Genomic DNA, 57,671 nt, shown 5'->3' with positions numbered 1-57,671 from the left:
GATAATCTCTATACGTTCTATATTTGTTACCGAAATACGTGATAAGTCAAAGTTACCGGAGCTTCTGCCAAGCATAGGCTGTCCGTCAATAAGGATCATGACGTATTCACTAGAGAATCCCTGCAGCTGCACACCTACAGAACGGTTACCACCAGCAGTATTGTTAACAATGGCAATACCTGTCTGTTCTTTTAACACTTCGTCCAAACGTCTACTCCCCATAAGTTCAATTGCCTTCCTGTCGATAATAGTAACCGGCATGGCAGAGTTCTTAGGATCAATTAATGTTGGACGGTTTTGAATCTCTTGCGTAACCAATGCTTCATCTAAAACTTGATTCGATTTATGAAGCTGGAAGCGATGTAGCTGCTTATCTTTTGCGATCAACTCAATAGAGCCAGTTAAGGTTTCATATCCAATTGCACTTAAAGTATAAGTATATATTCCGGCATATAATTTTTTGACTATGAAATTTCCACGATTATCTGTTTTTGTCGTAGATCGGTCTGGTTCGATTAAAATACTTACATCTGCCAACGGTCTTTGTAATTCATCCACAATAAGCCCCTGAAATTGCGCATTCTGTTGTGCAAGCACTGAATTACTTTTCCCGATCAGAAAAAGAAAACTAAATAGCAGGCATAGATAGTGTGTTGTCTTCAAAGTTATTTGTAATAATTCTAAATAATAATGCAAGTATCTCCATAAAATGCCAAAGTTTATTTATGCATTGTGTATTTTGATTTGTGCAAAGCGTATTAATTTTTGTGCAATATGATATTATTTAAATGACATAATGATCCCTACTGTTTAGTTAATTTATTGCTTACCAGTGTATTTAGGCGATTTATATCTACTCCTGTGTATTAGTGTAAGTGTATTGCAAACAGAACCCTTTATTTGTAATTAGTTTAAATAAGCCCATTTTTGTTCTTCATAAATGAACAAATTATATGAAGAAAATATTAAATAATTTTGCGCTTATTATCATTTTATGGTCTAGCTATACAGTAGCTATAGCACAAGGCAACATGCCAAAAAGAATTGTTTCCTTAAGTGGAAGTTTGACGGAAATTGTTGATGCATTAGGGCTAGGTGCTAATCTAGTGGCTGTTGATGTGACAAGCGATTATCCAAGTTATGTGAAAGAGATTCCTAAAGTGAGCAAAAACAGATCAATTACGGCTGAAGGAATTGCTTCATTTCGTCCAGATATCGTACTAGGTTTTGAAGGAGAGGTCAGTGCGGCTGTATTGGCGCAATTTAAGACCTTGAATATTTCATGTGTTTTGTTTAAACAGGAATTTTCTGAGGCAGGATTAACAGGATTGGTTCGCAAAGTAGGACAAGCTCTAAATGTTACTACAAAGGGAAATCAGGTTGCAGATCAATTATCGAAAGATCTAAAGTCTGCAATTGCGAAAGGGAAGTCGAGTAAAGCAACTAAAATGATGTTTGTATATGCACGTGGGGCAGGAGCAATGAGTGTATCTGGTTCAGGAACTGCTGTTGATGCGGTAATCAAGTTAGCCGGTGCTCAAAATGTGATGAAAGGTTTTACGGGATACAAAACATATAATACAGAAGCCTTAGTTCAAGCCAATCCGGAAGTTATTTTGTTATTTGATTTTGGGATGTCCAGTTTAGGAGGAAAAGAAGCTATTTTGAAGTTACCAGGTGTTAACTTAACTACAGCAGGTAAAAATAAAAGAGTAATAGCTATGGATGCATCCTTGTTAAATGGTTTCAGTATGCGTTTACCACAGGCGATACAGCAGTTGCACGAAAAATTATTTGGAAAATAGTTGCTGTAATGAAAAATACCTTAATTTACACGCTACTCAGCATATTACTTATTATCGTAGTCATATTTTCATTAGGGATGGGATCGATTTCGGTTTCCTTTTGGGATGTTTGCTCTATACTGTTACATAAGATAGGTCTTAAAGCTTCATCAGGTATAGATGAGCTGACTGTGAATGTCTTGGAGCAAATACGATTGCCTAGAATTTTGATGGGAATAGCAGTTGGTGCAGCTTTAGGAATCAGTGGAGCAGCTATCCAAGGTATATTTCGAAATCCATTAGCCGAACCTGGCTTAATGGGAATTTCTTCAGGTGCTTCTTTCTTTGCCGCACTCGTTATCTCTTTCGAAGGCTTGTTACTTCCTATGATTTCTGCAAGCCTGGGTTATTACGTTCTGGCATTTGCCGCGTTTTTAGGAGCAACATTAACAGTGCTTATTGTTTATCGTATATCCATGAACAATGGGAAATCTCATATTGCAACCATGCTTTTAGCAGGTGTTGCTATGAATGCATTTGCAGGAGCCTTAACAGGATTATTAAGTTATTTAGCAACTGAACAACAATTACGTTCCATCACCTTTTGGTCATTGGGCAGTTTAGCGGGAGCATCATGGGAAAATATTAAAGTACTATATCCCTGTGTCTTGATTTCTTTAGTTATCCTACCTCTTTTTGCGAAACAATTGAATGTTTTTGCTCTAGGAGAATCTCAAGCTGAAATGATGGGAGTCAATACAAGCCGGTTGAAAATTGTTGTTATTTTGTTTTCAACATTGGCAGTAGGAGCAGCCGTTGCATTTTCCGGAGTTATCAGCTTCGTGGGGTTATTAGTTCCGCATGCTATCCGGTTGATTGGTGGAGTTGATAATCGTTACGTGCTCGTGGCATCAAGTATTGCCGGAGCATTGGTCCTCACACTTGCTGATCTGCTTTCGCGCTTAATTATTCAGCCATTGGAACTTCCTATTGGGGTTATTACAGCACTATTGGGAACTCCAGTTTTCTTATTTATCCTGATTAGAGACAAGAATAAAATCTAGTTTATGCTACAAGTACAATCACTATCATACGAAATTAAAGGGCGTCCTATTTTAAGGGATATTGATATCTCTATTCAAAAAGGCGAATTTTACACAATTGTAGGGGCAAATGGAGCCGGAAAAACATCGTTGTTGCGTATGTTGGCGTCCGATCTAAAGCCTGCTAAAGGATCGATATGGTTTAAAGGAAAATCGCTCCGTTCTTATTCATTAAAGGAACTGGCTTGTGCAAGAGCTTTTCTGCATCAATCCAATAGTATGTCCATGGCCTTTACGGTTGAAGAAGTCGTGCGCATGGGGCGCTATCATTTGAAATCTTCTCAGGAGCAACATGAACTGGCTATAGCTGAATGCATGCGTATCTGTGAAGTCGAACATTTGGGAGATAGAAAAATACAGCAATTGTCGGGAGGAGAGCAGCAACGTGTGCATTTTGCACGGGTATTGGCGCAAGTCTGGGACCAGAAGGAGGTCTTGCTATTATTAGATGAACCCGTGGCAAGTATGGATATTCAATTTCAACATCAAACATTAGCCATTGCGAAAGCTTTGACTGCTGTTGGATTTAGTGTTGTTGCCATTCTACATGAATTGAATCTTGTAGCACAGTATGCAGATCGTGTATTGATGCTTAAATCGGGACGGAAATGGTGGGAGGGAACTCCGATGGAAGTGCTCAAGCCTGAAAATATATATGCTATATTTGGTGTACAAACAAAAGTGAGTACGGATATGGCTACGCTGACACCGTCAGTACATACCTGTACAGTACACTATTCGGCAGCAAAATTTAATTCAAATTATAAATATGAATTGGCTATGGAATTAAAAGAAAAATACGAAAATTATAAGAGGGAGCATCCTAAGGCAAGGATTTACGACTGTGCAAAAGCATTGAATGTAAGTGAAGCACAGCTTCTATTGACACAGTTATCCGCTGATGTGGTGTTACTTAAAGATGATATCTGGGCTATTCTGCAAGAATTGCCCCGTCTTGGTCACGTAATGGCTCTGACACGTAACGACGCATGTGTTCATGAAAGAAAAGGTACATATCCCACGCCTTCCAATGAGGGACATGTCGTCCTATTTCATAATGAGGATATTGACCTACGTGTTTTTATCCAGAATTGGGCCTATGCATTTGCTGTAAAGGTCAATGATCTTTGGAGTATCCAGTTCTTTGATACAGCTGGGTTGGCTGTCCATAAAGTTTATTTGACCAAGGATTCTAATCCGCTTCCGGTGTATGAAGAACTCGTAAATGCGCATCGTGCCACAGAACAAACCTATTTTACAATCAATATTCCTGCAATATTGAGCGACATCTCCATCCCAGATTCGGAGATGGATATCGATAGTTTTCAATCAGATTGGTTAAATATGAAGGATAGTCATGAATTTTTTGGTATCCTACGAAAATACAGTTTACAGCGGACACAAGCGTTACGTTTAGCCCCAGCAGGCTTTGCAGAGCAACTGCCATTGGACCGATTCACGGAGATCTTAAATCAGGCTTCTGAACAGCAAGTTGCGGTAATGGTTTTTGTGAGTAACAAAGGCTGCATTCAAATACATTCGGGGTTAATATCGAGACTTGTAACGATGGATAACTGGTTTAATGTATTGGATCCGCAATTTAATCTGCATCTTAACATGGATGCTATCGATCAAATTTGGCTGGTAAGAAAACCTTCTACGGATGGTATTGTTCATGCACTTGAAGTCTACGACAAGCAGGGAAATCTTATTGTTCAATTTTTTGGAAAGCGAAAACCGGGTGTTCCTGAACTGGAATCTTGGCGTGCGTTGTTGCAGGGTGAAAAGGTCTAAAAGTAAATTAACGGCTTATTTCTGAAGGGAGTAAGCCGTAATATTTTTTAAATGCATGTGTAAAACTAGCCTGATGTTTAAAACCCACAATCGTACTCACCTCATACATGTTTTTGTTTTCATTTAAAATTAGACGCTTTGCTTCTTCCATACGGATACGGGTGATGTAATTGTATATGGTCGTCCCGAAATGTTGTTTAAAGCCATTACGAAGTTTAAATTCATTTAATAGTACTAATTTTGATAATTGCTTGTGTGTCGGTGGATTAACAAAACTATTCCGAAGGATACGTTGTGCTTCTTCCAATTTTTGGACGTCTTCTATCTTTAAAAGATCTGTTAGCTTATCACTGATAAAACTGAATTGCTCAAATTGTAGCATGATTAGTTCCAGTACACGTGCATTGACGAATATCTGTTTCAATTCGTTTTTATTTGTCGTGGTCCGGATACTATCAATGATTCCCTTCATTTCTGTGGTAACAAAAAGATCTTCTTCGACAATGGAGATTACTTTTTTTTCCTTCATCTTCTCTTTGAACTCCAAATGTAGCGGCGTATGTATGCTGATCATATTCTGATAGAGTTCTGGCGTCATAATGACCATAAAATATAGAAAGTCCTGGTTGCTCTCAATGGGGTGCTCTTCATACAGCGATGGAATGTAACGAATATTGTGCTTACTGAAAGTAAATCCATGGGCAGATTCCGATTTGCTGAGTATAAATTGACTCACTACAGCTTCGCCCTCTATCTCGGAGATAATATCGACCGGTGCTGATACACGCATATCTGCACAGAGTATAAATAGACCTCTGCTGAGGATCTGATACGTGCTGATATTGATCGGACTTTTATTGATCGCAATATGCTTTTCTGATAAAATGGTATTGATGGAACTGATTTCAGGAAGTTCTTCCCAAAATAGCCATTCATTATGTTGTTTTATCTTTGCCTTTATAATCATACCTAATTACAAATATACATTATTTATAATAAATCTAAATAATTAAATTGTATGATACCCCGAGGTGATAGCATATACATCTAATGTAAAAGTAGTGTGTGATATATCGAATTGGAGCTTTATCAATATTGCTGTGCTAATTAGATGGAGGTAGTTTCATATGTTTTAAGTCTTGTCAAAGTATATTTTTAAGATCTATAGCCTATTGCTATTTATGATTTGATAAAACTCAATGTGAATACTATCTTTGGTTATGCACAAGCTCAGAATTACGAACATCATTCCTCGTGAAAATCATAATGTAACCATAAATTTTGAACCAGTATCAGGGGAGTTTACAACTTATAAGGCTGGTCAATTTTTGACTTTATCTTTTGAATTTGGTAACAGAGAGGTGAGAAGGTCGTATTCTTTCAATAGTTCGCCAGATGTTGATGAACCTTTAAGTATCACCGTAAAACGAGTTGAGAATGGGGAGATTTCTCGTTTTTTGCATCATAAAATTAAACAGGGAGATATCGTGAATGCTCTAGAGCCACAGGGACTCTTTACGTATGAGCCTATTAGTGATAAAGAACGGACAGTATTTTTATTTGCTGCAGGTATAGGCATTACACCGTTGTTTTCCATTATGAAAACTGCACTGGTTCGGGAACTTAAGTCTAAAATTGTCTTGATATATAGCAATAGTTCTCCTGAGGTAACGCCTTTCAAAGAAGAACTGCATGAATGGGCGGTAAAATATCCAGATCGTCTTGAGATTATATGGATTTACTCCAACAGTAAAAATCTTATGACAGCACGTTTGAACAGAGATTATATTCTTTCAATTTTGAAAAGTCATTTGCCAATTGACCATCAGGATGTTCTGTTTTACACTTGTGGTCGGGTCATCTATATGGATCTGTGTCGTTTCACTTTACTGGGTATGGGCTTTGAAGAGTCTCAAATCAAGCGTGAGACTTTTTTGCTTCCTGAAAATGAAGAGGACGATGATGATGAATCGGAAAAAGAGATTGATAAAAGCACCTATTCGATTACGTTAAATTTTCAAGGTGAGTGTTATCAGTTGGATATCCCCTATAATAAATCTATTCTGGATGTCGGTTTAGAACATAAAATTAAGCTCCCGTATTCCTGTAAGTCGGGTATGTGCAGTACTTGTATATCAAACTGTTCTCATGGGAAAGTCCGTATGACTTATAATGAAGTGTTGACTGATCGAGAGGTTGAAAGTGGACGTATATTGCTTTGTACGGGACATCCTGTTGAAGCGGATACGGTGATAGATGTATTTTAATATCAATTTTTTCTATATAGTCATATTGTCAGCGATTATATGGATCCTTTATTGGTATTTCAATCTGCAGGCATATTATCCTAGGTTGGATGATGATGTATTAGTATCAGTTTTATATTGATCAATCTGTATGTTATAAATCAATCGTTTGATCTCATTTATTTTACATTATTTTCAGTAGATTTGATTCAAACCAAATGAATCAAAATAATGAGTAATTTACTTTGGAAGCCTTCTATTGCTTATCAAGAGGAGTCTTCTTTACACCAGTTTAAAGAATTTGTATCTCAGAAACGGCAGCTCAGCATAGACTCCTATCCTATACTATGGGATTGGTCTGTTTCTCATCTAGATGAGTTCTGGGAAGATGTAGCCTTATTTTTTAATGTCATTTTTCATCATCCTTATCAACGGGTTTTTGGGGCATCTGCACAAGGTTTTATCGGTTCGAAATGGTTTGAAGGTGCGACGTTAAATTATGCGGAGCATATTTTCCGTCAAGCTACCATAGATCGTTCAGCTCTTTTGTTTCAAGAGGAAAATAAACCCGCTCAGGAGATTTCATGGAAGGAACTGGAGGTCATGGTTCGATCTATCCAAGAGTACCTGTTAGGGAAGGGAATACAGCCAGGTGATCGCGTCGTGGCTGTGCTGAAAAATAGCCCGGCTTCTGTCGCTCTTTTTTTAGCTGTAAATAGTATAGGTGCGATATGGTCATGTTGTTCTCCAGATTTTGGAGCAACCAGTATATCCGAGCGATTTGCTCAAGTGGCTCCAAAACTTCTGTTTGCAGAGGCAGCTTATACCTATAACGGCAAACTGTTTGATCTGAAAGATTCAATGATCGATTTAGCATCGAATCTCGAGAGTTTAGTAGGGGATGTCATTTTTGTAGGGGAGCAAATCTGGCAAACTATCTTATCACAAGATACGGGATTGCCACTGCGTTTTAAGGCTGTTCCATTTGATCATCCGATCTGGATTTTATATTCTTCGGGTACTACTGGTAAACCTAAGGCGATCACGCATAGTTGTGGCGGTATTTTACTGGAACATCTCAAAGCTTTGGCTCTTCACCAGAATGTGCAAGCGGGAGAACGATTTATTTGGTATGCAACTACTGGTTGGATGATGTGGAACTATGCACTTTCTTCTTTATTGGTTGGTGCTACACTGTGTATTTACGAAGGCTCATTGGTCTACCCTGAAAAATTATCTTTTTGGAATTTTACTGATGAGCATGAGATTGATCATGTGGGTGCGGGTGCGGCTTATTATATCGCGAATCAGCAATTTGATTTGATAAAACCGCGTTATCAACCTAAAACTATAGGTTCGACAGGGTCTCCTTTACCCCCACAGACTTTTTGTTGGTTGCAGCAGCAATTTCCGCAAGCACAGATTATTTCGTTAAGTGGTGGTACTGATGTATGCAGTGCTTTTTTGTCTGGAAATCCGTTGTTACCTGTGTATGCTGGTGAAATACAGTGTTTAACTTTAGGGTCGAAGATTGAAGCTTATAATGAAAATGGAGAATCGGTAAAAAATGAGGTGGGCGAACTGGTTATTACGTTGCCTATGCCTTCCATGCCCATATATTTCTGGAATGATGTTGATAATGAGAAGTATCTAGCTAGTTATTTTGATAAATATCCGGGTGTTTGGTGCCATGGTGATTGGATCAAGTTTACCGAGCACGATGGTATTGTCGTTTATGGACGTTCTGATGCGACATTGAATCGGGGTGGAGTGCGAATTGGCACTGCAGAAATCTATAATATAGTGAACACTTTTTCGGAAGTGGCAGACAGCTTAATTATTTGTCTTGATCATGAAGATGGAACGTCTACGATGCCACTGTATGTCCAGATGCGGGATGGGGGTTTGCTGACTGACGAACTTAAAGCTGCTATCAAATTAAAGTTAAGAAAGAGTTATAGTCCGCGCCATGTACCTGATGATATTGTGTCAGTGCCAGCGATACCTTATACGCTAAGTGGAAAAAAATTAGAGATTCCTGTGAAAAAAATTATGATGGGAGCTCCGCTAGAAAAGGCTGTAAGTGTAGCTGTATTGAAAGATCCTAAGTCTTTGGATTTTTGGCTTAATTCACTTTAGTTGAGGTATTTGTTTGTTTCGTAGTAAATGATTACTATATCTAAAAAATAAAGCTCTGGTTTTAAAAATCAGAGCTTTATTTTAAAAAAATAGTATTTTTTTCTTTTGTGATCAGGTTTGGATCACGCCGACATTGTAGCGTTCTGTTATTGGATTATGATTGGCGGCTTCTATACCTAAACTAATCACATTTCTTGTCTCATCCGGTCTAATGACTCCATCGACCCAGATACGAGCGGCGGCATAATAAGGACTTAACTGCTCGAAGTAACGCTTCTTGATATCATCTAACAGGGTGTTCTTTTCTTCTTCTGAAATGTCTATTCCTTTAGCTTTTAAGGCAGACTCTTGAATTTGTAACAGGGTGTTTCCTGCTGCGGCTCCACTCATAACTGCCATTTGTGCAGTAGGCCAAGCATAGATTAATCTAGGATCGTAGGCTTTACCACACATTGCGTAATTTCCGGCTCCATAGCTATTGCCGATAATAAATGTAAATTTGGGCACCACTGAATTTGCCATAGCGTTGACCATCTTAGCTCCGTCTTTAATGATTCCTCCTTGTTCTGAGCGACTACCGACCATAAAACCTGTTACATCCTGTAGGAATACCAGCGGAATTAATTGTTGATTACAGTTCATGATAAAGCGCGCAGCCTTGTCTGCCGAATCGCTATATATCACACCACCCATCTGCATTTCAATGGCACCAGCCGGTTTTTTGGCTTTAACTATTTCTCGTTGATTGGCAACGATACCGACTGCCCATCCATCTATACGTGCTAGGCCGCAGACGATGGTTTTGCCATAATCTTGTTTGTATTCTTCAAATGTACCTTGGTCAACTAAAGCTTCTAATAACTTGTGCATAGAATAGGGTTTGGTACGATCTAGGGGCAATATTTCTGCTATTTCTGCACTTTTTCGTAGTGGTTCTTTAGCTTCTTTTCGATTGAAACCTGCTTTTGGATGTGCACCAAGCTTGTCCATAACGCCTTTTATGGCGTCCAAACAACTTGCCTCATCTGGAAATTTATTGTCTGTGACTCCTGAGATAACAGAATGTGTACTTGCTCCGCCTAATGTCTCTGCATCTACCGTCTCGCCAATAGCAGACTTTACTAAATAGGGACCGGCCAAAAATACGGAACCAGTTCCTTCAACAATAAATGCGTAATCGGACATGATGGGTAAATAAGCTCCTCCTGCAACACAACTACCCATTATAGCTGCAATTTGGGGTATACCCATCGAGGACATTTTAGCATTATTTCTAAAAATACGTCCAAAATGTTCTTTGTCGGGAAAGATCTGATCTTGCATCGGTAAAAATACGCCTGCAGAGTCAACGAGATAGATGATGGGAATTTTGTTTTCCATTGCAATTTCTTGCGCACGAAGATTTTTCTTGCAACTAATAGGGAACCAAGCGCCAGCTTTTACGGTTGCATCATTGGAAACAATGACGCATAATTCGTCTTTAACGTATCCTAAGACACATACAACACCTGCATTTGGGCAACCGCCTTCTTCGGGATACATTTTATCTCCTGCAAATTGGGCAATTTCAACATAAGCTTTGTGATCATCTAAGAGGTATTCGACACGCTCCCATGCGGTGAGCTTTCCTTTTGCTTTTAATTTTTTGATTTTATCTTCGCCACCTCCCAAGCGAAGTTCTGCTCTTTTTAGTTCTAACTCTACAATTAGTTCATTCATGTTATAATTGGATTTTAAGCATGTCAAATTCAGAATTTGATAATATGAGATAAATTTAACATTATATTTTGAGTTTCTCTAAAAAAAGATGTTATAATTTTGTTATTATTGTAAATAACAGAATTCCAATTATAAATTAAAGATAACATTTATGTTTATTGAAAATGAACAACAAATGATGATGATTCGTCAAAGTGCTAGAGACTTTGCGGAAACTCATATTCGTCCCTACATCATGGAATGGGATGAGGCACAAACATTTCCTGCGCCTTTATTTAAGAAACTTGGTGAGCATGGTTTTATGGGTATTATTGTCCCTGAAGCTTATGGTGGGTCTGGTTTTGGATATCAAGAGTATATCACTGTTTTGGATGAAATATCCAAAGTCTGTGGTTCTATAGGACTTTCGGTAGCGGCACATAATTCTTTGTGTACAAACCACATATTGAGTTTTGCAAATGAAAGTCAAAAGCAAAAATATCTACCCAAATTAGCAACGGGAGAATGGCTTGGTGCTTGGGGACTGACAGAAACAGGTTCGGGGTCTGATGCTGGAGGTTTGGCAACTGTGGCGGTTCGTGATGGTGATTATTTTGTGCTGAATGGTTCTAAAAATTTTATTACGCATGCGATTAGTTCGGATGTAGCTGTTGTGCTTGCGCGTACAGGTGAGAAGGGAGACAAAAAAGGAGTGACTGCTTTTATTGTCGAGAAAGGGACTGAAGGGTTTTCTGCTGGTAAAAAGGAAAACAAGCTAGGTATGCGTGCCTCGGAAACTGCTTGTTTGTTTTTTGATAATTGCCGTATACATCAGGATCAGATGGTCGGTGAGGAGGGACAGGGCTTTGTTCAGGCATTGAAACTATTGGATGGTGGACGTATTTCGATTGCAGCGCTATCATTAGGTATTGCTCGCGGTGCATATGAGTGTGCTCTGAAGTATGCAAATGAAAGGGAGCAGTTTAATCAGAAGATTTTTGAATTTCAGGCTGTTGGCTTTAAGCTTGCTGAAATGGCTACTGAAATTGAAGCGGCAGAATTATTAACTCGTCAAGCTGGTTATATGAAAGATCGTGGTGAGCGTATTTCTAAAATAGGGGCAATGGCTAAGCTGTACGCATCTGAGGCTGCTGTGTCTGTGTCTAATGAATCAGTACAGATCTTCGGGGGATATGGTTTTACGAAAGATTATCCTGCAGAAAAGTTCTTTAGGGATGCAAAATTATGTACAATCGGGGAAGGTACATCAAGTATACAGAAGATGGTTATTTCTCGGGAAATTCAAAAAGATGTCTAAAAAGGATGCTGTAATTTTGGTGGAATGTCCACGAGATGCTATTCAGGGGATAGCACAGTTTATTCCAACGGAAAAAAAGGTTAAGTATTTGAACATGCTGCTTGAAAGTGAGCTGTTTGACTGGCTTGACTGCGGATCGTTTGTATCTCCAAAGGCTGTTCCGCAATTGGCGGATACAGAAGAGGTGCTTCGTCAGTTAAATACCTCTGGACAAACGAAGCTGCTGGGCATTATTGCTAATGAACAAGGTGCTCTACGTGCTGTGAAATCGGAGAATATTACTTATTTGGGTTATCCATTTTCGATCTCTGAGGTCTTTCAAAGACGCAATACGAATGCTTCTATTGTGGATTCTTTTGAACGGTTGAAGGGGATTGTGGAAATCGCTCATCGGAATAAAAAACAAATGGTCGTCTATATATCCATGGCATTTGGAAATCCTTTTGGTGATTTTTGGAGTAATGAGCTCGTGCTTGATTGGATGGACAAAATTGCTGCCCTAGGGGTTGTGGAATTCTCCTTGGCGGATACAACGTCGGAGGCAACAGCGCCACAGATAACTGAGCTTTTTGAACAAGCGATCCTGCAATTTCCGGCATTACATATTGGAGCACATTTTCATTCTCCTAAAGCGAGTAGTTTGGATAAAATTAATGCGGCTTATCTCGCTGGTTGTCGGAAATTTGATGGTGCTATTTTAGGTTTTGGCGGTTGCCCTTTTGCCGAAGATGAATTGGTTGGCAATATACCAACTGAGGATTTATTGTATTATTTTGATCGAAAAGGACAGGATAAAATAATATCTTTAGGAGGTGAGTTTGTTAATTTAATATCATAAAGTCAGTTACTTATGAATGGTTATATAAATTATAAGTTTATTAAGGTAAAATTGGTTGATCATGTTTTTCATTTGACACTTGCTCGTGCTGAAAAGCGCAATGCATTTACGCCAATAATGATTGATGAGATTTATCATGCGATACAAATAGCGGATGCTGATCCCGAAGTTCGGGTTCTGCTACTTGATGCTGAAGGTCCTGTTTTTTGTGCTGGTATGGATCTAAAAGCTTTTGAGAATCCAGATAACATGGAGTATTCGGATGTAGTGCCGCACGTGGATTTGTCATTGGGGGAGGTGATGTCATTTCTTAATAAACCGTCGATTGCGGTTATTGAAGGTCATGTGATTGCTGGTGGTTTTTTGATGATTTTGGAGTGTACTTATGTTTTTGCGCATTCGTCTGTCCAGTTTTCTTTACCTGAGGTACAGATTGGTTTATTTCCTTTTCAAGTGTTGGCTGGTCTGTTGAAGCATCTTCCCTATCATAAAGCGATGGATCTCTGTATACATTCTGAGGTCATAACGGCCCAGGAAATGAAAAGCATGGGACTAGTATATGAGTTAATGGATCAAAAGCCAGATGTTTTGCCTGCATTGATGGCTAAGCTTACTTCTGCTGCTCCTTTGGCAATAAAGATGGGCTTTGAGGCGGTGAAGCAATTGCGTGAGCTTAAATCGGCTGATCAGTATACTTTTTTACTTCGACAGTTGGATAAATTGAGGACGAGTCATGACTTTAAAGAAGGGGTGACTGCGCGTATTGAAAAACGGGCTCCCAAATGGAGGGGCGAATGATCGTGTTATTAAAATGTTTTAAAACTGGGTGTATTTGTTGATGGTGAGTCTCCTCAGGGTGTAGATGTAGTGATAATGCCTCTTGTCCAAGCAGTGTAGATCAAGATCGTTTTGAACTTATCTGCACTGCTTTGTTTTTTTGGTTTTATATTACTAATGGTGAATATAATGATCATGGTGATCAGTTGTATGAATAAGAAGCGTTTTTTATCATTTTTTGAAAGTTGCTGATAGAATAATTTGATCATTGGAAGCCCAATATAAATAGGGTTGATCCTAAGATAAACTGTATGTAAATTAAGATAAAAGTGATTATTTAAAGTATATATCATACAGTTTTTAACTGATCTTTTTTTAGTTCATGTTACTTGAATTTGAGAATTAAAATGCCATCAATTGATTAGTGTTAAAGGTCTCGTATGCTGCTATTTGTATGGAAAGCACAATGGGTTTGATGTCGTGATTATATTTTCTTGAATTTCCTGTTTTTAAATTGTAAATTTATGATATGACTGATTTTGGTACAAGAAAAGGAGGCTACACACAAATGAAGGGGTTTCGTCAAAAAGCCAAGTATGCTCTTGATAGGATCAGGTTTTTGACAAAACAACGTGGAGCGGTCAATACTTGTAAATTTATTTATAGTCGCTATTTGTATTTTTTAAAGTACCGCATTAATCTGGCTGGGGTAATGACACCGCAAGAACTTAATATTCAGAACAAAGGTGCATGTAATTATGAGCCTATTGCACATTACACTTTTAATAGAATGTTGAAAAATATCGATTTCTGCTGGCATGAAAGCACTTTTATTGATTTTGGATGTGGAAAAGGGGCTGCTATTTTGCTGGCAACTCGATACAATTTCAAACGTTATATAGGTGTTGAACTATCTCCACTGTTGGTAGATGAATGTCGTAGAAATGTTCAAAAATTTATCGGAAACAGGGTTTTAGATTATAAAATTGTCAATTGTAACGCAGTGGATTATGTCATTGAGGATGATGTCAATGTATTTTATTTTTTTAACCCATTTGCTCCATCTGTTTTAAAATCTGTGCTAGATAATATGGAATTATCTCTGAATAAGAGATATAGAAAAATAATAATTTTATACTGCAATGGGGTGGATGTATCGTTCATGTTGGATCGTGGCTATAAAATAGTTTACTCGGAAGATATAGATCCTATTACCCGTTATTCATGTGGTAATTATGCACTTGTAAATTAGTGTTATATTGAAATATTTACATAACTGCTATTGCAAATTACTTCAATTGATTTTGATCTGCTATGTTACCGACTTCGTTATGGGGAATGATATATCTCGATTTAATCTAATATGCTGACCTTTTTTGTGCTTTGAGGAGTTAGGGCGGGGTTTTGATTAGCTCAGTAGTCACGGGAGCTTAAATAGGCTGATCGGTACACTTTGTTTATACCATTAGATAAATTGAAGTCAGTGTTATGACTATAGAGGATGACTTCGCGCAAAGAATAAGGAGCGCTCAGTTGGAGCGGTGTATAATCTGCTTAAAACATTCTGAAACTCGGTCTGCTTGTTAAGGGAGAAAATTCCCAGGGTATTGAGGTCAATATAATGCATGTAGCCCAAGTCGTGTAGATAAATATCGTTTTGAATTTAGCTTCACTGCTTGGGGCTTTATGTGCTTTTATATAACCAATTGTAAATACGATAATGCCAATGGTCATCATGGTGATATGTTCCATGCCAAAAAAACGTACCTGACGTAATTTGACGGCTTCTTTAAAATTGTCAATAAAGTATTGTACGATCGGGCTTTCAAAATAGAGTGTTAATCCTACTGCAAACTGTATGTAAAGTAAGACTAGTGTTATGATCTGAAGAGTACTATCATACAGTTTTATTTGATACTTTTTTTTCCAGCCCATATAGCTGCGCAATAACAAAAGAATAAGACAGATGACAATCATCCATCTGCTAGCCGAGTGCAGGGCAAGGAAAAAATGGTAGAGCATGCTATTATACTTATTTTAATACTGAAAACTCAATATAAGAAGAGTTGTTTTGGTCGTGAAATATGCGATGTGTTGCTTTTCTATAGTCACTGGCTGTGGCTTCATAACCTTCAAAAAATTGCTGCGGATTTCGTTCTGCAATAGGAAACCATGTGTTTTGTATTTGTATCATGATGCGGTGTCCTTTTTTGAAGGTATGTGCGACATCTGGCATACTGTAGTTGACAGCTGTAACGAAATCGGGTTGCATAGGTTCTGCTTTTTCAAATCCATTTCGATATTTTGCCGCCATAATCTCACCGCGAACTAGCATTTGGTATCCATCCATCACTTTGTTGTTGAATGAAGGGCTGTTTGCGGGATAAACATCAATTAGTTTGACAACATAATCGGCATCTGTTCCAGAGGTGGATACTTTTAAGAAGTTTGTAATAGGGCCTACTATGGTCATATCTTCTGTTAGCGGTTCTGTTTGATACACCATAACATCAGGTCTAGATGAAGCGAAACGCTGATCATCGATCATGTATTCGCGCGTGCGGCTCTCCATAACACCTCCTTGATAGGGTACGGGTTTGTTGGGATCGCTGACATATTCATCCCAAGAATCTGTGCGACCAACTTTTTCGAAGCCAAGTTTTCCCTGTGGTTGTAAATAAAGTTTTTTGTTTTCTACATCTTGCGGAGGCCATTTTTCAAATGCTTTCCACTGATTGCTTCCTGTGATAAAAATATTGGCTTCAGCAGCTTTAAAATCACCTTTTCCTTTTAAATAGTAATTGAAAAATGGCAATTCAAATTTTTCTTGATAGGTCACACTAGTTTTTTGGTCGAATTGGATGTCACCGAAGGAACTGCCATCGCCTCGTACCCATCCTCCATGAAACCAAGGTCCTGCGACTAATATCGAATTATTCTTTGGGTTCTGTTTTTCTATTGCTTTATAAGTCTCAAATGTGCCGTATGCATCTTCTGCATCGAAGAAGCCACCAACAACCATGACAGCAGGTTTAACATCTGTTAAGTGTGGTAAGATCTCGCGGTCTTTCCAGAACTGATCATAATGTGGATGAGCAAATGCGTCATTCCAGAATTTTACAGAATCTCCAAAGTAGGTGTCTTTTAGATCTTTGGCAGTTCCGGCATTCATATAAAATTGATAAACATCTTTAGATGGATATTGAAAAGTTTTGGGTGCTTGATCCGGTGTGATGGGTTTTGGCCTAGGGATTCCGAAACTGGACATGAATTTGAATGCGTCTCCTGTGAATAGTACGCCATTGTGGTGAAAATCGTCGCCCATATACCAATTTGTAACTGGTGCTTGGGGGGATACTGCTTTTAGAGATGGGTGAGTTTTGACCAGACTTACGGTCGAGTAAAATCCTGGATAGGAAATGCCGTACATGCCTGCTTTGCCATTGTAGTTTTGGAGATTCTTACTGAGCCATTCTAGTAAATCGTATGTGTCTGTGCTTTCGTCAATTTCCTTTTTTCCATTTTTTAAATTGGTCGGTCTAATATCATCAAATGTTCCTTCACTCATCCATTTGCCACGTACATCTTGATAAACAAATATATAACCTTCCAGAGTCATTGCTGGAAAATTTCCTAAGGTCTCTTTAAATTTATCTTCACCATAGGGGCCAACGGTATATGGAGTACGATTTAGTAAAACAGGATATCTCTGGCTTTTATCTTTTGGTGTATATATGGTCGTAAAAAGTTTTACACCATCACGCATTGGGATTGTGATTTCCTTTTTGTCATAATGTGTTTTAACATAGTTCGTTTCGAGCGTCTCTTGTGCTTTTACTTGATATGTAACGCTTATGACAAGAGCTGAAAAAACGATAAGTGCTTTTTTCATGGTGTTAGATTAATGTTTCGATAAGACAAGGTAAGGAAAATCTCTAAAATAATGGATTAAAAAAAAACCAGATTAAGCGTTTTAGCGTGTAATCTGGTTTGGTATATGTGTAAAAAAATAGTGGATATCAAGGATTAAATTTTCTAACTTCTTAGAATTCTAATTTTTTTACCCTTGATTTTTTCTAAATTGGAATGTTTTAATATGGTGCTCACTAACGAACGTTTTACTGCGACAAAGGATTCTCTATCTTTCACTTCGATGATCCCTACATCACTTTTTTCAATTTGATCCAAGTTTAGTAAAAAACCAACTAAATCAATTTTGTTTACTTTATCTTTTTTACCTGCTGAAAAGTATAGGGTTGCAAATTCAGAGTTTTTTGGTAAATCATATTCTCCGTCTATTTCTTCGATTGCGATATCATCAGCAACATAAGGATAATCTTCGTCAGGTTTTAAAATGATGAAGACTTCACCTTTGGCTTGCATGCGTGCTGTACGACCGTTTCTGTGCGTAAAATCATCTTCTCGGTAAGGTAACTGATAGTGGATAATGGCGTCAATCTCGGGAATATCAAGTCCTCGAGCGGCAAGGTCTGTTGTGATCAAGATGTGATTGCTATTGTTTCTGAATTTTAGTAGGGCCAATTCGCGATCGCTTTGTTCGAGTCCACCATGAAACACGTCGTGTATAATATCCCGATTTTGCAGTAATTCACTGATGTGATCAACAGCATCACGATGATTACAAAAAATGAGGACTTTTTGATTTCCTATTTTGCACAGCAATTGAAATAGGGCTTCGAGTTTTTTATGGATAGGTGCAACAATTTTTTTGATTGTTAATGCTGGGGTACTATGTGTATCGTTGAGGAAATTAACTTCTGTAGCAGTTGATATACCAGTGAAATCAGGTATATCTTTCATTGCGGTAGCCGAGGTTAATATGCGTGTTTCTAAGGTTGTTAAATAATCAATGATAAAAGACATCTGTTCTTGAAATCCTAATTCCAGCGATTTGTCAAATTCATCCAACACTAAGGTCTTGATCTGAGTTGGATCAAAATGATTGCGCTCAAGATGATATACAATACGACCAGGTGTACCGATCAGTATAGCGGGAGGATTTTTCAGGTTGTTTCTTTCGGTTTTGGTATCGTGACCACCGTAGCAACATGTTATCTTAAAACCGGTAGCAATTCTTTTTAATACGGATTCGATCTGCAAAGCCAATTCCCGAGTCGGGACTAAGATCAAAGATTGGACTTCTGCTGCATCTTTATCTAAAGTTTTCATCAATGCCAATGCAAAAGCTAAGGTTTTACCTGAACCTGTTGGTGACAGTAGGATGAGATTTTCTTTTTCTTTGAATTTTTCCAACACCTCATTTTGCATTTCATTGAGCGAAGAGATATGGAGTTTTTGTAATATGGCGTCTATTTGCATGTTACAAAAGTACACAAAGTATTACATAAAAAAGGTCTGCTACGGCAGACCTTTTATTATATTGGGGCATTCAATTATAATAAATGAATGCCTTTATCTTGTAAGGATTGTTTTTCTTGTTCGTCCCAGATACTTACTTGAACTTCACCTATATGTGCTTTTTTTAGCATAAACATACATACTCTAGATTGGCCTATGCCACCGCCAATGGCTTCTGGCAATTCGTCATTCAAAAGCATTTTGTGAAAGGATAATGCTGCTCTTTCCGGATTATTTCTGATAACAAGCTGTCTCTGTAAAGCTGTTTTGTCAACACGTACTCCCATAGAAGATAATTCAAAAGCGGTATTCAAAACAGGGTTCCATACTAAAATATCACCGTTGAGACCATTGGTGCCGCTACCATTGTCTGTGCTCCAGTCATCGTAATCTGCCGCGCGTCCATCATGAGCTTCGCCATTAGATAAAACACCGCCGATACCATAGATAAATACAGCCCCATATTCTTTGGCAATTGCATTTTCTCTTTCTTTAGGAGTCAATGTTGGATAAGTTTGTAATAGTGCTTCGGAGGAGATAAAGGTAATCTCTTCTGGCAATACTGCTTTAATATCAGGATATTGACGTTCTACTTGTTTTTCAGTAAAGCGTAATGCATCGTATATTTTGAGAACAATATCTTTTAAAAATGAAAATGTTCTTTGCTCTGCCGAGATTGTTTTTTCCCAATCCCACTGATCTACGTAAATAGAATGGATGGGGGTATAGTCTTCATCAGGACGTAGTGCTCGCATATCGGTTAATATACCTTCTCCAATCTCCAGTTCTAACTCTTTTAATCTTAAACGCTTCCATTTTGCAAGTGAGTGAACAACTACAGCTTTGCGTTCTTGTAATGCTTTGATCGGGAATGCGACTGGTCTTTCGATCCCGTTTAAATCATCATTTATACCTGTACCATCGAGTACAACCAAAGGTGATGAGATAGGAATCAATCCTAAATTATTTCTAAGTTGTTGTGCAAAAGTATCCTTTACAAAACTAATAGCAACTTCAGTTTTTAATAACTTTCTTTTATCCATGAAATGTATATATATCAAAAAATAGCCTCTTGGTTATCTATTTTTTATTTGTATTAGTCGAGAATTTATGTGAATCTATGGCCCATACAAATTCTGTTTTCCCTCAATTTGCATCAAAAATAACAATATTTCAGATATAACAAGGTATTGTTAGAAAATTTATTTCTGCTGTGATGTTTTTTTGATTTGATGGCAAGAATATGCCGGAATTGATGAGATACTAAAAATAAAGAGGTCGCCATATCTTTATGGCGACCTCTTTATTTTTATATGTTTGTTTTTTTAAACGGAGAAACTTTCGCCACAAGCACATGTTCTTGTCGCATTTGGATTATGAAATTCGAATCCTTTTCCATCTAATCCATCCGAATAGTCAAGTTCTGTTCCAGCTAGGTATAAGAATGATTTGATATCTAAGCATACCTTAACACCTTTATCTTCACAAAACTGATCACCTTTTTTTTCTTCGTTATCAAAATGTAGCTTATAGCTTAAGCCTGAACAACCTCCGCTTTCAACAGCAACGCGCACAAAATAACTGCTGTCATATTTTTCAGTACTCATTATCTCTTCAATTCGAGATTTTGCTTTGTCTGTTACGGTTACCATATCGATGAATTATTATATTAATATTGAATATTACAAATTACGCTAACTTCTTTTTTATTTCCAATATAAATCTGTTTGTAAATGTAATAATTAAGTAATAAGACCAGCCTGAAAGAGTTGCCAAATAGGTGAGTTTTGTCTAATTTTTATTAATGCTTCTGTTATTAAGCTAATTGTAGCCGCTATTTCTTCTTTTGTCGTCAATCTACTTAAGCTAAATCTTACTGTTGCTAATGCGTCTTCTTTTGAAACGCCCATAGCGAGTAATACGTGGGACGGATCTCTTGTGCCGCTCACACATGCGGATCCAGAAGAAAGGGCGAGTTGTGGACAATGGGTCATAAGTTCGCTCGCTAATATATGCCTGAAACAGATGGATGTGGTATTGGGTAGTCGTGATACTTCTTTTGCATGAATGTATACTTCAGGTAGAGTACTTAAGGCACTTTCTAGATTGTTCCTTAGTTGCATGATAGTATCGTCATGTGGTATATTTATGATTGCCGCTCCTAGTCCAACGATATTGGGAACATTGTATGTTCCTGCTCGAAAACCATGCTCTTGTCCTCCTCCGACGATTAGTGGGCTTACTTGTATCGGCTTGCTTTTACGGCGAATAAACAGTGCTCCAATGCCTTTGGGCCCATGTAGCTTGTGGGCGCTTAAACATAATATATCGATAGGGGTTTGGGCAAGATCGAGTGGAATTTTGCCGATGTATTGGGTTGCATCACAAAAATAAAGGCAGTCTTTTCTGTTGCAGATGGCCGCAATCTCTTTAATCGGGTGGATATAGCCTGTTTCATTGTTTGCGGCCATGATGCACACTAATATGGTCTCTGGGGTAATATGATCTTCTAGCAAGGTAAGATCAATTTTTCCTGAGTGGTCTACCTCTAGATAAGTGACTACAGCTCCTTGTCTTTCTAGATCTTGTATGGTAGTCAAAACAGCTTTATGCTCTGTCCTGACGGTGATGATATGTTTTCCTTTTGATTGATAGTTCTTAAAGATTCCCTTTATAACCGTATTGATAGATTCAGTTGCGCCTGAATTGAAAAAAATTTCTTTTGTTTGGCAATTGAGTGCCTGTGCAACTTGCATACGGGCCTTTTCTATAGCAGCATTGGCTTCGCGTCCCATACTGTGATACACGCTGGATGCGTTTGCATAATTATGGATGAAATAGGGTACCATGGTATTCCATACATCATCCATAATTCTTGTAGTCGCATTATTATCAAGATAAATCAAATCCTTCATGATATAAAGGTAGAAATTATCTTTTTTATAAAGTCCTTGATGTAGGATTGATTTCCTTTTGTTTAATGTTGGGATTGTAGTTTAATCCTGGACTCAACCAATACATCAATACGACCCTAGAATATCGGTAATTGAAAGGACTAAGTATAAAAACTGTTAATAAAGCGACAATTGAATACAGCCAAAAAGAATTGTCATTGCCGGTAATCACATAGGCAGCGACACAAGCTGTGATCATTTCGGCTACTGTAAATGCGTAGCTGACAAACATGGATACATAAAAATAACCAGGTTCTCGTTCATAACGTAAACCACAATAATCACAATGTGTATTCATTTTTTGAGTTTTAAAACCGTAAGTATTCCCTGTGAATATTTTACCTTTTCGACAGCGAGGGCACAGTGCTTTGCTGGCAGCTTTAAACTCTGATAATTCGTAGGTAGTTTCGTTCTCTTTCATATCTAACTGTTGTTTTTTCTGAATTCATCGGGTGTTAATCCAGTAGCTTTTTTAAAAAATTTAGTGAAATAAGAGTTGTCATTAAAATTCAACTCGATTGCGATCTCATTAATATTGAGATTTTTATTGACCAATAACCTTTTTGCTTCAAGCAATACGCGCTCCCTGATTATCTCTCCAGCAGAACTCCCGATATAAGACTTGCAGATCGCGTTCAAGTGATTGGGGGTAATAAATAATTGTTCTGCGTATGCTTTGGGTAATCTGATTTCTTTAAAGTTTTTTTCAACTAATCGCTGATAATTATGGAAAATGGTATAATTATAGGGATTACTTGTTTTTTCTGTTTTTGTGCCATGCCATGACTCGATCCAAAGTAATAGTTGGAGCAGACTCACCCGAATTAAATCTGTAGCAATTGGATTTTTGCTCGTTTGGTAAAATGCTTCAAACATCTTTAAAGCTTCTTGTCGATTGGTCTCTGGTATAGTAAAAACAATTTGATCACTCTGTCCACTTAGAAATGAGAAACGGTTTAAATAGTCAGTCCTCAGTAAAAAAGATTGAAAATATTCTGGATCAAAATTCACTACAAAACCTTGTTCGTCACCACTGAAGTTCCAAGTATGTACTTGTCCAGGTGCCATAAAGTAGATTTGATAAGCTTCTATGTCATGCTTTTCGAAATCGATTAAATGATTGCCTGAGCCCTTTGTAAATAATACAAAATGGTAGAAATTGTGCTTATGCGGGAATACCATGTTGTGGTGCTTTGCGATATAATCAGCCAGATGATCGACAAATAATAGGCTGCTCGAATCATTATTGATGGAGCAGTTATCTAATACGGGTATGGTACTTTTCTTTATCACACTACAAATTTACTTCAAATATCATATTAAAAACTGATTTAATTATCGATTTAATGGTGTTTTTCAACGATCGGTAAATTTATTGCCAAATTGTGATTCAATTATTATATTTATATGGAACAAAAATCAGATTACACATGAATAGATTAGAAACCAGTCTGGACACGCTATTAGATGTGGTACTTTTAAAGGTGCCAAGCATTATTACAGGGATTATTATATTAATCGTCGGAAGTTACCTTGTCAAGTTTTTGCTGAACCTCATCAGTAGACGATTTGAAAAGCGTCATGTAGACTTATCAATACGTGGATTTGCGATGAGTATATTGCGTGTTGTGTTTTACGCATTATTATTCTTGACTGTAGCAAGTACGATGGGAATTCAAACAACGTCGTTTATTGCCGCATTATCTGCATTTGGTCTAGCAGCAGGTTTAGCCTTACAGGGGAGTTTAAGTAATTTTGCTGGCGGGGTATTGATTCTTTTATTTAGACCGTTTGAAGTCGGGGACTATATGAGCAGTAATAATGGTACTTCGGGTACTGTGGAAAGAATCGATATCTTATATACAACTTTAATTGCGGGAGATGGTGTTCGTGTATTTAGTCCAAACGGTCCTTTAGCAAACTCCGTTATTCAAAATTTCACAAAAATTACTAATCGACGTTTTGAGTATACTGTAGGTATCTCGTACGATGCTAATATTAAAGAAGCTCGCGAAATCATTATGAATGTACTCCATGCTGATCCTCGTATTCTAAAAACGCCTGCGGCAGAGGTTTTTGTAAAAGGATTGGGGGATAGCTCTGTTAATTTGACCATACGGGCATGGACAAAGAAAGAAGATTTTTGGTCTGCCAATAATGAAAATCAAGAAGCTATTAAAATTGCTTTGGATAAAAATAATATTAGTATCCCTTATCCGCAGACCGAGATGCGTATTATTTCGGATCCAAATGGGGGACAGGATCGTATTATGAAATCTTAATCTAAGGATCTAATTAAAATGAAGTATCGATAAGCTATAATAGCTTGTTGGTACTTTTTTAACTTTGAAGGATCTTTCTTCGCGTATCTTGGCAAAATCAATTTGTTGATTTTATTGATTATTTTGTATATTATCTTCATAGATCTCGTTATTTAGTATTTGTGGCATTTTGATTTGATTTTTTAGTGCTATTAAATTATTGGCTGCCATTAATGCCATGTTATCTCTTGCCTCTATTGTGGCGGATCCAATATGTGGCAGTACGGCCACATTGGGTAAGCTAATTAATGGATTGTTGGCAATCATCGGTTCTGGATTTGTCACATCTAAACCTGCTCCCCATAATTCGCCATTTGTCAATGCGGTATATAAATCTTGCTCTTGGTGTAAGCCTCCTCGTGCTGTATTAATAAAAATGGCGGTGTTTTTCATTCTTTTAAAGGCATCTTTATTAAATTTATTCTTTGTTTCAGCAGAAAGGTTGGCATGTACCGATAGCACATCACTCTGCGTCAGCAATTCATCATAATTAACATATGTAGCATCTAGTAATTTATGCGCATGTTGATTAGGATGCCTATTGTGATAGATGATGTTCATGTTGTAAGCGGCTTTGGCTTTGCGAGCAAGTTCAAATCCGATACGTCCTAATCCAAATATACCTAATGTCTTTCCGTTTAATTCAATTCCTAAGTGTTCGGTCAATTCGAAATCTTTCCATTGGTTACTGGTGATTTTGCGATTCATATAAAATGCTTTTCTTGATACTGCTAGCATTAATAGGAAGGCGATGTCAGCTGTTGCATTGGATAAGACGTCGGGAGTATTGCTCACCGGTATACCGTTTTTGGTAGCTTGACGAAGATCAACGCTATCATATCCAGCACTCATCAAGGCAATTCCTCTGAGATGACCACAGGCATTAAAAAACTTCGCATCTAAGAGGTTATGTCCTGCCGCAAAAAGATAATCGACCTTTTGGCAGGACTCAATTAAATCGGATTGATCGATATTTCCAGGTTCAGTACGATAGATAATCTCAAAACCAGCCTGTTTTAAACTATCAATTGCTTTTTGGGGAATTGTTCTACTGATAAAAACTTTCATACTCATCACATCAAATTAATATAACCAAACTTAGGAAAATTTGTTTTATATAAAAGCCAATAACTCCTCTAACATCCAGAATTTTTGAATATAGAAAATAAAAAAAATAGGGGATATATGATAGCATATGTCCCCTAATGATTTGGATAATTGCTTTTTCTTATTTTTGAGAAAGTAGAAAATGGAAAATCGATAATCCAGTTGTTTCTACAGATTCTGCTGCATTTGAGAGTAAAACAACCGCTGTTTTTTTATCTGGTGCAATAGCTATGAATGAACTGCTACCTCCTGTACCGCCAGTGTGATAACAGTACGTAATATCATCTAATAAATCCATATGCCAAGCTAAGCCAATGTCTGTGCTAGGAGGAAGAAAATAAGTGAATTGGCGAGTAAGTGCCATAGCATTTTCTAATTGGGTTTGAGGCATTTTAAATTGCACTTGTGCAAAGTTGAGTAGATCTGTTACTGTAGATTTTAAACCGCCAGCAGCACTAAATATTTGAAAATCCCACGCTTTAGTTTCTTCTCCATTTGTATTATATACTTTGGGAAGGTATTGTGTTTTAGGATTTAGAATATCAGTAGTAGATGTTAGGCCTAAAGGTTTTGCAATAGTTTCTTGGATTAATGTATTGTAACTTTTTTTATTAAGTGATGTTAATATATCTCCTAATAATGCATACCCAAGATTACTATATTCATATTTTTCTCCGGCTTCATTTTCTGCTTTGAAAGTCGCTAGATATTGGTATAAATATTTTTTGTCATAATCCTTGTAAGGGTTAGTAGGATCAAAACCTTTTGTTTTTTCAAGGTTTTTTGGTAATCGAGGTAAACCTGATGTGTGATTAGCTAAAGTTTTGAAGGTGATTTTTTGTAAGCTTGGATTTGTTTTTAAAGAATCGGGCAAAAAATCAATGATCGATTGATCGAGACTTAACGTTTCATTTTCAACAAAATTAGCAAGTAGGGTCGCTGTAAAAATTTTGGAAAGAGATCCTATTTCATAAAGAGTACCACTTGTTGGTAGTACTTTATTTCCTTTTTCAGTTTCACCGTAAAAATAGGTGTTTAACTGTCCATTTTTTATTATACCAATTGCTAAAGATTGAGTATTTCCTTTTTTTGTATAAATATTGGCTGCATAATCAATGAAAAAATCAACTTTATTTTCGACAACTGTATTTGTTAATACGGGTGCCTGTTTCTCTGCAATTGGTTTGGTAACGGGTTGAAAACCTAAAGTGTGGTAATGAAATGTGCTATCCATACCGAAGGGAACCTGAAAGGATTTATCGGTGAAATCCACACGGTACTGACTTACTCCATTACTGAAGTTTATTTTTTCAGCATGTTTGATCCTACCTAATGGATAAATTTCATTTTCCAATAAGTTTTTTATAGTAGAATAAGATACTGCTCGCTTAAAATCTTCATTAGCCAATTTATAAATGGAGTCTGTCTGTTGTGAATTGATAAAAAATTCTATTTTATTATAGAATGTATGATTTATTTGTTCTTGATTAGAATGTTGAGCAACAGCAGACAATGAACTACTGAGTAAAAGTGCAGCAATAAAATTTTTCATAATGAATATACTGCTGCAAATTTACATAAACTTTATCTATATGCCAATCATTTGTTTTAATCGGGCATATCCTGACTTACTGATATTTAATTTTTCACCGGTAATCAGGATAGCAACAAAACTATCTTTCTCCCAAGGTTCTATGCGTGCTAATTGATCAACTTTGATGATATAAGAGCGATGAATTCTGACAAATGTTTGTTCATCTAGATGTTTTTCAAAAAAAGCCATTGTTTTATTTTTCAGAAACATACCGTCTGCCGTATGAATTTTGACGTAGTCATCGTACGCTTCTAAATATTTGATTTGTGGAACTGGTATAATTTTAATCTGCGTTCCAGTTTTCACTACAATACGATCTAATTTGGATTCCTCTTGATGTATAACAGCTTCATAATTTGGTGCAGGCTCTGCAGCTGGTTTGGCAAAATTTAATTTAAACTTTTCAAATGCCTGTCTAAATCGATTAGGTGAAATTGGTTTCATCAAATAATCAATGGCATTTTTTTCGAATGCTTTTAATGCATAGTCGTCAAATGCTGTTGTAAAGATGACTGCAGGTGGATTTTCTACTAATTCCAACATTTCAAAACCGGTCAACTTTGGCATCTGAACATCTAGAAATAAGAGATCAGGTTGATGTTGCTGTATTGCTTTTACTCCTTCAAATCCATCTCCACATTCAGCAACAATAGAAACTGATGGGTCCTGTTTGAGGTATTCTACTAAGATAGAACGCGCCAAGGGTTCATCATCAATGAGGATAACTTTAATCATATTGCGGTATTTTGATACTACTGGTAAATATATTGTTTTCACTATGAGTTGTCAGAAGATCATTTCGACCGAAAAGTAGAAATAAACGTCTTTCAATACTTGTAAGTCCAAATCCTGTTCCTTTGGATTGGATAGCTTCACTTGGGTCAAAAGGATTTTCTATGGAGACATGCAACATTTTGTTCTCTAAGAAACATTTAATGTTAATGGTTACATTTTCGGTAACGTTGTATAGTCCATGTTTAATTGCATTTTCTACCAGCGGTTGTAAGATCATCGCCGGTATCTTAGTCGATAAGACATCTTGATCATGATCCATATGGATATAAAGTCGGTGACCAAATCTTACTTTTTCAATATCTAAGTATAATTCTAAATGATTTAGCTCTTCTTGTAAGACAATTAATTGATTGTTTTCTTTACGAAGTGTGCCGCGCAAAAAATCTGATAACTGGAAAGTCATATTGCGAGCCTCTTCTGGTTTGCTACCAATTAGTGCAATTATAGAGTTTAGGCTATTGAAAAGAAAATGAGGTTGTAATTGTTGCCTAAGGTTGTATAATTCTGCTTCGCGCAACTGATTTTCAGAGTCTTGTTTTCTTTTGATATTTGAAATATACTCTTCTTGTATATTCCAGACGATAATAAAGATGGCAACAGAAGTTAGAATAAGAAAATTGACAATGTATCGGTAAGGTATGATCAGATCATATATTTTTAAATGCTCTTTTGGTAAATAATACTGAACGACCAGGCGACTACCTAGGATGCTGATACCACTCATGATAAATCCAATAATCACTACTTTCCAGATTTGATTGGGTTTTGGGATGTAATAGTTTAGTGTTGTTGAAATGGCATAACAACACAGCATCATCGTAAGGCTATTGATAATAGAGTCTTTAATGGTTATTTCACTCGGAAAACCAGATCTATACATCAAAGCATATTGCATGACAAAGTAGCCTAGCAATATGCTTAAACAAATGATTAATATGAGTCGATTTTTATTCTGCAATAACAGTTTATCCTTCATGGCTAGGCATTTCTAATGGTCAAATTTCCAAAAAGACAGGTGCCTGTAATATATAATTTTTTTGCAGGATCTCTGGTGAGACCCACATTGAAACGTCGATCATCGACATCTCCGAAAACCGAAGATACATTGGAGTATACTGTCCAATTTGCTGGAACAATAATTTTAGCACTGCCAAACATTTGAAAGGCATCAATAACTGCGACATCGGTAATATCTGCTTGTGTCAGGTCAATGGATACGCTACCAAACATACAAGCGATATTTCCTCCTCTAAAGTTTTTAGATAGAATGAGCTTTTTAAGACTTGCAAATATGGAGTTGACATTGAGTACATCCTCGAAGCTATTATCCGTTTGTGAGTAATTTGGAGCAGCGAAGGTCTGCTCGTTGAGCAGACCTTGTTTACTGTTATCGTTTATAGTAGAATTTTCATCTGTTAGTCTATCTTCACCTTCAGCCTGAACACTTTCTGTATTAGGATCGACAACGCGCTTGTCCCAATCAAAATCCGCAGGAGGTCTAGGTGGGCTATTAGGAGTTAGTGGAGTAGGTGGAAGTGGGGGCAATCCTTTTTTTCTGCCCATAATAAAGTAAGCTCCTAATCCTATAATCAGTACGGGAAAAATAATACCTCCAAAATCAGTATGCATAATTCTTTTGGCAAGAAATGCTAGACCAACGGCTATTAGTATAACAGAGGATTTTTTTTGAAAATTTGAATTAACACCGATTACTAGACCTATAATGATCGGGATCATATACCAACCAAATATCCATGATGGGAAGAAGAAATCTATGTTTAAATTTTTTAGCAATAATAGGATTCCAATGAGTATGATGATACCACCTATGATATTTTTGCTGTTGTTACTTTTTGGTACGAATGGCTCTTTTTCCATGACTTTTAAATTTATACTTCAAAGATATAGGTGTTTTATAACCTTGAGTAATTGAAATAGGTAATCGATCAATATTATTCGGTAAATGTAATAAAATCCTCGGTGAAAAGATATTCTTATCAACCGATTGATTGTACAAAATAGTCAAATATAAATGTCAAATATGCTAAAATAGTGCAGGACAGGCTAAATATTTATTTTTTTTCCAATAATATTTGGAAGTTTCATGCTAATTATTATATATTTATCAAAGATTAAGATTACTTAAACTTAAATAATAACCAATGGGAGATTTTGAAAACAAAGAGCGAGAAGAGGTTTTTTCAAAAAAAGTGAGAGCAGGTAAACGTACTTATTTTTTTGATGTAAAGGCTACACGGTCTAACGATTACTACATTACCATCACTGAAAGTAAAAAACGTTTTGAAGACGGACAGTTTATTAAACACAAAATATTCTTGTACAAAGAAGACTTTGAAAAATTTGCAGAAGGTTTGACAGATGTTGTTGAATACATTAAGTCGAATCAAGAAGTTGTTGAAAAACGTTATGAGCCTAATTTTGAGGACCCAGCATATGCTAGTGAATCATCTAAAGATGATTTTTCTTTCTAAAATTTTTACAAATTAAATAAAGAAGGGCTGTAATAAATTATTGCCCTTTTTATTTTTTAAAATTAGAATAAAGTGTAGATAATATCTTCAGCTTCTTGAATCAATCCAAAAGGAAGCGGTGAACTACTGCCAACAATACGAATTGGTGTAACAAATTATAGCCGTTTTCCACACATTATTCCTTTGCTAGCTATTGCTTGTATTTTTTTTGACCAAATGATTTTTTTAATCAATCATGGTGTTATCATATTGTTGTATGCGCTGAAAGTGATTGTCTAAATGTTGACGCATCGCATTTCGAAATACTTCAGGAGTACCGACTTTTAAAATATCGACAAGCCCACGATGGGATATAAAGTTTTTTGAATTGGATTTTTCAATCAACATTCCACTTGAGTGAACGAATTTAAATACAGGTAAAAGTAAATTCTGAAAATCCTTTAACATAATATTGCCACTAATTTCATAAAGCTTTCCATGAAAAGCAACTTCGATTTCAATGTCAAATATACTATTGTCTAAATCAATAGATTCTTTTGAAACAATAGCTTCCAATTCTTGAATATCTTCGGGAGTAATGCGTTGATACAATAAATCAGCCATTCCAAGCTCTAAAATTAAGCGCATTTCGAATAGATCACGTAATGTTTTATCATCCATAATGGTTGGATAAAGCGATTTTTTCATTGGACTGATTAAATCGGGACTTGTTAATACGGCTCCTCTATGTTTTTTGGATTCTACCAACCCGACTAGTCTTAATCGTAACATAGCTTCACGTATTACTGTGCGACTCACGCCTAAAGTTTCAGCTAATTCTAATTCTTTTGGAAGTGCATCTCCTATTTTTAGCCCTTGACTTATAAATAGATTGATGATTTCTTTCTCTACTTTATCTACTAAAGAAGAGGTGTCAATGGTATTTACAAAGTTGATTAATGTTGAATTTGTGCTCATAAAAGTGCTTGTATACGCTTAAAAACAAATATACACATAATTAATAACAACTATGTTATACATAATGTTAAATATTTGTTGCTTTTTACAAATTAATTTATTTAGATTTGCTTTATGTAATACTTAATAATAACCAATATGTATTCAAACCGCAAATTAAAACATTTATTAATTTGGTCTATGCTAGCAGGAAATCTAGCTTTAGTGCATGCACAAGATCGAAACATCCAAGGTAAGGTTAGGGACGCCGTTACGGGAGAGGTGCTCAGTAATGTCACAGTCAGTGTAAAAGGGAGTAAACAATCCTTACAAACTAGAGCTGATGGATCATTTATTTTACCGACTCATTCAAATACAGTCTTAATCATCACTTCTACAGGGTATAAATCTCAGGAAGTAAAAGTTGGTCAAGGGGAAACATTGGATATCAAATTAGAATCATCAAATCAACAAATTGATGAAGTTGTTGTGGTGGGTTATGGTACACAGAGCAGAAGAAGTGTAACAGGTTCTATTTCTAAATTGGATAAAGAAGTACTTCAAAATTCGCCTAGATCTAATGTTGCAACTGCACTTCAAGGAAGTATTCCAGGATTACAGGTTGTTAATAAATCTGGTCAACCAGGTGCAGCTCCTATGTTAAAGTTAAGAGGTGGGGCCTCTATCAATAATCCGGGAGCACCGCTAGTTATTGTTGATGGTGTCATTCGGGATCTGAATGATATCAGTTCTGAAAACATTGAGTCGATTGATTTATTGAAAGATGCTTCTGCGACAGCTATTTACGGCGCTAGAGCAAACAATGGAGTGCTCTTGGTGACGACTAAAACAGGGAAGGCAGGCACTTCTAATATATCCTACAAATTTGTCGGAGGCTTTAATCAGCGCCGAGCAGGTTATGAATATATGAATGCGGGTGATTATATCCAGTATACGCGACAAGGCTATTTAAATGCTGGGCGCTCATTGCAATCTGTCAATAGCTCAAGGGGATTGGGTATTTCACCAGATCCTGCTTACAATTTGGCATTTGATATTAAAAAATTCACAGATGAATTGAAGCCCTTATTAAATCAGGGTTGGAAGCTTGTGGATGATCCCTATGGAGGTCAGATCATTTATAAAGATCATGGTGGTGAAGTGGAAGATGCCTTATTTAGGAATACCTATACAAAAGATCATTATGTAAATGTTTCGGGAGGAAATGATAAAGGGAAATATTTCGCAGCATTCGATGCCTATAATGAAGATGGCGTGATCGTTGGCTCGAGTTACAAAAGATACACGGGTGATATCAATGGTTCTTACAAATTGAAACCTAATGTGGAAGTATCTACCAATGTGACACTTTCCACTGCTTCACAATATGGAACACCTTCTTCTGAAACGAATGCAATCTATAGGACATTAGCGATTTGGCCTACCTTTAACCCATGGATTGATGAAGCTAAAACGCTACCAAATCCTGGAGTTTCAGCTAGTGATGGTAATCCGTTATACTGGTTAGGACGTTTGAAACGTAAAAATGAAACGAACCGTATAGTCGCGAATGCTTCTTTAAAATGGGATATATTTCCGGACCTTTATTTTAAAGCAACAGGCAATGCTTATATGAAAGAAGAGTTGAATGAGTCTTTCCAGATGTCTACGCAAACTTATTCCAATATATTTTCAAATCCACAAACGATAGCTAGTAGCTCAAGAGATGCTATTCGCAATTTGAATAGAGACTTTCAAACACAGTTTAATGGTATCTTAAATTATTCGAAAAGTATTGCAGAAAAGCATAATATGTCTGCAATGGTGGGAGCAGAATATTTTAAAGTGAAGACCGATTATATGCAAGTGTATGGAAAAAATGCACCTACTGATGATATCCCTACGGTCAATGCATCTACGGTTTTCGCAGCTGGAAGTAATACCAGTAATGCATCTGAGTACCGAATCATATCTTCAATGGGACGACTTGCATATGATTATGATGGCAGAATATTGATCAATGCTGTATATCGATTAGATGGGACTTCTATATTAGCACAAGGAAATCGTACTGGATTTTTTCCTGGGGCATCCGCAGGATGGAATATGCATCAAGAAGAGTTTTTTAAGAAATCCGTTCTTTCAAAATATATAACCACCTTCAAACCACGGATAAGTTATGGTGAGAATGGAAATATCGCAGGTCTAGGTCGCTACCAAGTACAAGGAGTATATAATGTGCAGACTAGTTATAATGGTCTTGCCGGTTATTTAAATACTTCACCAGTAAATAAGAATCTAGCTTGGGAAACAAGTAAAACAACAGGTGCGGGTTTAGATTTAGGTATACTGAATAATCGTATTACGGTATTGCTAGATTATTATGATCGTCGTACAAGTAATTTGCTAACCAATTTGCTGTTGCCTAGTTACGTCGGGTTTCCAAACATTACAACGAACTTAGGAACTTTACAAAACAAAGGTTTCGAAGTCGCAATACAATCACAGATTTTAAAAAATCCTGATGGATTTAATTTAAATATTGGTGCAAATGCTGCTTTTGTCAAAAATAAAATATTAGAACTTCCATACAATGGTGTTGAAAATAATAGACAGGGCGGTTTACAGGTTTATGATCCAGCTTCAGGTCAGGTTAAATGGGTAGGTGGTTACCAAGAAGGTCAAACATTAGGTGATATCTATGCTTATAAACAAGTTTCCATCTTTAAAGATGATGCAGAAGTAAGTCAGATAGCGGGCAATAGAACGGATCAAATCGCTGGAATTACTGGACCAAATCTACCTGCAGGTAAAAATGGAAGGATAACGCCCGGTGATGTCAATTGGCTTGATGTTGATGGTAATAATATAATCGATTCTCGTGATCAAGTATATATCGGCAATATCAATCCTAAGTGGACTGGTGGTTTCACTACCAATATGAGTTACAAAGGATTCAATATGTTTTCCAATTGGGAATTTGCATTAGGACATACCATTTATAATGATCTTGTAGCGCGTACATTGGGTAATTATCAAGGAACCTTTAATTATTTAGAATTACAAAAACAAGCATGGTCTCCAACGAATACGGAAACAGATATTCCAAAAGTTTATTTTGCAGATCAAGTTGTGGGATCAAAACAGAATTATACACGGGGTAATAATGGCAACCCAAGTTTGAACAGTAATAATTCTAGATTTTATGAGAAAGGAGATTATCTAGCACTTCGTGAAATTACCCTTTCCTATGATCTTCCGAAATGGTTATACTCAAAAACACATATTCTTTCACGCGCTCGAGTTTATGTAAGTGGAAATAACCTCTTTTATATTACTAAATTTTCTGGTCCGACACCTGAGCCACCAGTCGATGGAAACAATGTAGCAACTGGTGTATATGGTGGTACATATCCGACTCCGAGATCGTATGTTTTGGGCGTTCAACTTTCTTTTTAATTGAATTAATTGAAAAACTATCATGAAAAAAATAATATTAACCTATCTTTTTGTAGGAAGCTTAACCTGTTTGGGATTAAATTCATGTACAAATGATCTGGAACTTACGCCAGTGAGTAACTATAGTGATGAAATTTACTGGAAGACTGCAGATCAATTTGATGCATTTGTCGTCGGTTTACATTCTAGATTTAGAACACATGAGCGGAATTTTTTATTTTTAGGTGAAATGCGTGCCGGGCTTTTCGGTAATGATCCAGGGACTACAGCATCTTTCACTGGAGAAGCATCACAAGGTCTGGAACGAATGTGGCAACACAATTTGGATATGGATAATTCTGGAGTAAGCAACTTTGGAGGATTATATGATCAGATCAACCAGCTTAATCTGATGATTAACAAATTGAACAGTACCAATGTATTGACTGAAGGAACAAAAAACTATTATCTGGGTATTGCTCATGGCATGCGTGCATTTTACTATTTCCAATTATATCGGACTTGGGGAGATGTTGTTATTCAGATAGAGGCTATCGATAAGATTGAAGTTTCCAATCTTGCAAAAGCAGCCTCTCCTGCAGCAGAGGTAATGGCGCTGATTAAATCAGATTTGGATCAATCAGTTTCAGCTTTTGGAACAGATTATAGTATTAAGCAAGAACGTTCATTTTGGTCTAAAAGTGCTTCTTTGATGCTCAAAGCAGAGGTTTATTTGTGGTCAGCACATCGTGAGGGTGCCAAATCAGATGCTACTATTGCGAAAAACGCTCTTATAGATGTAAAATCTAATTTACCTTTGGCTTTGCAAACAGACTTCAATAGTGTTAATGATGTGAAAAGTAAAGGAAATAATGAGATGATATTTGTGCTTAGGCATAAACTGAATGAAGCCACCCTTGGATTTATTACTGATTTTGTTCCTAATGCAAATATTCTTGTTAATTTCTCTGATTCCTTGGCTAAACGTCAATTTAGCGTGACGCAGGATAATTATGGAGGTTTATTACGGATTCCAACTCGTATCAGTACTTATCGTAATTATCATGATTTAGACACGCGTAAAAATAGCTCTATTCAGGCTGCATATAGTAAAGATAATGCAGGAAATTATAAAATTGCAGGTTGTTTTCTAAAGAAGTACCAAGGAGAGCAGAATGCAGGGGCCCGAGCTTACACGAATGACTATCCAGTATATCGTTATGCAGATCTTTTATTATTGTTGGCTGAAGCAAAAGTCATTCTAGGAGAAAGCCCAAAAGAAGAAATAAATCTAGTACGTAACCGTGCATTTGGTATTCATTATACGGAAAGTGTGTTTGGTTATCCAAATCAATCCGTTGATAAAGATCCAAATGAAGCGATTTTACAAGAACGTAAATTCGAATTTTTAGGGGAGGGCAAGTATTGGTACGACTTACGCAGGTTTGGCAATCAATACGTGTTTTCACGTACAGGTTTATCGGCACAAGAAGCTTACAAATTGCTTTGGCCGATTGATCGAGCTTCACTGACAAATAACAGAGCTCTTAAACAGACTGTTGGTTATCCTGAATTTTAATAGTCTGCCCATCCCTGATAGGCTATTATTTTAATAAAAAAACATATCCTGCCCCATGTAGTAATTGAAATGGGGTGGGATCATATTTAACTGAAAACATAAGTATATATTTATGATCACTCAAAAAATCGAGGGCTTAATTGCAGCTCCTTTTACGCCATTTAATGAAAATGGAACATTAAACTTAGCACAAATACCCAATTATTATCAATCTTTAAAAAATAATAATGTGAAAGGGGGATTTATCTGTGGCTCAACGGGAGAAGGGGTATCTTTAACCTTTCAAGAAAAGGTTGAGGTGTTAAAAGCCTGGGCTAAACTCACGGTAAAGGATCCAGATTTCATATTGATGGTATTATTAGGAGGTACTAATATTCGGGAGTGTGTTGAATTGGCTAAAATTGCTCAACAGGAGGGTGCTGATGCTGTTTCATTTACATCTCCATATTATTTTAAACCTGCGAATGTAGAACAATTGGCCAAATGTTGCGCTGAAGTTGCAGCAGCGGCACCCCATACTGCTTTTTATTATTATCATATACCTGTATTGACTGGCGGAAATTTTGCAATGCTTGACTTACTAAAAGCAGTAGATGGTAGTATCCCAAATTTTGCAGGTATTAAATATACCCATGAAGATTTTATGGATTTTTTATCGTGTATGAATTTTGCTGGACGTAAATATGATATGTTGTGGGGAAGAGATGAAAATATGCTGTCATCCCTTGTTTTAGGAGCAAAGGGTGCAGTTGGGAGTACTTATAACTACGCAGCACCATTATATTATGAATTGATAGAAGCATTTAATGAAGGTGACTTTGAACGAGCTAACTTGCTACAACAAAAATCTATAGATATGATTACTTTATTGGGGAAATATGGTGGTATATCTGTAGGAAAATCTTACATGAAACAAATTGGAATCGATTGTGGTGTATTTAGGCTTCCTGTCAAAAATATGTCTATTGAACAATATCAAACCTTTGAAAAAGATGTTGCTCAATTGAATTTTCACACATTTTGTTCAAAGTAGTCGTTAACTTCTATCAGAACGGTATCAGTTACAGCCTGCATAATGGGCAGTTCGTGTGAAAAAGTCGATTCCCTTTTATTTATGATAAAAAGGAATCGACTTTACGGTATATTGATATTATTTATTTAGCAGGAATCAGGCTGATTGAACTGATCTCTGGAAGCATGTTTCCTTTGATTTCAAGTGCCTTAAGTTCAACCTTTAAAGCAGTATCACCCAGCGATTGCTGAGAGATTTCGAATGTTCCAATTTCCATATCTACAAACTGATTGCCTTTAGCATCATTAAGTTGGTATGACAATTTGTTGTTTCCAAATGAAAGTGAAATTGTACCTGACTTTTGTTCATTAGGGAGATAATTGACGATTACTTTATAAGTGCCGGGACGTTGTATTTTTATATCCCATATCACTTGGTCACCTTTATTTGACCAATCACCTATTGCATTAGGACGATTGGGATTATGTGTTGTAGCACCGATAAGTTTAATTCCTCCAGCGCCAATTAATTTGGCATTATTTGCCGTCAATACTATTCGACCGTCTTTTTGAGTGCGTATCTGCTGTCTTATAACTTCTGGCAAACCATTAATTTCGGCTACGATCACCAATGGCATTTGACCTTTAAAATTAGTTGGTAATTGAATTGTTTTGCCAGCAGATGTCTTTGTAATTTTTAAAGACTTTTTAGAATTTCCTATTACATATGCTTTACTGATCGCACTTGACAAAGGCACCTCTATGGCTCCATTTTGTGGAATATCAAAAATATGGAAATAAAGCTTTTTACCCTTCTGAGTACAGTATCCCCAGTCAAGACCTTGAAATGGGCTTGCTGTAGTACCGTAGATTGCTTCACTATTAACTTTCATCCATTGTCCAATATCTTGAAGCAATTCCACTGCTTTTTCAGGTATTACACCTTCGCCATCTGGTCCTACGTTAAGTAAAAAGTTTCCACCTTTACTAACAGTTTCAATAAATAAACGCATTGTTTTGTCGAAAGATTTCCAGTTTTGATCGTGTGCACTATATCCATAACTTTCATTCATCGTGTGGCTCACTTCCCAGTCCATACCCGGAAGACCGGTTGGTGGTATATATTTTTCGGGAGTGCCTATATCTCCATTTTTATTTTCTAGGCCATCCCAGAATCTATTGTTAACGATAATTTGTGGTTGCCACTTGATTAAATCTGTCAAGATACGCTTTGTTCCCCAGCTTTCGCCTTCTCTGTTTTTACTACTAAAGTCTAGCCATAAGACATCTAAACCACCATAATTATTAGCAAGCTCTTTGACCTGCCCATATAAATAATCTTTATAGACTTCATGATTGGGCTTATAGCCAGTAGGGTTGGGGTTTAAATAGGAAAGACCTTCGTAAGAGTCCGGATGTTGCCAATCCAATAATGAATAGTAAGCACCTGCTTTTAATCCTTTAGCGCGAAAAGCTTTAACGACTTCTCCATAAAGATCACGTCCTTTAGGTGAAATATTAGTACCTCCTGTGATGTCATTTTTTAATGAATAAGGTTGTTGACTATTAAAAATGGAGAATCCTTCGTGGTGACGTGAGGTTATAATAACATACTTCATACCTGCTTCCTTAGCTAAAGATGCCCACGCATTAGCATCAAATTTTGAAGCTGTGAATTTTGGTTTTAATACTTCAGCATAAGTTTTACTTGGCACTTTGGCCCAAGCTTGTATCCATTCGGCATAGTGTTGTGGATATTGTTTTCCATCCCAACTACCTCCAGCAGCACTGTAGAGCCCCCAATGGATAAATAGGCCAAATCGAGCCTCTCTAAACCATTCCATACGACTATCTTTTGTTTCCTCCCATCCAGATACTCCTTCGTATGGAACAGATTGCGCATTGGTCGATAATACAGCTGTCGATAATAATCCTAAAAGAGCAATTTTCTTAATTATTTTCATTGAGTTTTTATGGTTTATATTGATATTATATATTTACTATAGAATACCCTTTAACTTTTATTCTTTATCAGTTCCAAAGAAAATGAATTATTTTTTATTGGTAAACTTTGGAATATGAATGTTACCATAATTATTTAGAACATATTTTTTTTGTGAATGATGCTAATCATTGCAAGAAATAAATTTAATTGGTGTGCTAAATGTACCAATTTCCATTTCTTTTCGATAGGTTCTCTGATTTTTATTCATAATTTCTTTAACAAACTTATTGAATTTTGTTAAATTTTGATAACCGCTAGCATAACATACCTCTGAAATATTCAGACTCTTATCTTCCAGCAATTTGCAGGCATGTCCTACGCGTGTTTCATTTACAAATTTAGAAAACGATTTTTGGGTGTGTTTTTTGAAAAACCTGCAGAAAGCATTGGTAGTCATGTCTCATAAAACGGAGAGACAATAGCGATATGCCTTTCTTAGGACGTGATCATCATACGGATGCCTATACAATCTGGATGGCAGGAGGGCGGAGTCAAGAAAGGGGTAACCTATGGAGAGACCGATGAAATCGGGTTTATAGGTGTAAGCGGAAGATCATCCGTTCATGATGTACATGCGAAAATGCTTCATTTGCTCGGTTTCGATCATGAAAAATTTACTTATGAATTTCAGGCCCGACCATTCCGTTTAACGGATGTTGAAGGTAACCTGATTAGTGCAGTTGTTTAATAAATAATTGGAATGAAATATATATACAGCAACAGCATGATGCTTTTTATTTTATGGGTTCTACCAAATCAAGCTCAAGTGAATAATAATTTAAAAATAAAGTTTTACTGTACCAATTGGGGTATTTCAGAGTCATGGGACAGCTACTGTGCTCGAGTAAGTCAGGCTGGATACGATGGTTTAGAGACCTGGCTTCCAGCATTAGGAGAAGAACGTACAGCCATGTTTACTGCTTTAAAAACACATAAGCTCTCCTTGGACTTATTAAGTGGAGGAGGAGGTTCTAATTTTGAGCAGTATCTGGCTTCTTTTATAAAAAATGTTGAGGATGCCGCGCAGCAACAACCGGATTATATTAATTGTCATACTGGAAAATAGTATTATACGTTTGAACAAAATAAAGCTCTAATTGATGCAGCAGAAGCCATTTCTAAAAAAACGGGTATCCGTGTTAGACATGAAACACACCGTGGCCGATTTAGCTTTGCTGCACATATTACAAAAAAGTATTTAGAAGAGATTCCACATTTGCGTTTAACATTAAATATATCACATTGGTGTAATGTTCACGTAAAGTGTCATTATGCGCGAATAGATTCAAGTATTGAATTTTTTATATAAATCATTTTTTTCTAAAAATATTACTCTTTATGCCATTTCATCATCAGCTCAGTTTCTCCTGTTTCAGCATCTATCAATTCTGAAACCTTCGCAAATCCCTTTTTTTGATAAAATGCTACACTTGGTCTGTTATTTTTGTAAACTTTAAGTTGAAGATCATCTCGCATTTTTTTGACATGATTTAACAGTAATGTTCCTATCCCTTTACCTTGATGTGTTGGTGAAACAAAAATAGCCGCAACCTCATTCTCTACTAGTGCAATAAAACCTGAAATTTCGGCTTCATGGGCTAATAAGTATATTTCTGATGCGGGTAAATAGTGTGTTCGCATTGCTGTTTTATTTGTTTCCCAATATTCTTTTTTAATAAAGTTATGAGCTTGCTGTGATGCCTCATACCAGATTTCGACAAGCTGATCTAGGTCAGCGTCGCCTGCTTTTCTAATCATTGTATTATTCATAATCGCGTATTTTATTGCGTGTTTATGTTTCAGTATAAGTGTAGGGTATTCCCATTAAACTCTCTCATTCAAAAATAGCACAGTTATGTTGGCTTTTGAATTGTTTCTGTTATTTTTAACCAGTCGACATAGTTTATTACCCCTAATTCAGGAAGTCCTTGCCCCTCTAACATACTGATAAACTCCAAGCTGTTGCCATCAGGATCGTCAAAATAAATCGCGATAGCAGGCATCCATGCAAAAACCATAGGCTCTGCACTGCCGTTGTTTAAAAAGTTGTAAGGCTTTAAATCATTTTTTTCTAGCCATGATACTGCACTGTCACGTATAAACTCCAAATCACATTGAAATGCAAAATGTCTTTTTTGTATAGGTGAAGGTTTTTCCCATAGTCCTAGCATCGCTTTTTTAGCAGGTGTCAACCAGAGAAATGCGATGCGACGGGGATGGTCGATGTGAGCCAATTCCAAATTTAGGATATTGGAATAAAATGCAATTGCTTCTTCCATATTGCTTACTTCAATATGGGTTTCAAATAATCCTTTAATCATATTTTCTTGATTTTGATTTAATCAAAGCTAATAAGAATATGATCATTTGTAGATAGCATATATGCTGTAAAACAGACCTTTTTTACGGTTTTGATCGGTACTCGGTAGGAGTCATACCTCTCAATTTGTAAAAGAGTCGTGAAAAGTGATTGGCTGTGTCAAAGTTGAGCATGAGCGCAATTTGTTTGATATTCATATCTCCATACTTTAGTAAGCGCTCAGCCTCAACCATAAGCTGATTTTGAATTAAACGGAGAGCAGAATATCCAAGTTGATCGTGTACACATTCGCTTAGGTACTTAGGTGATATATGAAGTTTATCAGCATAAAAAGCGACATCTTTAGCTATTTTAATATGCTCTTTTAATAAGGTTCGAAAGCGTTGTGTAATTTGATATTTTCGATTAATGGAAGTATCCGAATTGATTAAACAAATTTCACAGATCCGGTTATATTCGTATATAAGTTGGATAAGATAGAGACGAATCATGTCTATTCCAAATGGTTTATCATGATCGAGTTCTAATTTTATTTTTTTAAACTTATAGTAAAAATCATGAAATTCAGTCCTTTTTAACGGAAACGTTGGCGCATATTCTGGATTTATAAATAAGAGGTCGTTGAGAATATTGGTTTCAAATATACCTGTAGATAGTAGTGTGCTTTCAAAAGTAATGATCTGCGCCGCATAATCGTGACTTGGACGCTGTAAAGAATAGGTAGATAAAGGTGGGATTATAGTAATAGAACTTTTCGTTATTCGAAACGAATGATGATCGATCTGTATTTCACAAAATCCTTTCATTCCTAAAATAAGCACATAACAGTTTGTTCTATGATGCTTTATTGCATAGAATTCTGATGCAGAGCATAATTCTATTTGTACGGTACTATCATTTTTCAATGTGTTAAAGAGTTCTTTTTGAGTCATTATTTACTATTATATCCTTAGTAAAGGTTTTATTTTCCTTTAGTTTATCTATTCCTGGTCTGACTTGTGGCAGATAACAAAAGTACAGCATATCTGCAGTAAATTTTCAGGTATTCTTATGATAAAAAAACAAACCCCTTAAATCAATGACTTAAGAGGTTGTTGTCGATTAGTAACCAGGGTTTTGTTCTAGTTTATTGTTTCCAGCAATAGCTTGGTTAGGAACAGGGAAACGGTTGAGATGTAAGCTACTAGAGGGGGAGTGATCCCACCATTTTTCTGTCGTAAAGGCTTTCCATCTGATGAGGTCAGTTCTTCTACGACCTTCTCCTATAAATTCGATACTCCATTCATCTAGAAAACGATATTTATCTATATTAGCAATTGTGACTGGATTTAAATCGATATTGTCTTTAAAATTTCTTTTTCTGACCTCATTGATCAACGTGACAGCTTTACTTTTATCTCCGATACGAAATTCACATTCGGCTAACATATAATAGATTTCCGCTAATCGGATCACCGGCATATCTGCGCCCCATCGCAATGTATTATTAGCTAGATTTGGAATAGGAACTTTTACTAGACGAATTCCAGTATTTTCTTCGCCTTCGGACATCTTTGATGGAAGTTGAGCCACGGAGCTGTATTTTTTTCCTGGACCGACTTCTGAAAAACGTGCCACCTGATCTACAAAATTCAAAGGCTGTTTATTATATTCTTCACCGCCAAGAATGGCTTTCCCGTCTGGAGATAGATGAGGTCCCACGATGAACATACCTTCATAATTTTCAGTACCTAAATAGTGATAGGGGTTCTTTCGAAAATCTCCGGTAGTGAATGTTTCATAGGGCGATCCTAATTTAAAATCACTGCTGTAAAGTGTACCATCTGGTTTTCTAGAAGGAGTAAGGTGGGCACCATTATTCCCGCCCATATCTTGACTAAAATATTCACGTGTATTGTAATGGTAGAAGTCCGCATAAAACCAATTGTATTCTAACATTTTAAATTCTGAAGGCATAGACCATATGATTTCTGGAGAACTGTTGTTTTTGAAGCCATGAACTCCATTCCAGGTTGGGTCTAATTGATAATCACCATATTCTTTATTGATGAGCGCTTGACTTAATTTTCTACTTTCCTCATACATCGGTTTACCAATATAAGTTTCCGCATTAAAATACAATTGAGCAAGCATCGCCGCTACAGCAGCTTTTCGTATTGCCCCTTCTTCTTTATCACCAGCTTTTTTTGCAGGTAAATTATTCATAGCTGCGGTCAGTAACTTTTCAATATGTAAAAAGAGTTCCTGTTCCGTATTTCGAGGAAGTGACTCTTGATCTAGTGATTCAAAAATAGGCATTCCACCAAAATAGTCCAATCCTCTTAAATAGAAGTAGGAAATTAATGCATCGAGTTGAGCCATATCAGCATTTTGGCGTTCAGCAGTTAAAGCAAATTTTGTATAGTCCAATTTAGAAAGATCATTTTTGGTATCCAAAGCAAGAGCAACTCCCATGAGCGTTCCACGCCATGTTCCCCAGATCCAACCGTCATCTGCGGTCCATTTATGATAATGATATCGTTCATTTTCTCCGCCATTATACCAATGTCTGCCCTTTGTCGTGATCGCAAAGTTGTCAGCAGTATACTCTTGTAGTCTCCAGCGATCTTCTCCCAAGTACCACTTGGCATGTGTAAAAGGTCTAAACAAGGCTGCTTTAATATCTTTTTCACTTTTATAAAATGTTTCAGGAGTAACAGAACTATAAAATTCCTGATCTAATTTGGTACAGCCCTGAAAGATGAGTCCTGCAGATAGTGTTAATATCGATATATATTTTTTCATGATTTTATTTTTAAAAATTAATTTGTAGACCCATCATAAAAGTTCTGGTTTTTGGATAGACATTTCTTTCTTCAAAACCAGGTTCAAGTCCATTGATGTTCACCTCCGGATCCAATCCTGTATAATTTGTAAATACAAATAAGTCCCTTGCAGTAGCATAAATACGAAGTGATTTTATCGGTTTGATTACATTGGTATTGAATGAATATCCAATATTGAGCGCGTCAACCTTTAAGAATGTGCCTTTTTCAAGCCAGTAATCACTCAATTCTTTTTCACCTTTGATATTTTTATGTTTATCGTAGGCTTCTGCCAAGACATTCTGTCCTTTGACATTAGGCAGGCTGTAGTACATATTGATCATATTAAAGACATCATGGCCTATCCAACTCCGCATATAGATACTTGCATCCCAGTTTTTATAAGAGAATTGATTGTTCCAAGATAATTGAAGCGTTGGGATCGCATTGCCGACGAAGGCTTTATCGCCAACAGTTTTACTTCGTTCTCTAACGTCAAATATATTTCCATCTTTGTCGTATAGCTGCCAGTAACCATCATCTGTAAATCCTGCAAATTTCCAGATATAAAATCTTCCTATATCTTCGCCCGGATAAAGTCTCACTGCTGATCCAGGGGAGCCTGGTGCAGGGAAGTCTTTTCGATCAGTAAATGTTTGGCTACCCCACAGGGTATTGAGGGTGCTTTTATTATGAGAAGCCACAATACCGGTACTATACGTAAAGTGCTCCTTGGATACTGCTTTATAATTTAATTCAAATTCGTAACCTGTATTTTGCATGCTTCCAACATTCATGGTTGTTTTATCATGGATTGCTGGTGGCTGGGAGACGCTGATGTCATAAATAAGGTCATCTATTTTACGCTTATAGAAGTCAATTCTTCCGCTCAATTTATTTTCTAGAATTGAAAAATCTAGACCCAGATTATACTCTTTTTTAACTTCCCATTTGATATCAGGATTTTGATTGTGCATGACACCGTATGTTCTAAACCAATTACCATCTTGTAAGAACCAAGTATCAGCACTGTACATTCGGCTCGCTACTTTAGCGTCAAAACCTTCATTTCCGGTTTCACCATATCCTGCCCGTAATTTTAGATCATTGATAAAACTAACATCTCTTAAGAAGGGTTCTTGTGAGATACGCCATCCTGCAGATAGACCAGGAAAGAATCCCCATCTATTTTTGGGAGCAAACTTACTAGAGCCCTCATAACGCGCTGTCGCAGTCAGAATATAGCGATCCAAATAAGAGTAATTGACACGACCAAAAAAAGCAGCTAATTTCACCCAAGGGTTGCGCCATGAACCCATACCTGCTCTACCTTCGACTAAGTAGCTCCCTGTTCCCATATCATTTTCTTTAATGCCATCTACAGGAAAATCAGAGTTATTGGCTGAAAATCCTTGACCATTAAAATCTTGATAACTGTAACCTGCGACCGCATTTACCGCATGATCTGCCCATCGATTATTGTAATTAACCGTCCATTCAAATACCCGGTCATTATATTTGTTATAGTATTGTGAAGCATTTCCATCTACACCATCCTGCCTTGATAATCGATGTTGAGCGGATCGATAATAAGTGCCATGTTCAGAATTGTTTTTCACCCCAATTGTTGCACTTGTGGTTAGATGTTCCGTGAGATTGAGCTTTAACGTGCTATTGGCTAACAGATATTTAAATTGTTTTAAATCTGATCTCAGTTTCACTTCGGCCACTGGATTCCAATAATCATATCCACCTACTAGAACATTAAATCCGCTGACATCATTTACATCGTAAGGAGTTTCTGTTGGATTAAGCACCATTGCCATATTGAAAATATCATTATTGCTTCCAAAGGCTTTTGCTTCATTGTAGCTTACATTAGTGTTTAATTCAGCAAACCCGTCAAAAAACTTAAAGGATGAATTGATACGTCCACCTATTTCTTCCCTTTTAGATGTAATGGCCATACCAGTAGCATCTCTTTTTGTAAAGGTCGTGTACACATTGGCATTTTCAGATCCACCACTGATGTTTACCACTTGTCTATGGCTAAATGGATTGTTATTTGTCACTTCATCGTACCAATCAGTTTTGTGCCCAAGGTCATTCCCAAGGCCATATTCAATAAATTTTTCGGCAGATAGGACTTCAGGTTTTTTGCGCACGGTTTCGATGAAATATTCTGAAGTAAAATTGACTTGTGCTTTTCCTATTTGAGGTCTTTTAGTTGTAATTAAAATAACCCCACCAGAAGCTCTAGTTCCATAAATGGCTGCGGCCGAAGCGTCTCGCAGTACATTAATCGATTCAATGTCTTCCTTAGCAACCGAATTGATATCACCACCAGGTACACCATCAATCACAACCAAAGGCCCCTGAGATGCATTGACTGAATTAACACCTCGTAGTTGCAAGGAAATTCCCGCGTTGGGATCAGTCCCGTTGGTCGAGATGACGCTTAGCCCTGGAACTTTTCCTTGGATAGCAAGTAATGGTGATACCGTACCTGCGACCATGTCTTTGTTTGATGGTGGATACAGCACTTGTAAGTTCTTTTTTATCGATGGTACCATAACCTACTACGACAGCTTCTTCTAAGCTTTGTGCTACCGATATCATTTTGATATTGAGGGTGGTTTCGCCATTATATCGAACCTCTTGTGTTGTAAATCCGATCATATGGATGGAGATGACTTCATTTTTTTTGACATTGTTCAATTTGAAAATACCATTCTGGTCCGAAGCGGTACTTTTTGGAGTACCTTTGACATGAATCGTGGCTCCGGCTAAAGGGTTTCCAGCTTCATCGGTGATACTACCGCTAAGTACTGACTGCAACTCATTACTGTACTGGTTCATAGGCGATGCCATAGATGTGATCGCGTAAAAATTGGTACTAAACAGCAATAATTTGGTAGCTACTTTAAAATTGTTGATTTTAAATTTCATAAGCTAAAATGTTTATAAGAGGTGTTTAAAATTATTGGTGAAGATTATTTCGAGTATAATCCGTTCGATATTGAAGTCAATATGCCGTAGCAATAATAGGAGCTTATTAAGTATATAATAATTATCATAGTTGGTTTGGTTATCATCCTCAAATTGAGAAATTTTTAAACCTTAAACCTTATGGTGAGACATTTTGATATGATTATGAGACGATTTGCTTATGTTTTATCTTTTTAAGTAAAAAAGTATAAATTTATAAGAAAATAAGATTAATCTCACTTTTTGTATTTGATGGTACTAATCTCGTGTGTTAAATATTGTTATTGGATTAAGAACAAGCATTATGGTCTGCTTATTTCAAATTATGATTGCGTAATTTAAAGTTGATTGGAGAAAAATTTAAATTTAGATGTACAACTGGATTGTATTTCTATGTTTAAGGAGTCTACAGAGTAATTTTGTTTATTAAAGGGAAATAGACTTTTAGAAAAATAAAAACTAAGATCATTTAGATCTGATAATGTCTTCACGCCATTTACATTTTTTTTGGTGGATCAATCATACCTTTTTTATTATCCAATAAGAAAGCAAGAGTAGCGCCAGCGATATAACCTATTAAATCTGACCATAGAAATCCTTGTCCAAATATCAGACGGAGTACTGGGTTATTTCTGATAAAGATCAACAAGGGAATTTGTACCAATTGCAAGCATTCAATGAAAAAACAAAAAACAAGCGCTATTGTAATGGAGAATAAATTTGAACGATCATAAAATAGTAACCTACAGAACCAGTAGACCATCACAGCATAAAGTATATCACCCGTTACAGCTGGAATAAAGGTCAATTTTCTAGAAGCTAAGCCTACTATTATTGTCGTTATAGCAAGCAAAAGATATCTTATCTTTTTATTTCTCAGGTTAGTTATCATGAATGATTGCGATTACTTTTTTTTGATATTAACGTCAAGAATTTTTAATTACTATCCTTGTAAACCTCTCTTAGGCTGATCTTAATTGCGAAAGTAGTTAAATATTTCGGAGAAGTGAATAAAGTTGTACAATAGAACTTGAGTAGTGAGAGTAGGAACAATTGTGTACTTTAGCCAATAGCAATACAATTGACTATGGATGATTTTTTGAAACAGGTAAATTCTTATTACCCCCTTTCAGAGCAAACAGCTGATGCTGTTAAAGCTATTTGCAAAATACAATCTTTCAAAAAGAATGATTTAATCTTAAGCGCGGGTGATAGGGCACGATATTATTATTTCATCCGCAAAGGTTTGTTGGGGTATTATACTGTTGATGACGATGGTCATGCTATTTTCAAACTGTTTTTTGAAGAAAATAGCTTTGTTGCTTCTACCTCGGCGATCATTGAAAATAAACCCAGTACCTTTAGTATCGTCGCTTTAGAAGATTGTGAATTAGTGATGTATCCTGCTCAAGCCTTCCGTGAGCTACTGGTCAAACATCATGATTTGGCATTGTTTCAAATTCATTATTTAGAGAAAAATTGGGTTGTGAAGAAGGAACCTTTAGAAATTGGTCTAAAATGGGATACAGCAAAAATCCGTTACATTAAACTCTATGAAAATCAGAAATTATATCAACGACTTAAACAACATCATATTGCTTCCTATTTAGGTATTACACCAACTCAATTAAGCCGTATACGTAAAGAGTTAAATTCCTAATTTCTCAACATATGTAAACGTTTTTCATCTTTTGAACCTAGACCTTTGTCCTGGATTAAAATAAAAAGAAGATGAAAAAAACAGCAATGACATGCTTTATTTTTGTAATTATACTACCTGTTTTTGGACAACAGATTATCCATGAGCAAGTATATAGTGCAAAAATGCAAAAGAAAGTTCCGGTAGTCATCATCACGCCTGACATCGTAGAAGGGAAAAGCTATAAAACGGTTTATATTTTACATGGCTATAGTGGCAATTCCGAAAGAACTTATCAGCGGGACATACCCGATTTAATCACAAAATCGCAGTCTTTTCAAACCATCTATATTTTACCTGATGGTCATTTTAACAGCTGGTATGTTGATAGCCCAATTGATCGCGGATCTCAGTATCAAACTTTTATAGGAGATGAATTGGTGAAGTATGTCGACGCTCATTATCCAGTCGTTTCTAATAGGGCAAATAGGGGTATTTTGGGATGGAGTATGGGTGGTTATGGTGCAATTAATATAGGTGTTACCTTTTCACATGTATTTTCTCTAGTGGGGAGTTCATGTGGTGCATTGGATTTTGCCCAATTTGGTGAAGCCTATCATCAATATCAAGTTGATCAAGTTTTAGGTGCATATCAACAATTAGATCGATCATATTTAACTTCCAATAAGATTGGGAAAATGAAAAGTGCAGATCAGTTTTATATTTTAGACTGCGGTATTGAGGATGACCAGATGATCGGTATGAATAGAAGCTTTCATAATCAATTGATAGAGGCACATGTGGACCATATTTATCAAGAATCAAAGGGTGCTCATGATACCTCTTATTGGAGCAGATCGCTTTCTAATCAATTAGCCTTATTTGAAAACTACTTTTATTATGAAAAATTTTAGAGCAGTTATCTATGTGCTATTAGGAGCCATTAGTTATGGATTATTGGCGACCATTGTCAAATACGCAAATGGTTTAGGTATAGGAACAAGCGCACTTACATTTTGGCAATTTTTTATCGGATTTATATTTTTATTAGGGCTAGACTTAATTTGGAAAAAAAGATCAAGTGAGGCGAACATAGTAGTATCTTTTAAATCAAAGTCAACGCTGCTGCTTTGGGGAACTTCGCTTGGACTTACCACCACGCTATACTATCTATCGATTCAATATGTTCCAGTATCCGTAGGGATTATACTGCTTATGCAGTCCATTTGGATTAGTCTTATTGTTGAAGTTGTCGTTCATAAAAAAAGACCAAATACGACTAAGATTATCGGTGTGATCATCGTTTTGATTGGTACAGTGCTTGCAACAAACATTTTTGATGCGGAGCTTAACTTCAGTTTAAAAGGTCTTTTATTGGGGTTAGGGGCAGGAGCTTCCTATACGTTATCACTTTTTGCATCAAGTTCTGTAGCCTTGGATGTGCCTAGTCATATCCGAAGCAAATATTTAGTTATGGGAGGTTTACTTTTGATTATTATGTTTTGGAATATCAGTATTGTTCAACAAATGACTTTAGATAGTTTATATTGGGGAATTGTGATTGCTATTTTTGGGACTATTTTACCACCGCTTCTTTTCACGAAAGGTATTCCACAGGTCGGAATTTCGTTGGGTAATATTTTCGCTAGTCTGGAAATTCCTGTATCGATTCTATCAGCAGTTATCATTTTACATGAGTCTGTTGTCATGGTTCAATGGACTGGGATCACATTGATTTTGTTTGCAATTGTATTGATGAATAAAAAAATAAAAACTGGTCTTAAATGATGATGATGCAGTCTAATCATAGATACGTTTGTATGTTACAAACGTATCTATGATGATATATATTGAATCAGAAATAGTTAGATAAAGATTCTTATTTTTTTTAAACAAATTAAATTTTATTAGTTTAACCATGATGAAGTCCGCTATTACGTTCTATTTTAAAGCAATCTTTTTATCCATTTTAATTTTGTATCCGTGTACGGAGGATATTTAATATTGGGTTCACCCCATGTCGCTTTTTTTAGTACTGATTTTTGATGTGTGAAACAATGGAATCCAGCTTCACCATGATAGTTTCCGATACCTGAATTTCCCACACCACCAAAGGGAAGAGATTCATTGGCGACGTGCATAATTGTATCATTGATACATCCGCCGCCAAAAGATAAGAATTCCAGAAACATTTCTTTTTCTGATGATTCGTTACTGAATAAATAAGCCGACAGTGGCTTTTCTTGTTGTGTAATGATTTGATAAGTTTGCTCTAGATCGATGTACGTCAATATAGGTAGGATTGGACCAAATATTTCTTCCTGCATCACTTGATCTTCCCAACTGACATCAGTCATAATTGTAGGTGCAAAATGCAACGTTTCAGAATTATTTTTTCCGCTGATATAAGCGATCTTATCTTTATTGATCATCTGCTCAAGACGGTCATAATTGCGTCTATTGATGATGCTGACATAGTGATCTGAATTTTCAGTATAGCGTACTTCTTCTAATACTATTTTGATCATTTGCAATACCTGATCTTGTATAGACTCATGTACATATAGGTAATCTGGAGCGATACAGGTCTGTCCGCTATTGAGAAATTTCCCCCATATCAAGCGTTTAACAGCCACTTTTAGATCTGCCGAGGGGGTTATGATCGCTGGTGATTTACCTCCTAGTTCCAATGTGACTGGACACAAATGTTTAGCAGCAGCTTGATACACGATTTTACCGACTTTAGGACTTCCTGTAAAGAAAATTTTATCATAACGCAGTTCCAAAAGAGCGGTAGTTTCCGGTATGCCACCCTTGATTACATAGAGATACTCTTTTGGGAAATTTTTATTGATTAGCTCTTCCATGAGTAGCATAGTCTGTTCAGGTAGTTCACTTGGTTTGATCATAGCGGTATTTCCTCCTGCTATTGCACTGACCAGCGGCGCTAGTGTTAATTGGTATGGATAATTCCATGCTCCTATAATGAGTGTATTCCCTAATGGATCTGAATATCGATAACTCTTTCCGGGCAGATTTGCTAAATTTGTGCGAACTCGTTTTGGTTTCGCCAGTTGATCAAGGTGCTTTAAATAAAAGTCTATTTCTGAATAGATAATAGTCAGTTCATTGGTATAAGTTTCGAAAGGAGATTTTCGAAAATCTTTGTAAATGGCATTATAGCATTTTTCTTCGTTGGATTTAAGTAGTCCCTTTAATTTGGAGAGTTGTTGTTTTCTGAAATTAATAGATCTGGTCGCTCCTGACAGGAAGAATTGTCGTTGAGACTTATGTATCTGTTGTAAATCCATATATTTAATGTGTGTAGTCTCTATTGCTGTTTTTAATTTTCGACTGCTTTTATAAACTCAGTATCCATAGGGGAAATACTTGGTCCAAAATAATGGGTTAGATTTCCATTCTCATCAACGATATATTTGCTGAAATTCCAATCTGGTGCATGATCATTCCATCCATTGCATGAGGCATTTGTCAACCATTGAAATACGCGATGCTGTGCGCTGTTTTTGATGACAGTAGTTTTTTTGGCAACAGGAAATGTAAGTCCAAAATTTAACTGACAAAATTGTGTAATTTCAGCATCATTACCTTTTTCTTGACTACCAAAATCATTAGCTGGAATTGCAATTATAGCAACTCGATCACCTAATTTTTCATGTAATCGTTGGAGCTCTTCATATTGACGGGTATAACCACAGTCAGATGCTGTGTTTACCAATATTACTTTTTTTCCTTTAAGATAGGAAAAATCTAATTTTTGACCATTGCTTTTTATTATATTTAAATGGTAAAATGACTCCGGAGTTCCTTTTTCGGGTTTGTTGTAACGCATTGTCCCCATCTTTCCTGATTTGGAAATCTTTTTGATCACAGGGTATAGGATATGCATTATTTTTTGCTTTAAATTCATAGTGAAAGACTGTTGATATGCGATGCCGATTATTTTTGTGAAATCGGTCTAAAAAATATGGACTCCTTTTAAAAAATATTTTGAATAGCGATCTCAGGAACTAAGTTACAAATAAATAGTTTGTCCGTACTTAGATACTTTTAAATGTAGAAGAACAATAATTTTTACACAATAAAGAATAGCATATACACTATTTTGGATAATTAGATTGGATTGTCTAATGTGCTATTTAAAAATTAAATAAAGATATATGAGATGTTATTCATGTTTTGACACAAGATATCTATAATGAGGATAAATTTTTGAAAGTACTTGATCAAGTATTATAGATTGAATTGTTGAGAATAAATGGACTCGTTCGTTCGGATAGATCATTTAAAATAGAAAAAGGAGAAGTATACCTGTTTCCTTCTCCCTTTCTGTTGTACTTGAATGTAATACCCTTTAAAAATTAAAGCTTTGAAAGCTGATTATTGATGATCATTAATTCTTCTGAACTGAGATTGATGTCCATGGCTTTAGCATTGGCAATAGACTGCTCAGCATTTCGAGAACCTGCCAACACAACAGTTATTGCAGGTTGAATCGTTGTCCATCGTAATACTAATTGAGCTACAGATACTTTCTTATTTTCAGCAATAGGCTCAAGTGATGTGATTAAATTCTTTACTTTTTCAAGATTAAATTGAGAAAAATATTCTTTACGATGATCATTTTCTTTTAATTTACTTTCATTAAAATATTTACCCGTTAACAAACCTCGTTCCATGGGACTGTAAACGATGATTCCTGTTTTGGTATCTAGCGCATAAGGTACTATATCATGCTCAATACCACGATTGAGCATACTATAGGAAACTTGATTACTGGCTAATTGGATTGTTTCTGACGCCTCTTTTAATTGTGCTATGTCGTAATTACAAACTCCGGCAGCGCGTATTTTTCCTTGTTCAATAAGTAGCTCCAAAGCCTCCATAGTTTCGCTGATGGGAGTTGTCAAATCTGGCCAATGTACTTGTAAGAGGTCGATGTAATCCGTTCCCAAGCGTTTGAGACTTTCTTCAAGTTCCTTAATAATATGGGCTTTGGACGTATACCTAAACACAGGAACAACTTTTCCCTGTTCTTCTGCGTCAAAGAAAAAATCGCCTTTACCTCGATTACTACCATCCCAAACTAATCCAAATTTAGTCAATAACTGTATTTTTGATCTATCTTTTCCTTTGATGGCTTCACCGATCATTTCTTCGCTCAAACCAAACCCATAGAATGGAGCAGTATCGATACTGCTAACACCATAATCAAGTGATGCATGTATGGCAGCAATAGAATCTTTCTTTTCATTTCCGCCCCACATATTTCCTCCAATAGCAAATGCTCCGTAAGTGATTGCTGATAATTCTAGATCTGTATTTCCTAATCTTCTATATTCCATGATGTTCTTTTTTTAAATTAATGCTGTAATCAATATCGTGGGGGGCTCCTGTAATTTTTCTTCTATCAATTTACCAAATGCTTGAATATAAGGTTGTCGGTTGTGATTGTCTAGACCCGATTTTGATTTCCATATCTCGTAGAAGGTAAACAGATTATCATCATCAATAGCTTGATGTAAGCTGTATAATTCACATGCTTCTTCTTGACGTGTTTCTTCAACCATATATTGTAATACAGAAAGGACTTCATCCTTACACTCGCCTTTTGCCTTGATGATGGCTGTTAAATAAATTTTCATGACACTAATTTTTCTGTTACTATTTCTGTGAACACTTTTTCAAGATGATTTTCATAAGCTTGCATATCGCGTAAAATGTCAGCATTTTTTTCAACATCATGAAAGTGAAAACTTTCTAATTTTTCTAGTGATGCAAATGCATTCATGCGATGGAAACCAAATAGCGGTCCCTCGTCTACACTGGTTTGCTTGAAAAACTCTCCGGGTAATGTAAAAGCTGTTTTAGGTGCATTCCAGCTGGATGTAACCATGTATTTTCTGCCCTGTAACATGCCTCCAGTGCCATAGTCGATGTCGGGGTTTTCGGAACGTCTTCCATCATTTCGATAAATTCCTTTTCCATGACCTGCTGTAAATACCTCGTCAATATATGTTTTAAAACCATTTGGAACCTGAAACCACCACATCGGAGTGTGATAGATAATATAATCTGCCCAAACAAATTTCTCCACTTCTGTGTCTTTGTCGTATCCTTCGGATATCGTTGTCACTTTTACCTCCACATCCATAAACTTTTCAAAAAAAGCAACTGTATTTTCCGTTACTGTTTTATTGAACCGTCCACTTGAATGCGCGAATGATTGTCCGGCGTTGATAATTAATATATTTTTCATATGTAAATGAATTGTATTTTAATGTGTCTATGGAATATCCAGATTACTTTCATTGCTGTTTGGCTATCGTGAATATTTCATTTTATTTTAAATTTCTGTTACAAAGGTATTGGGCTTTGTATTATTATAGAAATAGGATAAATTATAGTTAACTATCATATTTATGATACTTTTGCTTTCAGTTGCTACTTTGTAAGAGTTGCCGTGTTCAATAGGGGCGATTGTGAGCAATAAAGGTTTATTAACCAGCGTGGTGTTCTTTTAATATTCTTAAAAAGAGTGAATTATATTGGTGGAAGAATGCGGGTTTTTCATATATATGATTTTTTATATCGGTCGCGATTTATCATTTTTATGATACTTTTAGTATTTTTACATCATATTTTTGATACTATGGTTAATTTAGAATGGTATCGCACGTTTAAAGCGATCTATAAGACAGGGACATTAACAGGTGCTGCGGAAATCTTATTTATTTCGCAACCTGGTGTTAGTTTGCATCTAAGTTCGCTGGAAACCTATGTTGGAAATAAATTGTTTGACCGTACAGGTCGTAAAATGATACCAACAGAACATGGAAAAGTATTATTTAATGCGTTGGTCGAGCCTTTAACAAAACTCGAGGAGGTGGAGAAAAACTTTCAGCGGTCAACAGAGAAACATATCCCGACAATAAGTGTAGGTATGTGTTTTGAAACTTTTCAGATTACTTTGGAACAGTATGTCTCGACACTTCCTTTTAATCTGATTATCAGTTTTGGAGAGTATCCTGAGATGCTTGATCAACTGGACAAAGGTATTTTAGATTTGATCATCACCCCTAAAAAGGGGGTGTCTGCCAATATTGAACATGAACCGTTTTCATATGAAAAAATCGTGCTGGTAGGGGGAAAGGAGGTCGATACTGAGGCTTTTAAAGAGGTATTGAAAACAAAAAATAAGGGTTTTATTGAGGAGTGGCTGAAGCAGCAGAAGTGGTATGGCACAACTGGTGATATGGAACATCTTTTTAATTTTTGGAACTTAAATTTTGGTAAAAAGCCAGATTTTAGACCCAACTATATTGTTCCCAATCTCAATTCAATTGTGCGTTGTCTAAGTGCTGGAACTGGTTTAGCTGTAGTCCCAGATTTTTTATGTCACAGCGAGATTGATAACGGAAGTATACAACTGATCTGGGAAGGGGATAAAAAGTTGAAAAACACTCTATATTTCGGCAATCGGAAAAAAACTGTTCATCACGACGAGATTGATCATATCAAAGTATTATTCAGAAAAGTAATGGCAAGATAATTGTGATTTTTTCCATCAATAGGAACTCTATTAATGGATAGATAAAGAATAGGCGGTTGATTTGTTTGTAAGAAATTAAGTAAAATTAACATCATGGATTTATGTATACTATGATTGGTGAAATTAAAAAGCTAGGTAGATCATCCTTATTTTGATTCATACCATAAAAACTGATTTTTATAGAATAGAAATGAAAAAAGAGCAGATCACATGGGGGATTATTGGATGTGGTGATGTAACGGAAAAAAAGAGCGGACCAGCCTTCAATAAAGTCAGTAATAGTCAGTTGTTAGCTGTCATGCGGAGGGATGGCAAAAAAGCAGCAGACTATGCACGTCGGCATCAGGTTCCATTGTGGTATGATGATGTGAATCAGTTATTACTGAATTCCGAGATTAATGCCATTTATATCGCTACACCGCCATCTTCACATCTTGAATATGCTATCAAGGCATTGAAACATGGTAAAGCAGTTTATATTGAAAAACCAGTTACGCTCAATGCAGATGAGGCGACATGTCTGGCAGACGCTGTTGAGCAATATCAAGGTAAGCTTGTCGTTGCTCACTATCGAAGACAACTTCCTATGTTTCTCAAAATTAAAGAAATCATTACGCAAGGTGTGATCGGTGATATAAGACTTGTAGATTTACGTCTATGGCAATCTAGATCTCCTGATTTAGTTACTCAAGATCCATCAAACTGGCGCACAAATCCAGCAATTTCAGGTGGAGGATATTTTTTTGACCTTTCGCCACACCAACTAGATCTAATGCTTTATTTCTTTGGAAAACCGCTGTCCTATTCGGGTTTTAGTCAGGTTCAAAATCCTCATAACAATAACGTCGCAGATCAAACTATAGGAACGATATTATTTGATCATAAAATTGTATTTAATGGAAGTTGGAATTTTAATGTATCGAAATCCGATAATGTGGATACTTGTGAGGTAATAGGTGAGTTAGGGAGCTTAAAATTTTCAATATTCGGCAATAACATCACTTTAAAAGGGAGCGAAGGAGAGCGTGAAATTTTCTTT

At 36.4% G+C, this 57,671-nt stretch carries 52 protein-coding genes (2 of these 52 running past the window's edge); 21 read left to right on the top strand and 31 right to left on the bottom strand.

Annotated elements, in window-relative coordinates; all coding sequences use genetic code 11:
- Positions 1-663, bottom strand: the start of a protein-coding gene (locus tag AC06G9_RS13875; protein ID WP_480956515.1) for a TonB-dependent receptor. It extends 1,707 nt beyond the left edge of the window; 663 of the gene's 2,370 nt are visible here — the first part of the coding sequence; it begins with the start codon at positions 661-663; its stop codon lies off the left edge, out of view.
- Positions 664-953: 290 nt separating this feature from the next.
- Between AC06G9_RS13875 and AC06G9_RS13870 the strand changes: the two genes are divergently transcribed.
- From AC06G9_RS13870 to AC06G9_RS13860, 3 genes are read left to right on the top strand one after another with little or no spacing between them, the layout of a single operon-like run.
- A complete protein-coding gene (locus tag AC06G9_RS13870; RefSeq protein ID WP_480956514.1) occupies positions 954-1,805 on the top strand; it encodes a heme/hemin ABC transporter substrate-binding protein in 852 nt (283 codons plus the stop codon).
- A gap of 8 nt (positions 1,806-1,813) precedes the next feature.
- On the top strand, positions 1,814-2,848 hold the full coding sequence (locus AC06G9_RS13865; RefSeq protein WP_132842274.1) for a FecCD family ABC transporter permease: 1,035 nt from the start codon (positions 1,814-1,816) through the stop codon (positions 2,846-2,848).
- Between the two features lie 3 nt (positions 2,849-2,851).
- Positions 2,852-4,681, top strand: a complete 1,830-nt coding sequence (locus AC06G9_RS13860; RefSeq protein ID WP_480956513.1) for a heme ABC transporter ATP-binding protein — start codon at positions 2,852-2,854, stop codon at positions 4,679-4,681.
- 7 nt (positions 4,682-4,688) lie between these two features.
- Here the strand turns inward: AC06G9_RS13860 and AC06G9_RS13855 are convergent, their stop codons facing one another.
- Complete coding sequence (locus AC06G9_RS13855; RefSeq protein ID WP_293925065.1) at positions 4,689-5,648, bottom strand: helix-turn-helix transcriptional regulator; 960 nt, start codon at positions 5,646-5,648, stop codon at positions 4,689-4,691.
- A 253-nt stretch (positions 5,649-5,901) separates the two neighbouring features.
- On the opposite strand from AC06G9_RS13855, the gene AC06G9_RS13850 reads away from it, so the two are divergent.
- Both AC06G9_RS13850 and AC06G9_RS13845 read left to right on the top strand, forming a co-directional pair.
- Entirely contained in the window at positions 5,902-6,948 is a 1,047-nt protein-coding gene (locus AC06G9_RS13850) for a 2Fe-2S iron-sulfur cluster-binding protein (protein ID WP_480956512.1), read from the top strand.
- Between the two features lie 210 nt (positions 6,949-7,158).
- Positions 7,159-9,066 carry an acetoacetate--CoA ligase gene (locus tag AC06G9_RS13845; RefSeq protein ID WP_346571137.1) on the top strand — a complete coding sequence of 636 codons (1,908 nt, stop codon included), beginning with the start codon at positions 7,159-7,161 and terminating at the stop codon, positions 9,064-9,066.
- 111 nt (positions 9,067-9,177) lie between these two features.
- Here AC06G9_RS13845 and AC06G9_RS13840 read toward each other — a convergent pair whose 3' ends face one another.
- Positions 9,178-10,785: an acyl-CoA carboxylase subunit beta gene (locus tag AC06G9_RS13840; RefSeq protein WP_480956511.1), complete on the bottom strand. Its 1,608-nt coding sequence runs from the start codon at positions 10,783-10,785 to the stop codon at positions 9,178-9,180.
- A 151-nt stretch (positions 10,786-10,936) separates the two neighbouring features.
- On the opposite strand from AC06G9_RS13840, the gene AC06G9_RS13835 reads away from it, so the two are divergent.
- The 4 genes from AC06G9_RS13835 (at position 10,937) to AC06G9_RS13820 (ending at position 14,949) form a co-directional block, all read left to right on the top strand.
- A complete protein-coding gene (locus tag AC06G9_RS13835) occupies positions 10,937-12,082 on the top strand; it encodes an acyl-CoA dehydrogenase family protein (protein WP_045754712.1) in 1,146 nt (381 codons plus the stop codon).
- Positions 12,075-12,920: a hydroxymethylglutaryl-CoA lyase gene (locus tag AC06G9_RS13830; protein ID WP_045754713.1), complete on the top strand. Its 846-nt coding sequence runs from the start codon at positions 12,075-12,077 to the stop codon at positions 12,918-12,920. The genes AC06G9_RS13835 and AC06G9_RS13830 overlap by 8 nt, the downstream gene beginning before the upstream one ends.
- Positions 12,921-12,932: 12 nt before the next feature.
- Positions 12,933-13,718 carry an enoyl-CoA hydratase/isomerase family protein gene (locus AC06G9_RS13825; protein ID WP_480956510.1) on the top strand — a complete coding sequence of 262 codons (786 nt, stop codon included), beginning with the start codon at positions 12,933-12,935 and terminating at the stop codon, positions 13,716-13,718.
- A gap of 508 nt (positions 13,719-14,226) precedes the next feature.
- Positions 14,227-14,949, top strand: a complete 723-nt coding sequence (locus tag AC06G9_RS13820) for a hypothetical protein (RefSeq protein WP_480956509.1) — start codon at positions 14,227-14,229, stop codon at positions 14,947-14,949.
- A gap of 302 nt (positions 14,950-15,251) precedes the next feature.
- On the opposite strand, the gene AC06G9_RS13815 is transcribed toward AC06G9_RS13820, so the two are convergent.
- The 8 genes from AC06G9_RS13815 to AC06G9_RS13780 form a co-directional block, all read right to left on the bottom strand.
- On the bottom strand, positions 15,252-15,719 hold the full coding sequence (locus AC06G9_RS13815) for a hypothetical protein (protein WP_094773430.1): 468 nt from the start codon (positions 15,717-15,719) through the stop codon (positions 15,252-15,254).
- A 10-nt stretch (positions 15,720-15,729) separates the two neighbouring features.
- Positions 15,730-17,589 (bottom strand): CocE/NonD family hydrolase, encoded by a 1,860-nt coding sequence (locus AC06G9_RS13810; protein ID WP_346576009.1) that lies wholly within the window; start codon positions 17,587-17,589, stop codon positions 15,730-15,732.
- A 143-nt stretch (positions 17,590-17,732) separates the two neighbouring features.
- Positions 17,733-19,037, bottom strand: a complete 1,305-nt coding sequence (locus AC06G9_RS13805; protein ID WP_248753357.1) for a DEAD/DEAH box helicase — start codon at positions 19,035-19,037, stop codon at positions 17,733-17,735.
- Between the two features lie 74 nt (positions 19,038-19,111).
- Complete coding sequence (gene asnA, locus AC06G9_RS13800) at positions 19,112-20,119, bottom strand: aspartate--ammonia ligase (protein WP_094773427.1); 1,008 nt, start codon at positions 20,117-20,119, stop codon at positions 19,112-19,114.
- A gap of 282 nt (positions 20,120-20,401) precedes the next feature.
- Positions 20,402-20,728 carry a HesB/IscA family protein gene (locus AC06G9_RS13795; RefSeq protein ID WP_021189141.1) on the bottom strand — a complete coding sequence of 109 codons (327 nt, stop codon included), beginning with the start codon at positions 20,726-20,728 and terminating at the stop codon, positions 20,402-20,404.
- Positions 20,729-20,818: 90 nt separating this feature from the next.
- Positions 20,819-21,991 (bottom strand): cysteine desulfurase family protein, encoded by a 1,173-nt coding sequence (locus tag AC06G9_RS13790; RefSeq protein WP_480956508.1) that lies wholly within the window; start codon positions 21,989-21,991, stop codon positions 20,819-20,821.
- A gap of 25 nt (positions 21,992-22,016) precedes the next feature.
- Positions 22,017-22,451 carry a DUF983 domain-containing protein gene (locus AC06G9_RS13785; RefSeq protein ID WP_045754004.1) on the bottom strand — a complete coding sequence of 145 codons (435 nt, stop codon included), beginning with the start codon at positions 22,449-22,451 and terminating at the stop codon, positions 22,017-22,019.
- Positions 22,452-22,453: 2 nt separating this feature from the next.
- The gene (locus AC06G9_RS13780) at positions 22,454-23,323 is read right to left on the bottom strand and encodes an AraC family transcriptional regulator (RefSeq protein WP_052627587.1); all 870 of its coding nucleotides are present in this window, start codon (positions 23,321-23,323) and stop codon (positions 22,454-22,456) included.
- Positions 23,324-23,460: 137 nt separating this feature from the next.
- Here AC06G9_RS13780 and AC06G9_RS13775 point away from each other — a divergent pair, with 137 nt between their 5' ends.
- Positions 23,461-24,312 (top strand): mechanosensitive ion channel family protein, encoded by an 852-nt coding sequence (locus tag AC06G9_RS13775; RefSeq protein WP_480956507.1) that lies wholly within the window; start codon positions 23,461-23,463, stop codon positions 24,310-24,312.
- Between the two features lie 111 nt (positions 24,313-24,423).
- Here AC06G9_RS13775 and AC06G9_RS13770 read toward each other — a convergent pair whose 3' ends face one another.
- The 5 genes from AC06G9_RS13770 to AC06G9_RS13750 form a co-directional block, all read right to left on the bottom strand.
- Positions 24,424-25,425 carry a 2-hydroxyacid dehydrogenase gene (locus AC06G9_RS13770; protein WP_480956506.1) on the bottom strand — a complete coding sequence of 334 codons (1,002 nt, stop codon included), beginning with the start codon at positions 25,423-25,425 and terminating at the stop codon, positions 24,424-24,426.
- A gap of 154 nt (positions 25,426-25,579) precedes the next feature.
- On the bottom strand, positions 25,580-27,010 hold the full coding sequence (locus AC06G9_RS13765) for a serine hydrolase (protein WP_480956505.1): 1,431 nt from the start codon (positions 27,008-27,010) through the stop codon (positions 25,580-25,582).
- Between the two features lie 36 nt (positions 27,011-27,046).
- The gene (locus tag AC06G9_RS13760; RefSeq protein WP_045754001.1) at positions 27,047-27,787 is read right to left on the bottom strand and encodes a LytR/AlgR family response regulator transcription factor; all 741 of its coding nucleotides are present in this window, start codon (positions 27,785-27,787) and stop codon (positions 27,047-27,049) included.
- Positions 27,780-28,823: a sensor histidine kinase gene (locus tag AC06G9_RS13755; protein ID WP_480956504.1), complete on the bottom strand. Its 1,044-nt coding sequence runs from the start codon at positions 28,821-28,823 to the stop codon at positions 27,780-27,782. The genes AC06G9_RS13760 and AC06G9_RS13755 overlap by 8 nt, the downstream gene beginning before the upstream one ends.
- A 2-nt stretch (positions 28,824-28,825) precedes the next feature.
- Positions 28,826-29,725, bottom strand: coding sequence for a LiaF transmembrane domain-containing protein (locus AC06G9_RS13750; protein WP_248753362.1), 900 nt, complete (start codon positions 29,723-29,725; stop codon positions 28,826-28,828).
- 284 nt (positions 29,726-30,009) lie between these two features.
- On the opposite strand from AC06G9_RS13750, the gene AC06G9_RS13745 reads away from it, so the two are divergent.
- Positions 30,010-30,339, top strand: coding sequence for a DUF3276 family protein (locus AC06G9_RS13745; RefSeq protein WP_045753998.1), 330 nt, complete (start codon positions 30,010-30,012; stop codon positions 30,337-30,339).
- Positions 30,340-30,564: 225 nt separating this feature from the next.
- Here the strand turns inward: AC06G9_RS13745 and AC06G9_RS13740 are convergent, their stop codons facing one another.
- The gene (locus tag AC06G9_RS13740; RefSeq protein WP_045753997.1) at positions 30,565-31,296 is read right to left on the bottom strand and encodes a FadR/GntR family transcriptional regulator; all 732 of its coding nucleotides are present in this window, start codon (positions 31,294-31,296) and stop codon (positions 30,565-30,567) included.
- 138 nt (positions 31,297-31,434) lie between these two features.
- Between AC06G9_RS13740 and AC06G9_RS13735 the strand changes: the two genes are divergently transcribed.
- From AC06G9_RS13735 to AC06G9_RS13725, 3 genes are all read left to right on the top strand, one after another.
- On the top strand, positions 31,435-34,734 hold the full coding sequence (locus tag AC06G9_RS13735) for a SusC/RagA family TonB-linked outer membrane protein (protein ID WP_480956503.1): 3,300 nt from the start codon (positions 31,435-31,437) through the stop codon (positions 34,732-34,734).
- 22 nt (positions 34,735-34,756) lie between these two features.
- Complete coding sequence (nanU, locus tag AC06G9_RS13730) at positions 34,757-36,292, top strand: SusD family outer membrane lipoprotein NanU (protein WP_346576023.1); 1,536 nt, start codon at positions 34,757-34,759, stop codon at positions 36,290-36,292.
- A gap of 112 nt (positions 36,293-36,404) precedes the next feature.
- Positions 36,405-37,325 (top strand): dihydrodipicolinate synthase family protein, encoded by a 921-nt coding sequence (locus AC06G9_RS13725; RefSeq protein WP_293925097.1) that lies wholly within the window; start codon positions 36,405-36,407, stop codon positions 37,323-37,325.
- Positions 37,326-37,446: 121 nt separating this feature from the next.
- On the opposite strand, the gene AC06G9_RS13720 is transcribed toward AC06G9_RS13725, so the two are convergent.
- Both AC06G9_RS13720 and AC06G9_RS13715 read right to left on the bottom strand, forming a co-directional pair.
- Positions 37,447-39,267 (bottom strand): alpha-L-fucosidase, encoded by a 1,821-nt coding sequence (locus tag AC06G9_RS13720; protein WP_480956502.1) that lies wholly within the window; start codon positions 39,265-39,267, stop codon positions 37,447-37,449.
- Positions 39,268-39,429: 162 nt separating this feature from the next.
- Entirely contained in the window at positions 39,430-39,705 is a 276-nt protein-coding gene (locus tag AC06G9_RS13715) for a helix-turn-helix domain-containing protein (protein ID WP_480956501.1), read from the bottom strand.
- 60 nt (positions 39,706-39,765) lie between these two features.
- Between AC06G9_RS13715 and AC06G9_RS13710 the strand changes: the two genes are divergently transcribed.
- Both AC06G9_RS13710 and AC06G9_RS13705 read left to right on the top strand, forming a co-directional pair.
- Positions 39,766-39,996, top strand: a complete 231-nt coding sequence (locus tag AC06G9_RS13710; protein ID WP_045756054.1) for a DUF1501 domain-containing protein — start codon at positions 39,766-39,768, stop codon at positions 39,994-39,996.
- A 12-nt stretch (positions 39,997-40,008) separates the two neighbouring features.
- Positions 40,009-40,374, top strand: a complete 366-nt coding sequence (locus AC06G9_RS13705; RefSeq protein ID WP_480956500.1) for a hypothetical protein — start codon at positions 40,009-40,011, stop codon at positions 40,372-40,374.
- A gap of 263 nt (positions 40,375-40,637) precedes the next feature.
- Here the strand turns inward: AC06G9_RS13705 and AC06G9_RS13700 are convergent, their stop codons facing one another.
- The 7 genes from AC06G9_RS13700 to AC06G9_RS13670 all read right to left on the bottom strand — a co-directional run bounded on the left by AC06G9_RS13700 (position 40,638) and on the right by AC06G9_RS13670 (position 48,312).
- Positions 40,638-41,078, bottom strand: a complete 441-nt coding sequence (locus AC06G9_RS13700) for an N-acetyltransferase (protein ID WP_480956499.1) — start codon at positions 41,076-41,078, stop codon at positions 40,638-40,640.
- An 83-nt stretch (positions 41,079-41,161) separates the two neighbouring features.
- Positions 41,162-41,629 carry a VOC family protein gene (locus tag AC06G9_RS13695; RefSeq protein WP_045756053.1) on the bottom strand — a complete coding sequence of 156 codons (468 nt, stop codon included), beginning with the start codon at positions 41,627-41,629 and terminating at the stop codon, positions 41,162-41,164.
- Between the two features lie 82 nt (positions 41,630-41,711).
- Positions 41,712-42,560: a helix-turn-helix domain-containing protein gene (locus AC06G9_RS13690; protein WP_480956498.1), complete on the bottom strand. Its 849-nt coding sequence runs from the start codon at positions 42,558-42,560 to the stop codon at positions 41,712-41,714.
- A 169-nt stretch (positions 42,561-42,729) separates the two neighbouring features.
- Complete coding sequence (locus tag AC06G9_RS13685; RefSeq protein ID WP_480956497.1) at positions 42,730-44,412, bottom strand: RagB/SusD family nutrient uptake outer membrane protein; 1,683 nt, start codon at positions 44,410-44,412, stop codon at positions 42,730-42,732.
- Between the two features lie 10 nt (positions 44,413-44,422).
- Positions 44,423-46,948: a SusC/RagA family TonB-linked outer membrane protein gene (locus AC06G9_RS13680; protein WP_480956496.1), complete on the bottom strand. Its 2,526-nt coding sequence runs from the start codon at positions 46,946-46,948 to the stop codon at positions 44,423-44,425.
- A complete protein-coding gene (locus tag AC06G9_RS13675) occupies positions 46,866-47,381 on the bottom strand; it encodes a carboxypeptidase-like regulatory domain-containing protein (protein ID WP_480956495.1) in 516 nt (171 codons plus the stop codon). The genes AC06G9_RS13680 and AC06G9_RS13675 overlap by 83 nt, the downstream gene beginning before the upstream one ends.
- Before the next feature lie 535 nt (positions 47,382-47,916).
- On the bottom strand, positions 47,917-48,312 hold the full coding sequence (locus AC06G9_RS13670) for a ribosomal maturation YjgA family protein (protein ID WP_480956494.1): 396 nt from the start codon (positions 48,310-48,312) through the stop codon (positions 47,917-47,919).
- 195 nt (positions 48,313-48,507) lie between these two features.
- On the opposite strand from AC06G9_RS13670, the gene AC06G9_RS13665 reads away from it, so the two are divergent.
- The 3 genes from AC06G9_RS13665 (at position 48,508) to AC06G9_RS13655 (ending at position 50,847) form a co-directional block, all read left to right on the top strand.
- Positions 48,508-49,080 (top strand): Crp/Fnr family transcriptional regulator, encoded by a 573-nt coding sequence (locus AC06G9_RS13665; protein ID WP_480956493.1) that lies wholly within the window; start codon positions 48,508-48,510, stop codon positions 49,078-49,080.
- Between the two features lie 71 nt (positions 49,081-49,151).
- On the top strand, positions 49,152-49,973 hold the full coding sequence (locus AC06G9_RS13660; RefSeq protein ID WP_045756441.1) for an alpha/beta hydrolase: 822 nt from the start codon (positions 49,152-49,154) through the stop codon (positions 49,971-49,973).
- Positions 49,960-50,847 (top strand): EamA family transporter, encoded by an 888-nt coding sequence (locus tag AC06G9_RS13655; protein WP_480956492.1) that lies wholly within the window; start codon positions 49,960-49,962, stop codon positions 50,845-50,847. The genes AC06G9_RS13660 and AC06G9_RS13655 overlap by 14 nt, the downstream gene beginning before the upstream one ends.
- A gap of 158 nt (positions 50,848-51,005) precedes the next feature.
- On the opposite strand, the gene AC06G9_RS13650 is transcribed toward AC06G9_RS13655, so the two are convergent.
- From AC06G9_RS13650 to AC06G9_RS13630, 5 genes are all read right to left on the bottom strand, one after another.
- Positions 51,006-52,379 carry an aldehyde dehydrogenase gene (locus AC06G9_RS13650; RefSeq protein WP_480958187.1) on the bottom strand — a complete coding sequence of 458 codons (1,374 nt, stop codon included), beginning with the start codon at positions 52,377-52,379 and terminating at the stop codon, positions 51,006-51,008.
- Positions 52,380-52,402: 23 nt separating this feature from the next.
- The gene (locus AC06G9_RS13645; RefSeq protein WP_480956491.1) at positions 52,403-52,990 is read right to left on the bottom strand and encodes a glutathione peroxidase; all 588 of its coding nucleotides are present in this window, start codon (positions 52,988-52,990) and stop codon (positions 52,403-52,405) included.
- 451 nt (positions 52,991-53,441) lie between these two features.
- Positions 53,442-54,425: an aldo/keto reductase gene (locus tag AC06G9_RS13640; RefSeq protein WP_480956490.1), complete on the bottom strand. Its 984-nt coding sequence runs from the start codon at positions 54,423-54,425 to the stop codon at positions 53,442-53,444.
- Between the two features lie 12 nt (positions 54,426-54,437).
- A complete protein-coding gene (locus tag AC06G9_RS13635; protein WP_480956489.1) occupies positions 54,438-54,725 on the bottom strand; it encodes a putative quinol monooxygenase in 288 nt (95 codons plus the stop codon).
- Positions 54,722-55,339: an NAD(P)H-dependent oxidoreductase gene (locus tag AC06G9_RS13630; protein ID WP_293925113.1), complete on the bottom strand. Its 618-nt coding sequence runs from the start codon at positions 55,337-55,339 to the stop codon at positions 54,722-54,724. Before AC06G9_RS13630 ends, AC06G9_RS13635 begins: the two co-directional genes overlap by 4 nt.
- Before the next feature lie 393 nt (positions 55,340-55,732).
- Here AC06G9_RS13630 and AC06G9_RS13625 point away from each other — a divergent pair, with 393 nt between their 5' ends.
- Together AC06G9_RS13625 and AC06G9_RS13620 are read left to right on the top strand one after the other, a co-directional pair.
- Positions 55,733-56,632: a LysR family transcriptional regulator gene (locus AC06G9_RS13625; RefSeq protein WP_248753383.1), complete on the top strand. Its 900-nt coding sequence runs from the start codon at positions 55,733-55,735 to the stop codon at positions 56,630-56,632.
- Positions 56,633-56,822: 190 nt separating this feature from the next.
- Positions 56,823-57,671, top strand: the 5' portion of a protein-coding gene (locus tag AC06G9_RS13620) for a Gfo/Idh/MocA family protein (protein ID WP_480956488.1). The gene runs 141 nt beyond the window's last position; 849 of the gene's 990 nt are visible here — the first part of the coding sequence; it begins with the start codon at positions 56,823-56,825; the stop codon falls past the right edge of the window.

This window comes from Sphingobacterium sp. MAE (assembly GCF_056711605.1).
This window is presented reverse-complemented; position numbering and strand designations above follow the sequence as displayed.

Excerpts from the sequence above, each read along its gene's own strand:
- AC06G9_RS13870 (WP_480956514.1), top strand. The coding sequence starts at position 954 with ATGAAGAAAATATTAAATAATTTTGCGCTTATTATCATTTTATGGTCT.
- AC06G9_RS13865 (WP_132842274.1), top strand. The coding sequence starts at position 1,814 with ATGAAAAATACCTTAATTTACACGCTACTCAGCATATTACTTATTATC.
- AC06G9_RS13860 (WP_480956513.1), top strand. The coding sequence starts at position 2,852 with ATGCTACAAGTACAATCACTATCATACGAAATTAAAGGGCGTCCTATT.
- AC06G9_RS13855 (WP_293925065.1), bottom strand. The coding sequence starts at position 5,648 with ATGATTATAAAGGCAAAGATAAAACAACATAATGAATGGCTATTTTGG.
- AC06G9_RS13850 (WP_480956512.1), top strand. The coding sequence starts at position 5,902 with ATGCACAAGCTCAGAATTACGAACATCATTCCTCGTGAAAATCATAAT.
- AC06G9_RS13845 (WP_346571137.1), top strand. The coding sequence starts at position 7,159 with ATGAGTAATTTACTTTGGAAGCCTTCTATTGCTTATCAAGAGGAGTCT.
- AC06G9_RS13840 (WP_480956511.1), bottom strand. The coding sequence starts at position 10,785 with ATGAATGAACTAATTGTAGAGTTAGAACTAAAAAGAGCAGAACTTCGC.
- AC06G9_RS13835 (WP_045754712.1), top strand. The coding sequence starts at position 10,937 with ATGTTTATTGAAAATGAACAACAAATGATGATGATTCGTCAAAGTGCT.
- AC06G9_RS13830 (WP_045754713.1), top strand. The coding sequence starts at position 12,075 with ATGTCTAAAAAGGATGCTGTAATTTTGGTGGAATGTCCACGAGATGCT.
- AC06G9_RS13825 (WP_480956510.1), top strand. The coding sequence starts at position 12,933 with ATGAATGGTTATATAAATTATAAGTTTATTAAGGTAAAATTGGTTGAT.
- AC06G9_RS13820 (WP_480956509.1), top strand. The coding sequence starts at position 14,227 with ATGACTGATTTTGGTACAAGAAAAGGAGGCTACACACAAATGAAGGGG.
- AC06G9_RS13815 (WP_094773430.1), bottom strand. The coding sequence starts at position 15,719 with ATGCTCTACCATTTTTTCCTTGCCCTGCACTCGGCTAGCAGATGGATG.
- AC06G9_RS13810 (WP_346576009.1), bottom strand. The coding sequence starts at position 17,589 with ATGAAAAAAGCACTTATCGTTTTTTCAGCTCTTGTCATAAGCGTTACA.
- AC06G9_RS13805 (WP_248753357.1), bottom strand. The coding sequence starts at position 19,037 with ATGCAAATAGACGCCATATTACAAAAACTCCATATCTCTTCGCTCAAT.
- asnA (WP_094773427.1), bottom strand. The coding sequence starts at position 20,119 with ATGGATAAAAGAAAGTTATTAAAAACTGAAGTTGCTATTAGTTTTGTA.
- AC06G9_RS13795 (WP_021189141.1), bottom strand. The coding sequence starts at position 20,728 with ATGGTAACCGTAACAGACAAAGCAAAATCTCGAATTGAAGAGATAATG.
- AC06G9_RS13790 (WP_480956508.1), bottom strand. The coding sequence starts at position 21,991 with ATGAAGGATTTGATTTATCTTGATAATAATGCGACTACAAGAATTATG.
- AC06G9_RS13785 (WP_045754004.1), bottom strand. The coding sequence starts at position 22,451 with ATGAAAGAGAACGAAACTACCTACGAATTATCAGAGTTTAAAGCTGCC.
- AC06G9_RS13775 (WP_480956507.1), top strand. The coding sequence starts at position 23,461 with ATGAATAGATTAGAAACCAGTCTGGACACGCTATTAGATGTGGTACTT.
- AC06G9_RS13770 (WP_480956506.1), bottom strand. The coding sequence starts at position 25,425 with ATGAGTATGAAAGTTTTTATCAGTAGAACAATTCCCCAAAAAGCAATT.
- AC06G9_RS13765 (WP_480956505.1), bottom strand. The coding sequence starts at position 27,010 with ATGAAAAATTTTATTGCTGCACTTTTACTCAGTAGTTCATTGTCTGCT.
- AC06G9_RS13760 (WP_045754001.1), bottom strand. The coding sequence starts at position 27,787 with ATGATTAAAGTTATCCTCATTGATGATGAACCCTTGGCGCGTTCTATC.
- AC06G9_RS13755 (WP_480956504.1), bottom strand. The coding sequence starts at position 28,823 with ATGAAGGATAAACTGTTATTGCAGAATAAAAATCGACTCATATTAATC.
- AC06G9_RS13750 (WP_248753362.1), bottom strand. The coding sequence starts at position 29,725 with ATGGAAAAAGAGCCATTCGTACCAAAAAGTAACAACAGCAAAAATATC.
- AC06G9_RS13745 (WP_045753998.1), top strand. The coding sequence starts at position 30,010 with ATGGGAGATTTTGAAAACAAAGAGCGAGAAGAGGTTTTTTCAAAAAAA.
- AC06G9_RS13740 (WP_045753997.1), bottom strand. The coding sequence starts at position 31,296 with ATGAGCACAAATTCAACATTAATCAACTTTGTAAATACCATTGACACC.
- AC06G9_RS13735 (WP_480956503.1), top strand. The coding sequence starts at position 31,435 with ATGTATTCAAACCGCAAATTAAAACATTTATTAATTTGGTCTATGCTA.
- nanU (WP_346576023.1), top strand. The coding sequence starts at position 34,757 with ATGAAAAAAATAATATTAACCTATCTTTTTGTAGGAAGCTTAACCTGT.
- AC06G9_RS13725 (WP_293925097.1), top strand. The coding sequence starts at position 36,405 with ATGATCACTCAAAAAATCGAGGGCTTAATTGCAGCTCCTTTTACGCCA.
- AC06G9_RS13720 (WP_480956502.1), bottom strand. The coding sequence starts at position 39,267 with ATGAAAATAATTAAGAAAATTGCTCTTTTAGGATTATTATCGACAGCT.
- AC06G9_RS13715 (WP_480956501.1), bottom strand. The coding sequence starts at position 39,705 with ATGACTACCAATGCTTTCTGCAGGTTTTTCAAAAAACACACCCAAAAA.
- AC06G9_RS13710 (WP_045756054.1), top strand. The coding sequence starts at position 39,766 with ATGCCTATACAATCTGGATGGCAGGAGGGCGGAGTCAAGAAAGGGGTA.
- AC06G9_RS13705 (WP_480956500.1), top strand. The coding sequence starts at position 40,009 with ATGAAATATATATACAGCAACAGCATGATGCTTTTTATTTTATGGGTT.
- AC06G9_RS13700 (WP_480956499.1), bottom strand. The coding sequence starts at position 41,078 with ATGAATAATACAATGATTAGAAAAGCAGGCGACGCTGACCTAGATCAG.
- AC06G9_RS13695 (WP_045756053.1), bottom strand. The coding sequence starts at position 41,629 with ATGATTAAAGGATTATTTGAAACCCATATTGAAGTAAGCAATATGGAA.
- AC06G9_RS13690 (WP_480956498.1), bottom strand. The coding sequence starts at position 42,560 with ATGACTCAAAAAGAACTCTTTAACACATTGAAAAATGATAGTACCGTA.
- AC06G9_RS13685 (WP_480956497.1), bottom strand. The coding sequence starts at position 44,412 with ATGAAAAAATATATATCGATATTAACACTATCTGCAGGACTCATCTTT.
- AC06G9_RS13680 (WP_480956496.1), bottom strand. The coding sequence starts at position 46,948 with ATGGTCGCAGGTACGGTATCACCATTACTTGCTATCCAAGGAAAAGTT.
- AC06G9_RS13675 (WP_480956495.1), bottom strand. The coding sequence starts at position 47,381 with ATGAAATTTAAAATCAACAATTTTAAAGTAGCTACCAAATTATTGCTG.
- AC06G9_RS13670 (WP_480956494.1), bottom strand. The coding sequence starts at position 48,312 with ATGATAACTAACCTGAGAAATAAAAAGATAAGATATCTTTTGCTTGCT.
- AC06G9_RS13665 (WP_480956493.1), top strand. The coding sequence starts at position 48,508 with ATGGATGATTTTTTGAAACAGGTAAATTCTTATTACCCCCTTTCAGAG.
- AC06G9_RS13660 (WP_045756441.1), top strand. The coding sequence starts at position 49,152 with ATGAAAAAAACAGCAATGACATGCTTTATTTTTGTAATTATACTACCT.
- AC06G9_RS13655 (WP_480956492.1), top strand. The coding sequence starts at position 49,960 with ATGAAAAATTTTAGAGCAGTTATCTATGTGCTATTAGGAGCCATTAGT.
- AC06G9_RS13645 (WP_480956491.1), bottom strand. The coding sequence starts at position 52,990 with ATGAATTTAAAGCAAAAAATAATGCATATCCTATACCCTGTGATCAAA.
- AC06G9_RS13640 (WP_480956490.1), bottom strand. The coding sequence starts at position 54,425 with ATGGAATATAGAAGATTAGGAAATACAGATCTAGAATTATCAGCAATC.
- AC06G9_RS13635 (WP_480956489.1), bottom strand. The coding sequence starts at position 54,725 with ATGAAAATTTATTTAACAGCCATCATCAAGGCAAAAGGCGAGTGTAAG.
- AC06G9_RS13630 (WP_293925113.1), bottom strand. The coding sequence starts at position 55,339 with ATGAAAAATATATTAATTATCAACGCCGGACAATCATTCGCGCATTCA.
- AC06G9_RS13625 (WP_248753383.1), top strand. The coding sequence starts at position 55,733 with ATGGTTAATTTAGAATGGTATCGCACGTTTAAAGCGATCTATAAGACA.